Below are 44,806 nucleotides of genomic sequence, written 5' to 3' on the forward strand. Positions count from 1 at the left end.
ACAAGCTCGACGAAGCCGGCGTCCAGTACCTGCTGGAGAGCAAGACGTCCATCTACCTGTCCGACCCGGACGGTGCCCGCGTCGAGCTGATCTCCGACCCGCTCGGCGAGATGTACGGCGAGAAGATCGGCTGAAAGCGTGGTCCGGGCGTCGCGCGCCAATTAGCCTGTGCGCGACGTCTGGAGGTCCGATGTCCGACTGGTCGCTCTCCCGTGCGAAGGCGCGGCTCGATCACCGCGAGCTGCTCGACGAACTCACCGCGCGCACCCGGTTCGAGGTGCGGCTGCACCTGAACGAGCCGGCGACGAACGGCGCGTACGACGAGCTCACGAGCATCTTCGCGATCGGGCACGGCGAGTGCGCCGCCCTTCTCAAGCACCACCGGCTGCTGCCGTGGTGGGAGCGCGCGCTGCTGTTCCGGTACGCGCGGCGCCTGCACGGCAAGGCGATCATGCGCAGTGTCGGCGCCGTGCCGGCGGAGGTGGCGCCGCAGGCGGCCCGCGCGTTCGGCGCCGAGATCGCCGAACTCGCGCCCGGCTCCGGGGACACCGGCGCGAAGTACGACCTGCAGGGCCGCGGCCTGCTGACCGTGTTCCGCATCGCCGTCGGCGCCAAGGGCGCGATCTGGCCCGACCGCCACGAGGTCACGACGACGTCCGCCCGCAACATCCTGACCTGCGCCGCGACCTTCGCCCGGCGGAAGCCGTGGCACGTGCTCTGGCCGGTCTACCGGGTGCGTGGCCTGCGGCTCTGGAAGCTTTGACGCCCGCCGCGCGTTCCACCGGTATGAACCCAGAGGAGATCCTCGCCGGCGCGAACACGATCGCCGTCGTCGGGCTGAGCCGCGATCCGGCCAAGGCCGCGCACGGTGTCCCGGCCGTTCTGCAGGCCCACGGCTTCCACATCATCCCGGTGCACCCGAGCGCGACCGAGCTGCTCGGCGAAAAGGTGTACCGCTCGCTGAAGGACATCCCGGAGCCGGTGGACCTCGTCGACGTCTTCCGGCCGTCGCCCGAAGCGCCGGGCATCGCCCGCGAGGCCGTCGAGATCGGCGCCAAAGCGCTGTGGCTGCAGCAGGGCATCGTCTCCGCCGAAGCACGCCGCATCGCCGAAGAGGGCGGGCTCGCCTACGTCGAGAACCGCTGCACCGCCGTCGTCCGCGCGACCGCCTCGATCTCGAAGCGCTAGCCGGTCGCTCCGAAGTGGACGATCCGGTGGTTGCCCGGCTCGGCCACCCAGACGCCGCCGGCGCCGTCGTCGGCCATGTCCCTCGGTGAGCCGATCGGCTCGGCCGTGTCGGACAGCGCGGCGCCCGTGCGGGTGCAGAACCGGGCCACGCGCCCGGTGTCGTCGACCAGCAGCCGCCCGGCGTGGTCGAGCGCGACCGCGCGCGGCCTGACCAGGCCGCCGAACTCGCGCACGAACCCGCCCCACCACGAGAACTGCACCACGCGGCGGTTTCCGGTGTCGGCGACGTAGACGTGTCCCGCCGTGTCGACTGCCACCCCTTCCGGCGCCTTGAGCCGTCCGGACAGGACGCGCACGAGCGCGCCGTCGTGGGTGAAGGCCTGGACCCGGTCGTTGCCGGTGTCGGCCACCCACACGCGGCCGCGCAGGTCGACGGCGATCCCGGACGGCCCCCGGAACTGCCCCGGCCCGGTGCCGGGCCCACCGAACGCACGCGGGAGCGCGGCGACTTCACTGCTGGTCACCGCACCAGGATCACCGGCCGCGAGCCACGGCGGCCAGGGCCGGGACGAGTGTTCAGCGACTGTTCCGCCCCCGCTCACCAGCTCCAGGGGGAGCACGTCCGCCGGTCGAGGAAGCTGTACGCGGGCAGCGGCCCGAGCCAGTCGGCCTGCACGCCGTCGTCGCGGGCCAGCCCGGCGACGGTGTCCCGGACGACGAGCAGGTCGCCCAGCCCGACCAGGAACGCCCACCGTTCGTCGGCGCTTTCGCCCGCCGGCAGCGCCACGGAGTCGCGGGCCCGTTCGGCGACCCGCGAGAGCAGGACGTCCGAGCGGGCCGCCCGCCACGCCGACCCGGGTTCGGTGAACCGCAGGCAGACGTGCACTTCGGCCAGGCCGTCGAGCCGGTCCAGGTCGGCCCGGTAGGTGTCGGCGGCCGGGGCGAGCACCTCGCCGCGGACGGTGTCCTCGTCCTCGGCCACGGTGCCGAATCGGACCGGCAGCACCGGACCGCCCTCGACCAGCGCGGACACCACCGCCAGGTGGGCGGCCGGGTCGGGCTCGGGGTCGCCGACGACCATCGCGAGGTCCTCCCAGCAGACCGTGCGCGGTGCCCGCGGGTGCCCGGCCCGGACGACGCCGTAGAGCTGCAGCGTCACGGCTGTTCGACGGGGACGGCGGGCTCCACCGGGACGGCGACGGCCGGGGTTGGCGGCGGGGGCGGGATCAGCCCGACGGTCTGATCGAGCCCGATGGAGACCTGCCCGGGGTTGGGCTGCTGCGCCTGCGCGTTCACCCGCTGCATCGCTTCGAGGTAGCGGATGTAGGTGTCGACGCTGGCGATCACGACCCTCGCCTCGATCGGCAGCAGCTCGATCCCGATCAGCGACACCTTCACCGTGGCGTCGATGACCGGCCCCTTGTCCAGCAGGACGTTGAGGGTGTCGGTGAGGGTGCCGCCGGCCTGTCCCGGTCTGGTCACTTCGCTCCTTCGGTCGCGGGGATTCCGTCGAGGGCCGCGCGGATCTCGGCGAACCGGAGCTCCAGCGCGATGAGGGCCTGGCCGAGCGCTTCGACCTGGTCCGGGGTGAGGGTGCCGGCGTCGAGCCGCCGCAGCGCCTGGCGCTCCAGCACTTCCTTGAGGACGTCGAGCACGGTGACGACCAGGTGCCCGAGCCCGCGGCCGGCGTCGGCGGCGATCCGCTGGGTCATCGGTGCGTCCCGTCGAGCCCGAGCAGCAGCAGCCGCAGGTCGAGCCGCACGAGGTCGATGCCGGCGAGGGAGACGATGACGTCGCCGGTGACGACGGCCCCGCGGTGCACGACCCGGTCGAGCAGATCGACGACGGCCTCGGCGGCGTTGGCGCCGGACGGGGTGAAGACCTCGGCGAGCAGGTCACCGCGGTCCGGCGCACCGGGGCCCGCGAGCAGGTCGCCGATCGCTTGCGTGCCCGCGTCAGCCATTCGCCGTCGCTCCGAGCTCGAGGTCGGTGAACGAGTACGGCGGCCACGGCCCCGATGTCTCCACCGTCGCCCCCGCCGCACTCAGCTCGCGCGCGAACCACGCCACCTCCGCGTGGAACTCCGCCTCGCGGCCGGTTTCCACCAGGTACGCCGTGTTCATCAGCACCCCGTGCGGCCGCGCGCGCTCCACGCTGTCCGCCGCCTGGCGCCCCAACGCCTCCTGGAGCCGTCCCGCCGCGCCGGCCACGTCCTCGCGGGCGCGCTGGATCGCCTTCAGCCGTTCGCGCCGCCGGACCAGGTACTGCGTTCCGGTCAGGCCCGTCGCGTCCGGCCGGGTGGTCGCCGCCGGCTCGGTGTGCCGCACCCGGACACCCCATTCGCGGTGGCCCGCCACCTCGTCGAGGCAGCCGCGCGCCTGGTCGTAGCCCGCTTCGAGGAGGCGGCGGGCCGCGTCTTCGCCGTCGAGGACCGTGCCGAACCGCAGCGGCAGCACCGGCTCGCTGCGGAACACCGCGCGCACCACGGCGTCGTGCTCGCGGGCCAGCTCGGCGAGGGTGCCGTCGACCGGGTCGAGCGTGTCGATGCGGTCGAAGCGCGCCGGCGCCACCTCGGACACGACCACGCCGAGGTCGCGGTAGCCGATCAGCCGCGGCACCGAGCCGATGTCCAACGTGGACGGACGGTTGCGGGTGATCGCGTACGCGCACAGCCAGTTTCCGGTGCTCACCGGGGTTCTTCCCTCCCGCCCGGCAGCCGGGCCTCCAGTTCGGCGACGCGCGCCGCCAGATAGGACGTGCCCAGTTCCGCTCGCGCGGCATTGGGGGCGAAGAACGGATCGTTCGTCCACCAGTCCATGCCCATTTCACGAGCGGTCTGCGCGGACGCGATGAACAGCCGGATGCGCAGAGTCAGCAATTCGACGTCGACCACGCTGACGCCGATGTCACCGGCGATGACGACGCCCTTGTCGAGCACGCGTTCCAGAATGTCCGCCAACGAATCGGACGAAGCGGCCAATCTGTCGACCTTCCTTTCAGGAATCAGTGGCGCCGCGAGCTCGACGACGTCGACGAGCACGGACCAGCCGCCGTCGCCGCGGCTCCGGATTCCGGTCACGGCGTGCGGAGTGAGCCCGGTCACCATGCCGAACTGGTCCTTCGCGGCCCGAATCGCGTCGGCGGCGCGGAGCCGGGAAACGGATTTCCCGGCGCCTTCGGGGGCATTCTTGTTTTGGGCAGGGAGCGGCAGTGGCGATTCCGGCATCGCTTTCCTCGTCGCAGGAAGTGTGCCCACCGTAGCAACACCGTGGACCGCGTGCAGCGACGTCGAGGAACGGTATTTTTCACCGGTTCGCGGCAACGATTGGGCGATCCGCGGCAACCGGCGGAGGCAAACGGCGCAACGAGCGGACGCCCAGCGGCACCAATTTCCGGAAAACGCGCGATTGATTACGATCGAGTAACGTCCACCAGGCGGTAGCCGACCCCGCGGACCGTCTCGATGGTGTGGGTGCCGAACGGCGCGTCGATCTTGCGCCGGAGGTAGCCGATGTAGACCTCGACGACGTTCTCGTCGCCGTCGTAGTGCGCGTCCCAGACGTGGCTCAGGATCTCGTTCTTCGACAGCGCCGTGCCCGCCCGGCGCAGGAGGAACTCCAGCAACCCGAACTCCCGTGCGGTGAGCTCGATCCGTTTTTGTCCCCTGTGGACGGTACGGGCGGAGGGGTCGAGCCGCAGGTCACCCGCCTCCAGCACGGCCGGGCGGGCGGGGGCGCCGCGGCGCAGCAACGCGCGCAGCCGGGCGATGAGCACGACGAAGGAGAACGGCTTGGACAGGTAGTCGTCGGCGCCGAGGTCGAACGCGTCGGCTTCGTCGTACTCGCCGTCCTTGGCCGTCAGCATCAGCACCGGCGTCCAGTTCTCCGCCGCCCGCAGGCGTTTGAGCACCTCGTAACCGGACAGCTCGGGCAGCATTATGTCGAGCACCACGACGTCGTAGGAGTGCTCGGTCGCCCGCCAGAGGCCTTCGCGGCCGGTGTGCGCGACGTCGGCGGTGAAGCCCTCGGCCACCAGCCCCCGCCGCAGCGTCTCCGCGAACTCGCGCTCGTCCTCCACGATCAGCAGGCGCACTACTCCTCCTTCGGCAGTTCGATCGCCGGCAGTTCGATCACGAACCGGGCGCCCGGCTCGCTCGACTCGGCGTAGCGCGCCCGGCCGCCGTGGCGCGCCGCGATGCCGGCCACGATCGGCAGACCGAGCCCGGTTCCGCCGTGCCCGCGCTGGCGCGACGCGTCGAGCCGGACGAACCGCTCGAAGATCCGCTCCCGGTCGGCGGCCTCGACGCCGGGGCCGTCGTCGCTCACCTCGACGACGGCCAGGTCGCCGCGCACCGCGCTGCTGACCCGGATGCGCGAGCGCGCGTGCCCGCGCGCGTTGTCGACCAGGTTGCGCACGGCCCGCCGCAGCTGGGTCTCGCTGCCGTGCACCTTCGCCGGCCCGGCCCGGACCTCGACGTCCACCGTGCTCTCGCCGCGCAGCCGCTCGGCCTCGGCGCGGACGATGTCGTCGAGGTCGACCTCGGTGCGCTGCGGCCGGTCGGTCGCGTCGTCGGTGCGGGCCAGCATGAGCAGGTCGTCGACGAGTTCCCGCAGCCGCGCGGTCTCCCGGGCGATCACCGGCACCAGGTCGCCGGTGCTCTCCGGGTGCCGCCCGGAGACGTCGAGAGCAGTGCTTATCGTCGAGAGCGGTGATCTCAGTTCGTGGCTGGCGTCGGCGACGAACCGGCGTTGCGCGGCCTGGGCCGACGCGAGCCGGGACAGCATTTCGTTGAGCGTCACGGCCAGGCGGTGCACCTCGTCACCGCCCGGCGGCAGCGGCACGCGCGCGGCCAGGTCGCGCGTCGAGATCTCCGCGACGGTCCGGCGCATCCGCTCGACCGGCCGCAGCGCCGAGCCGACCGCGCGGTACACCGCGAGCCCGGCGATCGCCAGCAGCGGCACGGCGATCAGACCCAACAAAAGCGTCAGCCGCGTCGACGCCTCCGTCACCGGTTCCAGCGAGCGCGCGGAAATCACGGTGAACGGCCCCCCGGGCCCGGCCACCTCCTGCGACACGACGCGGTAGTCGTCGTTGTCGCCGTTGAGCCCGAGCGGCAGCGTTTCGATGATCTCCTGCCCGACGACCGGGCGGGCCGCGGTCAGCGGCGGATGCCCGACGATCGCCGGGTCGCTCGCGATCGGCGTCCGGCGCGCGTCGAGCACCTGCGTGACGGCCTCGGTGTCGCCGGTGCTGGCGACGTCGCTCGCGCTCAGGTCGCGCGCACCCTCGCGGACGAGCTGGATGGCGACCTGCCGCCCGGTGCTGCGGGCACTCTCGGTGACGCTGCGGTCGAGCGACTCCTCCAGGAGCACCACCACGACCACCCCCGCGACGGCGATGGCCAGCGCGAGCGCGAAGACGGCCACCGCGGTGGTGCGCATCCGGACGCCGGTCGCGGCGATCACCTTGCCCAGTTTCACCAACGCAGCGTAGCCACGAACGAGGCTCGCGCGCGGGCCGACCAGCGACGGGACGCTCGCCGCCACCGGGTCACGCGCCCCGGCGGCGGCGCGGGACGGCGAGCCGCTCCTCGCGCAGGCGCTCGACTTCGGCCAGGTCCAGCGGGCCGAGCGGGTGCCCGACCGTCCAGGCCAGCAGCAGGTCGGCCAGCGCGGGGTTGCGGGCGAGCGCCGGGCCGTGCAGGTAGGTGCCGACGACCCGGTCGGTCACCGCGCCCTCGGTGCCGTCGCCGTTGCCGGTGCCGCGCACGACCCGCCCGAGCGGCTCGCTGCCGGTGCCGAGCTTGCTGACGCCCAGGTGGTTTTCGAACCCGGTCAGCGCTTCCCCGGCCAGCAGCCGGGACGGCGTCGCGACCAGCTCGGCGACCGCGCGCTGTTCGCCGGGTTCGGTGGTGACGTCGAGGAGGCCGAGGCCGTCGTGGTCGACGCCGTCGAGGCCGCGGAAGCGGGTGCCGAGCACCTGCAGGCCGGCGCACACGCCGAACACGACCGCGCCGGCCGCGACCGCGCGCCGCAGGCCCGGGTACTTGCGCAGGTGCGCGGCGGCCAGCACCTGGGCGCCGTCCTCGCCGCCGCCGAGCAGGTAGAGATCCAAAGTGGACGGTACCGGCTCGCCGAGCCCCACCGGGACCACCTCGGCGTCGAACCCGCGCCACTGCAACCGCTTCCCGAGCACCTGGGCGTTGCCGGTGTCGCCGTACGTACCCAGCACCTCGGGCAGCAGTAGTCCGATGTGGATGGTCGAGTCAGCCACCGGGCAACCTGCCCACCAGGTCGCGGAACGCGGTGTAGTTGGCGACCAGCTCGACGGCGCCCGGCGGCAGCGCGTCGATCGCGGCGACCGGGTCCGGCTCGGCCCAGTGCGCGACTTCGGCGTAGCAGAGCCGGACGGAGAGGTCGGCGCCGCGCTCGCCGGTGACGACCACCTGGCGCCCGCGCAACCGTTCGAAGTGGACGTCCCACAGCCAGGACAGGTCCCGGCCGTCGGCCTCCTGGGCGTTGACCGCGACCACGACCGGGGTGTCCTCGTCCAGCACGCGCAGCGTTTCCACCCATCCGGCCGGGTTCTTCGCCAGCATCAGCCGCACGGAGTGCCGCGAACGGCGGATCGTCCGGTAGCGGCCGCCGATGTCGGTGATGGTCCGCAGGCGCGCCGCGGCGGTGTGCGGCGGCACGCCGAGCCGGTGCGCCGCGGCGAGCGCGAGCGCGGCGTTCGCGCGGTTGACCTCGCCGGGCAGCCGCAGGTCGAGGTCGACCTCGCGGCCGCCGGGCGTCCGGACGAGTTCGCCGTCGAGCGTCCAGGACGGTTCCGGCCGGGCCAGCCCGCACCCGCAGCTCCAGTGCCGTTCGTGGGTTTCGACGCGGCCTTCGCAGCGCGGGCACGCCGTCGAGTCGCCGGTCCAGCGGCGGCCCGTGCTCACCCACACGAGCTTCGCGGCCGCGCTCGCCGCGGACGTCACCAGCACGTCGTCGCAGTTCGCGACGACCACCGTGCCGGGCAGCGCCGCGATGGCGGCCCGCAGGTCGCGTTCGGTGGCGCGGACCTCGCCGACCCGGTCGAGCTGGTCGCGGCTGAGGTTGAGCAGGACCAGGACGGCGGGCCGGACCTGGTCGGCCACCCACGGCACGTAGGTCTCGTCGACCTCGAGCACCGCGTAGGGCGCGTCCGGGCGGGCGGTCAGCGCGGCGAGGACGCCGTCCGGCATGTTCGCGCCGTCGCTGTTCGCGGCCACCTCGGCCAGCGTTTCCAGGGCGCGGGTGAGCATCAGCGACGTCGTGGTCTTGCCGTTGGTGCCGGTGACGAGCACGACGGTGCGTTCACGGCCGAGGCGGCGCAGGGCGGCCGGGTCGAGGGCCAGCGTGACCCGGCCGCCGATCATGCCGCCGCGGCCGAGCCCGGAGCTGCGCGACAGCCAGGCGGTCAGCCGCCCGGCGGCCACGGACGCGCGGGTGCGGAGGGGACTTCGGACGGACATCGCCCGGATGGTGCCCGCCGGGCGCTGTGAGTTTCCTGAGTCCGTGGCGTGGGTCTCTACAGCGTGACGACGACCTTGCCGTGGACGTGCCCCGTGGCCTGCAGCTCGACGGCGTCGCGGATCCGTTCGACCGGGAAGACCGCGGCGATGGGCACGGTGAGCCGTCCGGCGGCGACGGCCTCGGCGATGCAGGCCAGCGCACCGGGCTCGGCGTCGGCGCCACCGGTCGCGCGCACCCCGCCCGGTGGGTGGGGGCCGGCGGCGATCGTGGCGATCCGCTCGGGCGGGACGCCGAGGGCCAGCGCGGCCTCGGCGGTCTCGGTGCCGAAGAGGTCGACCGCCGCCGTGACGTTGCCGACCCGGTCGGCCAGGCCGGGTCCGTAGGCGACAGGTTCGGCGCCGAGCTTGCGGAGGAACGGGAAGGTGGCCTCGGCGGCGGTGCCGATCACGGTGGCGCCGGCCAGCTTCGCGAGCTGGACGGCGAAGATGCCCACGCCACCGGCGGCCCCGCCGATCAGGACGGTGTCCCCGGCCCGCAGGCCGACGGCGGCCAGCGCGGCGGACGCGGACGAGCCGGCGACGGGAAGCGTGCTCGCCACCTCGTCGGAGACGCCGTCCGGAGTGGGAAAGAGCTGGTCATCGGCTCCGGCGACGACGAAGTCGGCGACAGCGCGCCCCAGCGCGCCGCCGTGAACACGGTCGCCGACGGCATGCTTCGCGCCCGGCCCGGCTTCGTCGACCACGCCGGCGAAGTCGTACCCGAAGCCGGCGGGGAGCGTGAGACCGAACCGCGCGGCGGCCTCGGCGCTTCCGGCGAGGCGCCAGTCCATGGGGTTCAGCCCGGCGGCGGTGACGCGCACCCGCACTTCCCCGGGGCCGGCGTGCGGTTCGGGGACTTCTCGCAACTCGAGTACTTCGGGGCCACCGAACTTCTCGTAGACGACGGCTCGGCTCATGGGGGACCTCCTGTGATGAGACTTGGTCCCGTCACCATACACGGTTTGACGGGACCAAGTACCGTGTCAGCATGGCCCGCTGGGAACCGAACGCGCCGGAGAGGCTGAGCCGAGCCGCCCTCGAACTGTTCGAGGAGCGGGGGTACGAGAACACGACGGTGATCGACATCGCCGCACGGGCCGGGCTCACGAAGAGCACGTTCTTCCGGCACTTCCAGGACAAGCGGGAGGTGCTCTTCGGGGGGAGCACGCTGGCCGGCCTGCTCGCCGGCGCGATCGCCGACGCGCCCGAGACGGCGTCGCCGCTGGAGGCGGTGGCTTGCGCGATGGATGCTGTCGGCCGTGCAGTGTTCACGCCGGAGAGACGGGAGTTCAGCGCTCGTCGGCGGTCGGTGATCGCTGCGCATCCGGAGCTGCGGGAGCGGGAAGCGCTGAAGGGGGTGGCGCTGATCGAAGCGGTGACGGGTGCGCTTCGGGAGCGCGGTGTGCCGGAGTTGGGTGCGTGCGTTGCCGCGGAACTGGGGGCGCTGGCGATGAAGATCGCGTATGAGCGCTGGATCGAGGCGGGCGGCGACTTCGGGGCGACTGCGCGGCGGACACTGGATGAGGTTCGGGCGGCGGTCGAGCAGTAGGCAGCCCTGGCGCTCTCGGTGAAGCCGGGCAACTCCCCTGTCTTGCGCTCCCGCTGAAGCCCGGCCGCTCGCCCGCCTGCGCTCCCACTGAAGCCCGACCGCTCGCCTACCTGCGCTCTCACTTAAGCCAGGCCGCTCCCACGCCTGCGCTCCCACTGAAGCCAGGCAACTCGCCCGGCCTTCGTTGTCCCAGCCGGCCGGGTGCCGCGGCGGGTTCGGACGTCATGAATGACTCATTCCCGGCCTCCGACGCCAGGAATGAGTCATTCACTGCACCGGCGACGGGCCCATCCCCCTCGGCCGCGCCCGGCCGCCCGGGCCATCCCGGGGCGCGCGACCACAAGCCGCCCCGCGGGGGCGCCCCCCGGTGCCAGCGTATCGGCGCGGACCGACAACAACGGCGAAAGAACACCGCCCGCAGCCGGTTTGTCCACATTGCTTTCCGCCTGTTGACAGCTCGCGCTTTCCGCCTGCTACCGCCCACCCGATGCATTCACGGATATGAACGGCCCCCCGTCGAACCTGTCGAACGCGGCTCGTAGCGGCCGCGCAACCGCCATAGGTAGGAAACTTAACCATCGGATGTTGAACCAATTAGCATCGTCAACTACTCGCATTGTTGCGAGTTATTCCAAGATCTACCGGAGATTCATCGGAGGTGTTACCGTCCAACCCCAGCCAGCGGAAAGGCGTACCGCTGAGCGGGAAATCGTCCAACGGAGGGCAGCGTGGGACCGGAGCGCGGGCTTGAACAAAGCGGAACTCTCGAACGCGGGCTCGCAGTACTGGAGCACGTGGGCCGGCACCAGGAGATTTCCACCAATGCGATCGCGCGGCAACTGGGGCTTTCCCGCAGCGCCGCCTACCGCATCGTCGGCACCCTGAAGAACCTCGAGTACCTCGAGGCCGACCAGGTCACCGGGCGGGTGCGGCTGGGGACCCGGCTCGTCGAGCTCGGGGCGCGGGCGATGGCCGCGACCGATCTGCACCGGTGCGCTCCCCGGTACCTCGCCTCGCTCGCCGAACGGTCCGGGGAGACCACCTACCTCGCCGTTCCCGACAACGACACCATGGTCTACGTCGCCACCGAACGCAGTGCCAGTGCCGTCACCCTGGCCTGCCGGCTCGGCACCCGGCGGCCACAGCACGCGACGTCGCTAGGGAAGGCCTGGCTCGCCGCGCTGCCCGAGGCCGACCGGCTCGAACGCGTGCGGCGGATGAAGCTGGACTCCCTCACCCTCAAGACCATCATCGACCCGCACCGGCTGCTCGACGAACTCGCGAAAACCAGCCGCCGCGGCTGGGCGGTCGACGAGGTCGAGAACGAGCCGGACGTCGGCTGCGTCGCCGCCGCCGTGCGGGACCACTCCGGACGGCCGATCGCCGCCATCAGCATCGCCGGGCCCGCGCCGCGCGTGCTGCGCCGCCTCGACGAGCTCGGTGCCTCCGTCGCCGGGACCGCCGCCGCCCTGTCCCTGCGGCTCGGGTACGTCCGGAGCCGGCCGGCCTGAGCTCGGAAGGAGCCGACGTGACCTGGATCCAGGACTACCAGCCGGCCGGCGGGCTGTGGGTTTCCGCGCTGCTCGCCGCGCTCCCGATCATCGTGCTGCTGGTTTCGCTCGGGGTGATCCGCTTCTCCGCGCACCTTTCCGCGGCGCTCGCCCTGGTGACGGCGCTCGGCGTCGCCCTGCTCCTGTACCGGATGCCGGCCGCGCCGGCGTTCGACTCCGCGGCGATGGGCGTCGTGTTCGGCGTGTGGTCGGTCGCGTGGATCGCCTTCCACGCCGTGTACTTCCACAACGTCACCGTCGCCACCGGGCGGTTCGACGCCATCAAACGCGTGCTCGCCGGGTTCAGCGAGGACCGGCGGCTGCAGGCGCTGCTCATCGCGTTCGGCTTCGGCGCACTCCTCGAAGGCGTCGCGGGCGGTGGGTCGCCGATCGCGATCACCGCGGCGATGATGGCCGCGCTCGGGTTCCCGCCGGTGAAGGCCGTCGTCCTGGCGCTGCTGGCGAACACCGCGCCGGTCGCGTTCGGCGGCCTGGGCAACCCGCTGATCGTGCTCGGCAGGCTGACCGCGCCGATCATGCACCTCAAGCAGGACCAGGCGACCGAGCTGTTCTCGGCGGCGGTCGGCCGTCAGGTTCCCGTGCTGGCCCTGATCATCCCGGCGTTCCTCGTCGTCGTCCTGGCCGGCTGGAAGCGCATGCTCGAGGTGTGGCCGGCGGTGCTGACCGCCGGGCTCGCCTTCGCGGCCATGCAGTTCGTCGCGTCCAACTTCATCAGCGCCAGCCTGGTCGACGTCCTCGCGGCGCTCACCGCGATGGCCGCGCTGTGGATCCTGACCCGGTTCTGGCAGCCCGCGGCGGTGTGGCGCTTCGACGGCGAGGAAGCCGTCCCGGCCAAGAGCCTCGGCGCCGCGCAGGCCGAGCGCGGCGCGCTGTACGCGTGGATGCCCTACGTCATCCTGATCCTGGCGATCTTCCTGTCGCGGATCGGCACGATCTTCAAGAACCTCCCCACCTGGCTCGACCTGACGAAGCTGCTGCACAAGGCCGACTGGATCTTCGCCTGGCCGGGGCTGCACAACCACGTCGTCCAGCACCCGCCGATCACCGCGAAGAACGCGCCGTACGCGGCGACGCTGACCGTCGACTTCCTGTTCTCGCCGGGCACGATCGCGCTGATCGCGGCGGTGATCGCCGGCTTCGCGATGGGCGGGCGGCCGAAACTGCTGTTGACGACGTACGCCAAAACGCTGCACCAGATGCGCTGGGCACTGGCGACGATCTTCATGATCCTGGCGATCGCGTTCGTGATGAACTACTCGGGCGCGACGCAGACGCTGGGCTTGGCCCTGGCGACGACCGGCGCGGTGTTCCCGCTGTTCTCGGCCTACATCGGCTGGCTCGGCGTGTTCCTGACCGGCTCGGACGCGTCGACGAACAGCCTGTTCGGCCCGATGCAGGTGATCTCGGCGCAGCAGCTGAACCTCAACCCGATCCTGGCCGGCGCGACGAACACCTCGGGCGGCGTGATGGGCAAGATGATCTCGCCGCAGAACCTGTCGATCGGCGCGACGGCGATCGGCCAGAGTGGCAAGGAGGGCTCGCTGCTGCGGCAGACGTTCCTGTGGTCGCTGCTGCTGACCGCGGTGGTCGGCGTGATTTCCCTCCTCCAGGCGACGATCCTGACGGCGCTGATCCCGTCGCCCTAGGCTGGGCGGCATGAGTGAGGCACTGGCGTCCTTCGGCTACGAGCTGGGGATCCTGAAGCGCGTCAGGAGATCGGGCTGGTGGCACGCGGGCGTCCGCGACCCGGAGTCGGTCGGCGAGCACAGCCTGCGCGCGGCCCAGCTGGCGGCGTTGCTCGCGGCAGAGGAAGGCGCTTCCCCGGAGCGGGCGGCCTTCCTCGCGCTGTGGCACGACACGCAGGAGACCCGCACGGGCGACCTCCCGCTGACGGCCGGGGAGTACCTGCGCAAGCCGGAACCGCGGCAGATCACCGCCGACCAGACGGCCGCGCTCCCCGAGCGGTCCCGGGATCTGGTGCGGTCGGCGGTGGACGAGTACGAGACCCGGGAGTCGCCGGAAGCGTGGTGCGCCAAGGACGCGGACAAGCTGGAGATGCTGCTGCAGGCCCTGGAGTACCGGGACGTCGGCGTCCGGCCGGTCGACGAGTGGATCGAGTCGGCGCGGAAAGGGCTCAAGACGGAGACGGCGCGGAAGGTCGCCGAGGCGGCGATGACGTTGTCGCCGCTCGCCTGGCGGGGACGCTAACCGGCGACCGCCTTCGCGCGGTTCAGGAGCAGCTCCCGTTCACGCGAGTTTTCCGTCATCTCCGCCGCCCGGCGGAACTCCTGTTCGGCCTCCTCGAGCCGGCCGAGTTTCTCCAGCAGGTCGCCGCGGACGCTGGGCAGCAGGTGGTAGTCCTTCAACGCCGGTTCGGCGGCGACCGCGTCGACCACTTCCAGGCCCGCCGACGGCCCGTACGCCATCGCCACCGCGACCCCGCGGTTCAGCTCGATCACCGGGGACGGCTGGAGTTTGCCGAGGCCTTCGTAGAGCGCCGCGATCCGGGCCCAGTCCGTCTCCCCGGCCGTCCGGGCCCGGGCGTGGCACGCCGCGATCGCCGCCTGGGCGGAGTACGGGCCGTACGCGCCCTCGGCGATCTGCTCGGACAACGCCAGCGCCGCGAGGCCGTGCTGGATGAGGAAGCGGTCCCAGCGGGTGCGGTCCTGGTCCAGCAGCAGCACCGGTTCCCCGTTCGGGCCGGTGCGGGCCTTCGCGCGGGACGCCTGGAGCTCCATCAGCGCGACCAGGCCGTGGACCTCCGACTCGCCGGGCATCAGCCCGGCGAGCACGCGGCCGAGCCGCATCGCCTCTTCGCAGAGCGCCGGCCGCATCCAGTCGTCGCCGCGGGTGGCCGAATACCCCTCGTTGAAGACGAGGTAGATGACTTCGAGCACGGACGACAGCCGCGCGACGCGTTCGTCGCCCTCGGGTACCTCGAAGGGCACCTTCGCCGCGGCGAGCGCCTTCTTCGCCCGGACGATCCGCTGGGCGATCGTCGATTCGCGGACCAGGAACGCGCGGGCGATCTCGTCGGTGGTCAGGCCGCCGAGCATGCGCAGCGTCAACGCGACCCGCGCCTGCGTGTTCAGCACCGGGTGGCAGGCGACGAACAGCAGGCGGAGGACGTCGTCCTCGATGTGGTCGTCGAGCGCCGCGTCGAAGTCGGGCAGCACGCCTTCGCCGAGCCGCTGGTCGCGGCCGACTTCCTCGAGCTTCTCCGAGTACCGCTCGTTGCGGCGGAACTGGTCGACCGCGCGGCGCTTGGCGATGGTCATCAGCCACGCGCCGGGATTGCGGGGGACGCCGGCGTCCGGCCACTGCTCCAGCGCCGCGACCAGCGCGTCCTGGGCCAGTTCCTCGGCGAGACCGACATCGCCGCGAGCCATCCGGGCCAGGCCCGCGATGAGCCGCGGCGACTCGATCCGCCAGACCGTTTCGACCGTTCTCCGGGCGTCCGCAACCGTCACCCGGCCATCAGACAGGGTGATCTTCCGCGGTGCAACCCGCTACTCGCTGATCGGGCGAATCTCCAGCACGCCGGACCGGTCCTCGGTGCCGGGCGCCTGCTTCATCAGCGCCACGACGTCTTCGAGCGACTCCCCGTTCAGCACCCAGAACCCGGCGATCAGCTCCTTCGTCTCCGCGAACGGCCCGTCGACGACCTTCGGCTCGGCCTCGCCGTCGAAGAGGATGCGCGCGCCTTCCGCGCTGGAGGTCAGGCCCTCGGCGTACTCGACCCGGCCTTCCCGGTACAGCCGGTCGTTGAACTGCGCCATCTCCGTCAGTTCCGCTTCGGTGGGCTGGAAGCCGGGTGCGTCGGTCTCGGCCTCCGCCTTGACCATCACCAGGAAACGCATCACGCGTTCCCGGCGCTCTGCGCGCGCAGCCGGCCCTCGAGCGCCTCGACCTCGGGCGTCATGTTCTCGAAGTCGGCCGCCTCGGCGACGCGCCGGATCTCGACCTCGCCGGCCTGGCCGCCGGGGTTGGGCATCCGCTTGATCCACTCGATGCACTCTTCGCGGTCGCGGCACTGCAGGATCCAGAAGCCGCCGACGAGCTCCTTGGTCTCGGCGAACGGACCGTCGACGACCTTGGGCTCCTCGGTGCCGGAGAAGACCACCCGCGCGCCCTCCGAGCTCGGCCTGAGCCCTTCGCCGGCAAGCAGGATGCCGGCCTTGACCATTTCTTCGTTGAACTTCGCCATCTCGGCCAGCAGCTCGGCGCTGGGGCCCTGACCGGCCTCGGAGTCCTCGTTCGACTTGACGATCACCATGAACCGCATCGCGGTCTCCCTTCGTTCGCTTTGCCTACGCGTCGAACGGCCGGGCGCCGGATCGACCGCGCCGGGCAAAAACTTTTCGCGCGGGGAAAGTAGCAGCTCAGGGCGAGCGCCGGAGGGCGCCGAGCGTCCCCCGGCTAATCTGCCCGTCGTGGCGGTACTCCCCGACGACCTCTCCTCCGCGCTCGACGACGAGCTGGCCCGGCACCCCGTGGCCCGGCTGACCCAGTCCGTCGACCGGCTCAGCACGCGCTACCGCCAAGGTGACGCGGCGACTTCGCCGATCCTCAGCTCCGAAGCCGACGTCGCCGCGTACGCGGGCTACCGCATGCCCGCGACCTACGCCGCCGTGCACGCTGTGCTCGCCGAAGCCGCTTCACGCGCTCCCGGCTTCGAGCCGCGTACCCAGATCGACGTCGGCGGGGGCACCGGTGCCGCCGTGTGGGCGGCCGCGGCCGTCTGGCCATCGCTGGCCCAGTGCACCGTGGTCGAGCAGGTGGCCGGGGCCATCGGGCTCGGCAAGCGGCTCGCCGCGGGTGCCGGGCTCCCGGCGGTCCGGGACGCGGAATGGCGGCGCGGGTTCGTCGACCCGGCCGCGCCGGCGCCGGAGGCGGACCTCGTCACGCTGTCCTACGTGCTCGGCGAGCTGCCGGACGCCACGCGCGCCGACGTCGTGCGCTGGCTGGCCGCCAAGTCGGGCGCGGTCGCGCTGATCGAGCCGGGCACGCCCGCGGGCTACGAGCGGATCCGCGCCGCCCGCGCGCAGCTGATCGAACTCGGCCTGCACGTCGTCGCGCCGTGTCCGCACGACGCCGCGTGCCCGATCGTGCCCGGTCAGGACTGGTGTCACTTCGCCGCGCGGCTGCCACGCTCGGGGCTGCACCGGAAGCTCAAGGCCGGCACGCTCGGGTTCGAGGACGAAAAGTTCGCCTACGTCGTCGCGTCGCGGACCGCGCCCGAGCGGCCGGACGCGCGGATCATCCGGCACCCGAAGAAGCACAAGGGCTGGGTGGCGCTCGACCTGTGCACGGCTTCCGAAGGGCTGAAGCCCGCGGTCGCCGTCTCGAAGAAGCAGGGCCCGCGCTACCGCGCCGCCCGGGACGCCGAGTGGGGCGACGGCTGGTCTTCCGCCTGATCGGGTGGCAGGGTGGCGGCCCATGGGGAGCGTCATCGCGGAGATCAGCATGTCGGCGGACGGCATCGTGGCCGGCCCGGGCACCAGCACCGACCACCGCCTCGGCCAGGACGGCGACCTGCTGCACCACTGGATGTTCGAGGGCACGGACGCCGACGCCGCGGTCGCGGCCCGGCTGTTCGACGGCACCGGCGCGTTCGTCGTCGGCCGGTCGATGTTCGACGTCGGCGTCGACCCCTGGGGCGACGACGGCACGTTCAAGAAGCCGGTCTTCGTCGTGACGAACCGGCCGCACGAGCCGGTCGTAAAGGGCCCGACCACGTTCACGTTCGTCACCGACGGCCTGGAAAGCACGCTGCGCCAGGCGAAAGCCGCGGCGGGCGAGGACAACGTGATGCTCATGGGTGGCGGCACGACCCTGCGGCAGTTCCTGCTGGCCGGTCTGGTCGACGAGCTGCGCCTGCACGTCGTCCCGCTGCTGTTCGGCGCCGGGGTCCGGCTGTTCGACGCCGAGGCCGGACGGCACGTGAAGCTCGAGCGCATTGCCGTGCACGAGACGCCGAATGCAACCCACCTGACGTTCCGCGTGCGGAACTAGGGCATCCGGACCGTCCGCAGAAACGCCGGCAGCAGCCACGGCCGCGGGCCGCCGATCCGGACGCCGCCGGTCAGGAGCGCGCGGATCCGGGAAATGCGGCCGAACATCATCGGGACCAGGACCGCCGGGTCGAACCGCAGCCGGACGTCCGCTGTTCCGTCCGGTTCCTCGTAGCGCAGCCGGCCGTGCTGGAGCGCCAGGACCGCCGGGGTCGTGTGCGCCGACCGGAACTCCACCGCGATGCGGCGGGGTGACGGCGTCGCGTCGTCGAGGAGCCGGCCCAGGTCGTTGCGGACCATGCCGAACAGGAACAGCTCGAGGAACAGCGCCTCCAGCCGCGCGGGGACGGGCCACGGCCGCCCGATGGCGCGCGCGATGTCGAGGCCGTGGATCAGCATCTCGTTGACCAGGTGCGCGAGCACGCCCGCGACCGGCACGCGGGAGCCGCCCAGCCACCACACCGGCTTCTCCGGGTCGAGGTCCGCGCTGACCAGCAGCAGCTCGGCGATGTCCGCGCGCAGCCGCGCGGCCAGCCGGACCGGGTCGCGCTCCGGGTGCAGCTGCAGCCCGAGCGCGTTCATCCCGGCGATCGTGTCGACGCTCACCGCGTCGATCGGCTCCTTCAGGCCCGGCAGCGGCAGCGGGCCGCCGTCGCCGCGGATCATCGACGGGTACATCAGCGCGATCATCCCGACGTGCGACGCCGCTTCGGCGATCGACCAGTCGCCGAGCGCTCGCGCGTGCGGGTCGCCCACCCCGGTCAGCAGGTCCGCGAACCGGCCGCCGACCTCGGGCAAGGCCGCGCGCACCCGGTGCCACTGTTCGACCGTCACGGCTTCCGACGTTAACCCGCGGCCGCACCGGCCCGGGTCTTCGAAGGTGCGGTTATCTTCTGGGCATGGCCCGGATCCTGCCCCGGTCGACCCGGTGGCGGGTCGCCCTGTTCGCCGCCCTCGCGTCGGCGCTCGTGCTCGGCCTCGGGTCGTATTGGTTCGTGCGGTCGCTGCGCAGCGGGCTGGACCTCGCCGCGGTCCGGGTCGCGAACGAGAAGGTCGCCGCCGTCGCGGGGCTGCTGGAGGCCGGGGTCACGCCGGTCGACGTGGCCCGGCAGCTCGACTACGGCGGCTACCAGATCAGTCTCGGCAAGGGGAAGGACAGCGGCTGCCCGGAGCGGTTCGACCAGACCGGGACGCTCGTCGGGAAGGCGATGGTCTACGGGCCCGGCTGCGTGGTGGGGACGCCGTTCCCGATCGACGGCGGCGTCGAGTCGGTCACCGGGACCAAAGGCGGGAAGTACTTCGTCCAGGCCCAGACCGCGCTCGACCCGATCGGCCTCGAGACGGTGACCAGCGCCGAGGAGATCCTCTGGGGTGCGGTACCGGCGGCTTCGCTGCTCATCGGGGCCGTGGCCTGGTTCGCCGTGCGGCGGTCGCTGCGCGCGGTCGGGGCGATCCGGGCCGAGGTCGACGGCATCCGCGCGCGGGACCTCGGCCGCCGGGTGCCGGTGCCCGACTCCGGTGACGAGATCACCGAGCTCGCCGTCACGATGAACGCGATGCTGGCGCGGCTCGACCAGTCCGTGCAGCGGCAGAGCCAGTTCACCGCGGACGCCTCGCACGAGCTGCGCACGCCGCTGGCGTCGATGCGCACCCAGCTCGAGGTCCAGCTCGCCCACCCCGACCGGCTCGACTGGCGCCGCAGCTTCGAAAACGCCGTGCTGGACGTCTCGCGGATGGAAGACCTCACCGGGGACCTGCTGCTGCTCAGCAAGCTGGACGCCGACCAGCCGGCCGGGACGGCCCGCGTCGCACTCGCCGACCTCGTCACCGGCCACGTCGCCGCGCGGCTCCCCCGCGATGGCGTCGAGGTGCGCACCGAAATCCACGCCGGACCGGTGGTCCACGGGCACGCGGGACGCCTGGACCGCGTGCTGCGCAACCTCGTCGACAACGCCGAGCGGCACGCCAAAACCCGCGTGACGATCACGCTCACCGCGAACGACGGCCACGGCGTGCTGACCGTCCGGGACGACGGCCCCGGCATCCCGGCCGAACACCGCGAGCGCGTCTTCGACCGGTTCGTCCGTCTCGACGACGACCGCGCGCGCGAAGCCGACGGCGGCTCGGGGCTGGGGCTGGCGATCGCCGCCGAGATCGCGCGGACGCACGGCGGCGCGCTGCGGGTCGCCGAGAGCACGTCCGGCGCGTGCCTGGAGCTGCGCTTACCGCTTGCCTGAAGAGTTCTTCAGGCTGCTTAAGCTCCGGTTCAGCGTGGCGGCACGAGCATCCCGCCATGCTGATCGACTTCGCGCCCGCTCCGGCGCGCACGCGCGAAAGCCGCGCGGTCCCCTATGTCGTCGCCGCGGTCGCCTTCGCCGGGTACGCCGCCTGGTCGCTGCAGCGGCTGCGGACGTTCGACGCGAGCGGGTTCGACCTGGGGATCTTCGAACAGGCGGTGCGGTCCTACGCGCACGGCCAGTGGCCGGTGTCGGACCTGCTCGGCGCGGGCTTCCCGACGCTCGGCGACCACTTCCACCCCATTCTGGCGCTGCTCGCGCCGTTCTACCTGCTGTGGCCGTCGCCGGGGTGCCTGCTGGTCGCGCAGGCGTGCCTGTTCGCGCTGTCCGCGGTGCCGGTGACGCGGTGTGCGATCGGGCTCCTCGGCCCCCGCCGGGGTGCGCTCGTGGGCGCCGGTTACGTGCTGTCGTGGGGGCTGCTGTCGGCGGTGAACTTCGACTTCCACGAGGTCTGCTTCGCCGTCCCGATGCTGGCGTTCGCCGCCGAGCACCTGCTGCACGGCCGGTGGCGGGCGGCGGTCTGGTGCGCGCTGCCGCTGGTGCTGGTCAAGGAGGACCTGCCGCTGACGCTCGCCGCCGTCGGCGTGGTGCTGGTGCTCAACCGGCAGCGGCGGCTCGGCTGGACGGTGATCGTCTTCGGCGTCGTCACGTCCGCGTTGCTGTTCCTGGTCGTCTTGCCGGCGCTGAACCCGGGAGGCGCCTACGCGCACGGCAGCGGCTTCGACCCGTTCGGCGGCGCGATCGTCAAGGTTTCGATGCTGCTGGCCCTGCTGGCGCCGACGGCGTTCGCGGCCCTGCGCTCGCCGATCCTGCTGCTGGCGGTGCCGACGCTGCTGTGGCGGCTGGTCTCGGCGAACGACCGCTACTGGGGCATGGGCTACCACTACAGCGCGGTGCTGATGCCGATCGTGTTCATCGCCGGCGTGCACGGCGCCCGCCGGTTCGCCGGCTTCCGGCGGTCCCTGCCGATGTGCGCGGTCGTCGCCGCGCTGGGTTCGTTCGGCCTGCAGGCGGCGCACCTGACCGACGGCGTCTGGACGCCGGCGCAGCGGGCCGGGATCGACGCGGTCTTGGCGCGGATTCCCGACGGCGCGACGGTGCTGGCGTCCAACCGGCTGGCCCCGCACCTGACGTCCCGCTGCACGGTGCTGTTCTTCGACGGCGTGACCGGGCAGCGGCCGGAGTGGGTGGTCGTCGCGCAGCCGGAACAGTCCTGGCCGACGACGCTCGCGACGAAGGCCGCGGCGCTGGCGGACCTGGAGAAGACGGGGTACCTGCGCGTCGACGGGACGGACTCCGTCGTGCTGCTCCACCGTGAGTAGGGAACTCGCAGCGGTAACCGGCCAGTCGGGGGGCGTGCCGGCCGGTTACCGCCGCACCGAGGAAGAGGGAACCCTCCGCCAGGAATGACGCTCGGGTCTCGGCTTCACTCGATCGAGTGACACCGGGGGTCCGGCTCAGCACCCCAAGGCGGCCTTGGTGGCACCTCACATACCGATAGCCGCGACCCTAGGGCTAACTGTCACATCGATGAGGCAGTGAAAACGCCACATCGATGTGACAAAAAACCATAGGGGGGCCGCAGTGACCCACCGTGGTCGCTTGGAGCCGGTCAGCTGCGGCCGAAGCAGACGAACGGCATCAGCGGTTCCGCCTGCGCCGCGTCCGCGAGCGCCCGCGCCGGCGGCGTCCCCACCGACAGCGCCTTGTGGAACGCCAGCATCACGCCGCCCGCCGTGCGGTCGTCCACCCTCGCCACGCTCGAGACCACCGTGCGGCTGCCGCCGTAGAGCAGCGCCGCCGTGAACCCGAGGACCTCGTCGCCCGCGCGGACCACCGCCTGTCCGACGTCGCACGAGGACAGCACCACCTGCTCCGGTGCCGTCGCCAGCTGCTGGACGTCGTAGGCCATCAGCGGTCCGTCGGCCAGGTTGAGCCGGGAGAACAGCACGTTCTCCTGCTCGTGGTGGCCGTGCGCGGCGAAGTGGGCCAGGCGGCAGCCGTCGAACGCCTTGAGCGTGGCCGCGACCGTCGCGTCCGGGCCGGTCAGGATCTCGGCGTCCGGGTACAGCGGGGCCAGCCGGGCGACTTCGGTTTCGGCGTGGGTCAGGTCGGAGCCCGCGACGAGCAGCGGCGCGCCGGTCGCCCGGCCGGAGCGGCGGCCCGCGTCGAACCAGGCCGAGGACGACGGCGTGACCGTCACCGGACGGCCGTGCAACGTCGGCAGCAGCCCCCACGGGATCGCCGAAAGCGCGCCGGTCGGCACGACGACGACGTCGAGGTCGCCGAGCCGGGAAGCCAGCGGCGCCAGCAGGATCGCGTCGAGCGCGGTGACCTGCGTCCGCACCGACCGGCGGATGACCCGGTCCAGCTGCGGTGGCAGCTGCCGTCCGCACAACGCGTCGAGGTCGCTGTGCAGCCGCGCGACCGGCTCCGCGACGGCCGCCGCCGGGCCGAGTTCGACCAGCGCCACCCGGTGGTGCGCGATCACCTGCGCGCACAACGCGCCGCGATCGGCGAGGAAGCAGACCATCGCGCTGCCGGTCCCGGCGAGCTCGTCGCCGATCTCGCGCAGCTTGGCCTCGGCGTGGTCCGCGTCCACGCCCTCGGCTTGCCAGCCCTTGGCGCGGATCTCGCGTTCCAGCGCGGCACACCGCTTCACGGCCTGGGTGTCCGGCTTCCCGGCCAGCTCGCCCGCGCGGATCTGCATCGAGAGGAACCGCAGCTCGGCGACGGCGTCGGCGGTCTCCGGGTGGGACGGCGGGCGCACCGGCCGGAACCGGAACGCCTGGGCGCGCGAGCGCTCGAGCCAGCGGAACACGACGCCCGGCGAGCGCTGCGCGAGCGCGGCGGAAAGGCCCGCGTCGGCGAGGGCCTTGCCCAGCGACGTCGTGCCGGTCTGCAGGTCGACGCTGCCGAACCGGCTGCGGTGCCGCTGCAGCTGCGTCAGCCCGGCCCGCGCGTTCGCGAAGGTGATCCGCCGGTGGCCCGTCGCGGCCCCGAGCTCGGCCAGCGCGAGCCGCCGCACCAGGCGGTTCTCCAGCGGCGCGGTCCGGCGGTCGCGCGGGGCGATCCCGGCGCGGGCGCCGTCGAGGTCGCCGAGCGCGATCCGGGCCCGGGCCGCCAGGAGGCCCGCGATCTCGGCGTCGTTGCGCAGGCCCAGCCCGGTGAGCCGGCCGGCCAGCGCGGTCGCTTCCGCGGCGACGCGGGCGATCCGCCGCCCGGCCGCGAAGTCCGCGCGCAGCACGGTCAGCCGCGCCACCGCGGCCCAGGTTTCGTTGCCACGACGACGAAACCGGCGTTCGGCCCGTCCGGCCCAGCTCCGCGCGGCCACCGGATCACCGCCGGCCAGCGCGGCCAGTGCCCTGGTCAGCTCGGCCTCGGCGTGTTCCTGGTTCATCCGCAGCCGCGGGAACTGCTCGAGCGCCGCGTCGAGTTCGGCGGCGGCTTCGTGGGGCAGCCCGGCGGCCAGCAGCGCCCGCGCCTTGTCGACGGCCAGCACCGGCAGCATCCCGACGCTCTGCTCGGCGTAGAACCCGCTCGCCGCGTCGAAGTCGCGCAGGGCGCCCGGGATGTCGCCGGTGAGCACCCGCGCCTGGCCGCGGCCGTGCGCGGCCTTGGCGAAGATCCGGGCCAGGCCGTCTTCCCCGGGATGGGCGGCGCCGACCTGCTCGCACTGGTCGAGGTCGGCGAGCGCGAGCCGGACGCGGCCGGCGTACTGGTGCAGCATCGCGCGGTTGAGCAGCGTCCTGGCGAGCACGACGTGTTCGCCGGCCTGCCGCAGCAGCGGGATGGCCTCGTCGAAGCACGTCAGCGCCTCGTCCATCCGGCCGATCAGGATGAGCACGAGACCACGTTGCTGGCGCAGGATCCCGCGCCCGGCGTCCGACACGAGGGCGTCGGCCTCGTCGAGCAGGGCGAGGCCGCGGGTGCTGTTGCCGAGCGCGGTTTCGACGGCCGCGTAGGTGCCGAGCACGCGCGTGGCGAGGTCGGGCCAGGCGGGCCACCCGCCCGGTGGTCGCGCGGCGGGCAGGCCGAGCAGCCGCGCGGCGCTGCGGATCAGGCGTCCCCCGACCACCGGCTGGCCGTTGTTGGTCGCCGCGACCGCGCGCCGGTGCAGGTCGCGGACCCGGTCTTCGACCCTCGGCGACGCGACCACGGGCTGCCCTTTCGGCCGGGGAAGGACGCCCCGGATCGTACCTCCGGGTCAGCGGTATCAGGCAGTTCTTGCAGACTGCAGCACCATGGCGAACGAATTCCCCGCGCCGACGGTCGTCGACGCCCTGCCCCGCCGGTTCCGCGGGCTCATCGTGGAACTGCTCGCCGACCGCGCCCCGGACCTGCTGGCCGCGTTGGAAAAGCAGGAGAAGCCGACGCTCGCCCAGCAGGAAGCCGTGCTCGAAGTGCTGGTCGACGCCTTCGTCGACCACCTCGGCCCGTGGGACGAACCCACTCCGCGGGGCGCGCTCATCGACGACGCCCTCGGCGCCTTCCTCGAGCAGTGGCCCGCGGAGGACCTCACCGACGAGTGAACCCGCGTCAGAGTTCGATCGCCGGGGTGCTCACCGTCCTCGACCGGCCCACCGTGCGCACCAGCACCTGGACCATCCCGTGCGGCACGCCGCTCACCGCGAACCGGCCGTCCGCGTCCGACGTCGTCGTCAACGTGCCGGAGCTCGCGCGGACCTCGATCGGGTGCTCGGCCGGCGGGGTGAGCCAGCCGTCCAGGCGGATCGTGCCCCCGGGCTCGGCGCTCACGTTCACCATGATCGTCAGGCTCTCGCTGTCGAACGTGATGAGCCTGCCCTGCTCGGCGGCACTGCGCGCACCCGCCAACGCCTCCTGCTCCCGGATGCGCATTACCTCCAGGTCGACGTCCTCCAGCCGGATCGCGAACCGGATCTGGTCCACCAGCGTGGCGGGCATCGGGTCGGCGTCTTCCCACAGCTCGCGCACGCCGGCCAGCAGCCGGAAGTCGAGCTCGTCCAAGGGCTCGTCGGCGCCTGGTGGTTCGACGGTGGTCACAGCCAATCTCCTTCGCCGTTGGCGAGTAGCTGCTCGCGCAGGCGCGCGAGGCAGCGTCCCCTGGTCGGGCCGATACTCCCCCTCGGCATGCCCAGCCGGGCGCCGACTTCGGCGTAGTCCGGCCGGTGCACGAACGCCACGATCCGCAGCAGGCTGCGGCAGCGTTCGGGCAGGTTGTCCACCGCGCGCCACAAGCGCACGCGCTGGTCTTCGCGCAGCACCCCCTCCTCGGGTGCCGGGGAGGCCTCGGCCGGCCGCTCCGGGAGTTCCGGCAGCGGCCGCTCGAGCTGGCGCTTTTCCCCCGTGCGCCAGGCCTCCCGTTTCGTGACGGTGATCAGCCAGCCGGTCAGCGCAACCGGCGAGCGGATCTCGCGGAACGAGCCGAGCAGCCGCAGCCACGTCGTCTGCACGACGTCGGCCGCGTGCTCGGTGTCGAGTCCCTGGTCGCGCGCGACCTGCCAGAGCAGGGGCGTGAGCAGGGAAACCAGCTCGTCCAGCGCCGCGCGGTCGCCCTCCCGCGCGGCGTCGAACAGGGTCGCCACGCGGGCGTGGTCGGTCTTGGCCACGTTCACAGCGAGCCCAGTGCGGTCCACGCGCGTTTGACGACGGTTTCGCGGTCGACCGTGGCGAGGTCGCCGGACTGCAGCAGGGCCTTCGCGAGCTCGGCGGCGGCCAGCGGCGCGGCGAACGACGTCCCGTCCCAGACCGCGAAGCCGGCGCTGTAGTCGTCGGGGTCGAAGGAATTGCGGCCGAAGCCCGGGACCTCGTGGTCGGCGGCCGCGGTGCCGCGGACGTCGGTCGGGTAGGTGCTGACGACGCCGGCACCGGTCGCCCAGGCCCGCACCCACGGGCCTTCGTTGGAGAACAGCGCCTTGCTCGCGGTGACGTCGGGGTTGAGTGCCCCGACGCTGATCACCTGCGGACCGCTGCCGCCGCCGAGCGGCTGGTCGGCGAAGGCCGCCGGGTAGAACCGGCGGGTGGTGGCGTCGTTGCCCGCGGCCGCGACGACGAGCACACCGAGGCCCAGCAGCTCCGCGATGGCCGCGCCGAACTGGCCGGTGTAGGCGACGTCCGCCGGGTTTTCCTCGTAGTAGCCCAGCGACAGCGAGACGATGTCGACCATGTCCTCGGGCCGGTTGTCCGCCTGCGCGGCCCGGACGCGGTCGGCGAGCAGGTGCAGCGCGAGCAGGACGTCGGCTTCGTACGCGACGCCGTCGCTGTGCACCACGCGGATGGCGAGGGTGTCGGCTTCGGGGCAGGCCTGCCGGACGATGCCGGCGATGAACAGGCCGTGCCCGGTGTCGGTGTCGACGTCGCCGATCAGCGGCTGGCCGGTCGTCGGCGCGTCCCAGTGGTCGTCGAGCAGCTGGGTGGGCAGCGTCGTCCCGGAGGTGAGCTCGGCCTGCAGGATCGCCGCCTGGATGTCCGGCGCGATGGCCAGCCCGGAGCCGGCGGGCGGCGGTCCGGAGCGGTCGGGCAAGCCGAACCACGGGTGCGGGCCGATGCCGGTGTCCAGCACGGCGATCACCGGACGCCGCTGCTCCGGCCGCTCGCTGCGGTGGGGCGGAGCCGCGGCCAGCGTCACCGGGATCCGGTTGGCGCCGCGGGTGCGCCCGTAGGAGCTGCCCGCGCCGAACCCGCTGGTCTCCCACGGCGTGCCGCCGAGGCCGCTGGTCTCCCACGGCACCCCGCCGAACACCGGCGTCGTGAACAGCAGGTGCTCCGGCGAAATCCGCGCGACCAGGTCCGGGTCGAGCTCGGGCCGCTCGCCCGACGCCGCCGACCGCAGCAGCTGCAGCGCTTTCCAGCAGTCGACGACGACCGGGTCGGCGTCTTCACGGACGCGCAGCAGGGCGCGGACGGGCAGTTCCTCGAGCTGCCGGGCGCGCGCGGTCTCCTCGGTGTCGCGGTCGCCCGCCGGTTCGGCGTACAGGCCGATCCGGGCCAGGACGCCGTTGATCGCGCCCAGGGTCTGCTGGTCGCGCAGGTACCGCTGCGGGGCGAGGAACACACCCGGCCGGTACACGGTGGTGCGCGGGGCCGGCTGCCCGGCCGCTACGACGGCCGTCGCCCGGTCGAGCACGCGGGCTCCGTGCCGGTCCAGCAACTGCCTCGGCGGGGCCGGGAGTTCGTTGAGCGTGCTCGCGTCCTCCGCCGCTGCTTCCGCGGTCTCGTCCCGCACGAACCTGACGACCATCGGGTCCACCCTCCTGCTGCCTCTGCCCCCGCCACTGATCACCAACGGCACCCGGGAAAGACCCGCGGGCCGCCCTTGGGATACGACACCGACGTCACGAATGCATAACGGCGACGGCAAACGGGTGACGACGTATCTGGCGCCCCGGCCTCACCCACTTGGCCGTCCGGAAGTCACGGATCCATCGGGGAGATCACCATGGTTGTGCTCCGGTCGAGCACGCACGAAGCGGCCTTCACCCCGGAACCGGCGACCGGCGGCGGCTCCATCACGGTGCCACTCGACCTGCCGCCCGGTCCCGGCGGCAGCGCGCCCGCGCTCGCGCTGCGCTACGCGACCGGCGCGCCGAACGGCCCGTTCGGCGGCGGGTTCACCCTCCCGCTGCCGCACGTCGGGACGGCGGGCGATCACGCGCCCTCCGGTGCGGCGGGCCGGCTCGTCCGCCGTGGTGACGGCTTCCTGCTCACCACGCCCGCCGGCCTGCGGCACTTCCTCGGCCCCGGCGACGGCGCCACCTGGTACCTCGACCGGACCGAGGACGCCTTCGGCGTCACCACGACGTTCGGCTGGGCGCACCACAGCGGCCAGGCCTACCTCACGCGCGTCTCCTACGGCCCGTACGAAGTGGAGTTCGGCTACGAGCCGCGGCCGGACGTGCTGCGCCGGGGCCGCGACGGCACCCTCGTCACGACCGCCCTGCGGTGCGCGCGGATCGACCTGCGGGTGCCCACCTCGGCGCGGCCGCTCGTGCGGCGGTGGACCCTCGGCTACGACGCCGACGACGTCACCGGCGCCTCCCTGCTGACGTCGGTGGCGCTCACCGGTTTCGACGCCCACGGTGCCGAAACCGCCGCTCCGGTGGTGCGGCTGGCCTACGCCGCCGTGGACGCCCCGCCACCGCGGCGGGGCCGGCTGACCGCGCGGGCGCGCTCCGGCGGCGGGGTGTCCGTGCTCGACGCCGTGCCGTACCACTCCTTCGAAGACCCGCCCCGCACCGGACGGCTGTGCGAAATCGACAACGGGCTGGGCCTGCGGACCGCGATCGAGTACGCGACCGTCGCCTCGGTGCCGGTGGTCCGGCGGGTCTCGCTGCGCGAATCGGCCACCGGCCACATGGGCGTCACGGAGTTCGAGTACCACGACAGCCGGGCGCCCGGCTTCGGCCGCGTGGTCCAGGACGACCTCGGCGACGAGTACGCGCCCACCCTGCGGACCGTGCGCTGGTTCGGCGATCAGGGGCACCTGGCCAAGGAGGAGACCTACGGCCTCGACGGCTCACCGGCGGCGGACCGGCCGTACCGCCGCGTCGAGCACCGCCGACGTCCACAGTGGACGCAGTCGGTGACGACGGTGTTCGAACGCCGGGAGACGCCGGTCTCGGTCACCACGATGGAGACGGCGTTCGATTCGGCCGGGAACCCGACCCGGGAGGTGGAGACGACCGAACGGCCCGGGCGCGAGCCGGTCGTGCGCGAGACCCGGACCAGCTACGCCGCCGATCCCGAACACCGGTTCACCGCGCTCCCGGCGCGGGTCCGCGAGCTGGACGGCACCGGGAAAGTGCTGTCCGACAAGATTTTCCGGTACGACGAAGAGCCCGATGGCCGCGCCGGTTCGCACGGCTTCCGCACCGCGCAGGAGGAGCTGGTGCTCACCGACGCCCTCGTCGCCGACGTCTACGGCTCGTCACCGCCGGACCTGCGGTACCACGGCTACCACCGCCGTCCCGGCGAAGAAGGCTGGTGGGTCACGACGTTCCACGGGCGGCTCGGCACCGTCGCCGGGCTGCGCACCACGACCACCGACGCGCTCGGCCACGCCCGCGAAGTCCGGTACTCCGCCGACCACTGCTTCCCCGAGGTGGCCACGGACCCGCTGGGCAACGTGACGATCACCCGCCACGACGTCCGCACGGCGCGGGTGTGCGAGGTGACCGACCCGGCGGGCGCGGTGACCACGCTGACCCACGACCCGCTGGGCCGGCCGGAAACGGTCGTGCGGCCGGGCGATTCGGCCGATCTGCCGACCGTCCGGTACCGCTACGACGGCACCCGCGTCACCACCGAGCAGCGGGCGGTGTCCGGCGAGGCGGAGGTGCTGGTGAGCGCCGAGCTGCGCGACGGCGCCGGGCGGCTGCTGGAGCGGCGGCACGCGGAACTGCTCGGCGACGTCGTCGACGAGCACCACGAGTACTGCGCGCGGGGCCTGGTGTGCCGCACCAGCCGGGCGTTCCGGGACGGCGACCCGCTGCCGCCGCCCGAGGAATTCCGGTACGACGCACTGGGCCGCCCGCTTCCGGTCCGCGAAGACCACGGCCCCGGACGCGGGGTGCGCGACCTGCTCGGACGGGAACTGCGCGGGGAAGACGGTGTCGTGCACGTCCGGGACGCGGCGGGAGACGTCGTCGAGTCGCGGACCCCGGGCGGGCACACGGTGTTCCGGGTCCGCGACGCCGTCGGCCGGGTGGTCGCGGTGCTGGTCGACGACCCGCGCGGCACGCCGGTCACCACGTTCACCCACCACGACGGCGGGCTGCCGGTCCCGCTCGGCGCGGGGCCGCACAGCTGCGGGCGCCTGGTGCGCGTCGCCGACGAATGCGGGGTGACCCAGTTCGGCTACGACGCACTGGGGCGGCCGGCGGAGAAGCGCTGGCGCCCGGCGCACGTCGCCGTCGAGTACCGGCTCGACGTGACCCGCCGCGCCGACGGGCGGATCTCGGCGGTGACCTACCCCGACGCCGGCGACGGGCGGCTGACCGTGCACCACCAGTACGACGAGGTCGCCAGGCTGGTGAGCGTGCCCGGGTTCGTCGACGCCGTCGACTTCGACGTGCGCGGCCACCGCACCGCGGTGCACTACGCGAACGGCGTCAGCGAGCACTTCACCGACGGGCGGCACGTGCTCACCGGACCGGGCGGGCTGCTGCGTGAACTCGAGCCGGGTCCGTCCCCGGAACCGCCGTCCGGCAGCGAAATCCGGGACGCGTTCGGCCGGCTGCGCGGGGTGCACGGCAACGACGGTGTCAACGCGCTCTACAGCTACGACCACACCGGCCGCCGCGTCCGCACCCTGATCACCAACGGCGCGCACATCCACGAAGTCCTGACCCCGGACGACCACTACGCCATAGAGGACGGCGAGCTGGTGGTCGTGGTGGCGGGCGCGGTGCGGCAGTACGCGGACGGCAGGCGCCGGTACCTGCACTTCGACGACACCGGCCAGATCGCCCTGATCACCGACGAGCACGGCGCGCTCGTGAGTGTTCAGGCGGGTTAGAACCCGCTTTACCACTCACGACGGGTCAGTCGAGGACGGCGAGGTCCAGCCGGCTCAAGCGGTCCGGGTCGGCGAGGATGTCGATCTCGACGATCCGGCCGCCCGCGACCGTGAAGCCCAGCACCGAGGACGGCCGGCCGTCGCGGGTGGCCACCACGCCTGCCGCGCCGTTGACCAGTGCGCGGTGCACGACGCCGCCGCCGGCGTTGAGGCGGGAGAACGTCAGTGCCTGGTTCGCCACCGCCGCCGCGCCGCGGACTTCGGTCGAGCCGCCCCGGGCCGCGCCGTGGTCGGCCCGCAGCACGACGTCGGAGTCCAGGACCGAGACGAGCGCGTCGAAGTCACCACCGCGGGCGGCCGCCAGGAAGGCGTCGACGACTTCGCGCTGGCGGCCCAGATCCGGGTCCGGGGCGACCGGGGCACCCTGCACCCGCCGCCGGGCGCGGCTCGCGAGCTGCCGGGTCGCCGCCTCGGACCGGCCGACGATCGAGGCGATCTCTTCGAACGGCAGCCCGAACATGTCCCGCAGCACGAACGCGAGCCGTTCGGCCGGGGTGAGCGTGTCGAGCACGACCAGCAGCGCGAGGCCGACCGAGTCCGCCATCAGCGCCTCGTGCTCGGGGCCGTCGTCCTCGCGGCTGACGATCGGGTCCGGCACCAGCGACTCCCACGGCTCCTCGCGCCGGGCCTTCCGGGAGCGCAGCATGTCGAGGCAGACCCGCCCGACGACGGTGGTGAGCCACCCGGCCAGGTTCTCGACGGCCGCCGTGTCCCTGCGGCTGAGCTTCAGCCACGTTTCCTGGACGGCGTCCTCGGCCTCGGTCAGCGAACCCAGCATCCGGTAGGCGACCGAGCGCAGGTGGTCGCGGTGGGTTTCGAAGCTGCGGGCCAGGAGCTCCTCGTTCACGGGTTCGTCCTTTCGCGGTGCGATCACCACCCTGACGAACGCGGGCCCGGATTTGTGACAGATCAGACGACTGTGTGCCGATGAGCGGCATCTTCGCTTGACGTACGATATATCAGGAACTAATCATCGGATCTCTCCGGACGAGGAGGTCCCTTGAGAATCCGACTGCTTGCCTGCCTCGCCGCCGCCGTCGCGCTGGTGGCGAGCCTGGTCAGTCCCGCGAACGCCGAGCTGTACCACCCACGCCAGGACTGGCTGCGGGCCTCGACGGCCGGGCTGTTCCTGCACTGGGGCATGTTCACCGCGCCGCAGCACACCGACTGCGCCGCCTGGGAGCGCGACGTCACCGACGGCGGCTGGACACCGGACTACTGGATCGACGAAGCCACGAAGCTGGGCGCGTCCTACGTCGTCCTCACCACCTTCCACAGCCGGCTGGGCTACGCACGGCCGTGGCCGTCCAAGATCCCCGGCAGCTGCTCGACGCAGCGCGACTTCCTCGGCGAGCTGATCGCCGCGGGCCGGGCCAAGGGCGTTCGGGTCATGCTCTACCTGACCGACGATCCCCAGTGGCACAACGAGACCGGCCACGAATCGCTCGACTCGGCCGCCTACTCCGCCTACAAGGGCCACCAAGTCGACTTGACGACCCGGCCCGGCTTCGGCGAGTTCTCCTACGACCTGTTCGACGAGGTCATGGACCGGTACGCGGACCTCGCCGGCTTCTGGATCGACAACGACAACGAGTACTGGGAGCAGCACGGGCTCTACGAACACATCCGCGAGAAGCGGCCGTCCTGGTTGCTGAGCAACAACAACGAGGACACGCCGATCATGGACACGGTCAGCAACGAGCAGAAGACCGGCATGACCCCCTCCTACGACTACCCGCAGGCGATCTACACGCCGCTGCCGCGGCTCACCGAGGCGGACTACAAACTGCCGACCAACGGCGACTGGTGGTACAGCGGTGGCGACCAGGCCGTCGACTTCCGGCTCTCCACCGGCCGGTACATCACGAACGCGGGCTCGTCGATCAAGTCGCTGATGGCCGAAACCGCCATGCTCAACGGCAGGTTCCCGCCGCAGCAGGAGGCGTTCAACAACTTCATGGCGTCCTGGACGCAGCCGATCAAGGAGTCGCTGACCGGCACCGAGGGCGGCGGCTACCTGTACGGCGGGATGCAGCCCGGGTTCTGGAACGACGGCGCCCACGGCGTCATCACCGTCAAGGGCAAGACACAGTACGTGCACGTCGTCACGCGGCCGTCGACGAACCTGGTCCGCCTGCGCGACAACGGCTACCACGTCACCGGCGTGTCGGACCTGCGCACCGGGAAGCCGATGCGGTTCGCCCAGTCCGGCGGCTATCTGTCCATTCTGGACATGCAGGACTGGGACGCCTACGACACCGTGTTCAAAGTGGACACCGCCGGGCAGCAGTACTTCTACGACAAGAGCACGATCAAGGCGACCGCGTCGGCCAACGCGGCAACAGCCGCGAACCTCGTCGACGGCAGCTACCTGAACTACTGGGACGCGGGCGGCCGGCTCCCGGTGTCCGTGACGCTGGACCTCGGCCGGAAGCGGTCGACGGCCTACCTCGCGGTGCACGAGCGCGAGTCTTCGCCGACGTACGCGCGGGAATCCTTCGGCCGCGCCGAGGACTCCGCCCGGATCAAGGACTACCGCGTCCACGCCAGCGACGACGGCAAGACCTGGCGCACGGTCCGCACCGGCGCCCTGCCCAGCAGCCGCGGCGTCCAGTTCATCGACGTCGGCGAGGTGCACGCGCGGTACCTGCAGCTCGAGGTGCTGAACACGTGGTCGGGGCCGCAGGCCAAGCCGTTCTACCGGCAGCTCGCGCTCGACGAGATCGACGTCGCCTACGGCTACCCCGACCCGCGCGGCGAGGTGCCGCTGGAAGCGGAGTCGTGGCGCAACGGCTTCGAGGGCAAGGCGACGCCGGTGTGGTGCGAGGCCTGCTCGGGCACGAACGCGGTGACCGGCCTCGACCGCGGCGCGGTCGTCTTCCGGAACGTCCAGGCCACCGGCCCGTCCCGGCTGCAGCTGGACACCACCGGGCCGGGCACCCTCCAAGTGAGCGTCAACGGCGCGGCGCCGATCCCGGTCACCGCACCGGCGGCGATCCCGGTGCCGCTCAACGCCGGCGCGAACACGATCAAGGTGTCCGGAACGGCGGACCTCGACCGGATCGCGGTGGCGCCGATGCCGCCCGAGTCGTCCACGCCGAAGACGACGTTGACCGTGCAACCCGCCGGCATCCAATGGGTTTCGCCCGGTCAGCAGTCGATCCGGATCGACGCGTCGCTGCGGCTGGACGTCGACGACCCGATCGACCAGGTGTCGCTGGCCCCGGTGGTCCCGCCGGGCTGGACGGTCACGGGCAGTCCCGCGACGACGTCCACGCTGGGGCTCGGCCAGGTCCTGAGCGGCTCGTGGACGGTGACCGCGCCGGCGGCCCAGGACGTGAGCATCCCGGTGACGGCGTCGTTCCGGACGCTCGGGCGCGCGAAGTCCGTCAGCAAGCCGGTGCAGGTGAAGCAGCGGCCCGCGGACCGGGTGTTCATGCGGGAGGCGGAGGACTCGGCGAACGACATCGGCGACGCCGGCGTCACCGGCTGCTCGCCGTGCTCGGGCGGGCAGAAGGTGCGCAACATCGGGCCGGGCGCGGCGGTGACGTTCCCCGGCGTGACGGTGCCCGCGGCCGGCCAGTACACGCTGTACCTGGACTTCACCGTCAACGGCGACCGGTCGTACTTCGTGTCGGTGAACGGCGGCGCGCCGGCGGAGGTCAAGGTCAGCGGCGTCGGGAACAACACCCCGTACACCACTTCGGTCCCGGTGCCGCTGACCGCGGGCGCCAATACGATCCGGATCGGCAACGACCGCGGCGGGGCCCCGGATCTGGACCGGATTTCACTGGGTTAGCTCCCGCATGACCCGGCCCGCGTCGAGGTCGACGGCGCGGCCCGGGTCCCCGCCCGCCGCACTCCACGCGACGGTCACCCACAGCTCGGCGTAGTCGCCGCGGTCGACCCGGGGCAGCCGCCAGGTGAGCCGGCCGCCGGTCCGCTCGACGGCGTCCCCGCCGACCAGCCGCGACCAGTACGGGGGCACGTGCTGCCCGGCCCGCGAGCACCGCCGCAGCCGGTCGGCGCTGGGGCCGCCGACGCTCACCACGGCGTCGGCGGTCTCGGCGGTGAAGGCGCTTTCCCAGGTGCGGTCTTCGCGCGGCGCGCCGGTCAGCTCGGCTTCGACGACGAACTCGCCGACGTCCTCGCGCGCCAGCACCCGGAAGATGGTGACTTCGCGGGCGATCCCGGGCGGTCCGGACGCGGTGCGCCCGCTCAGCACGTCGAGCCGCGCGGAGTCGGACCGCCACCGGCACAGCCGCGCACCGGAGTCGAGGTCCCAGGTGAGCTCCGGTCTCGCGGGCACGTCCCAGCCCCCGACGCGGGCCGCGAACCGCACGGCGCCGAGCGGGGTGACGACGTCGAGCGCGCGCGGGGCCGTCCGCGCCAGGACTTCGGTGTCCAGCATGCCGACATCCTTACCCCCCGCGCTGACCGGCGAAAATGCGCTGCGCGAACGTCACCCGACCGGGGAGGATCGGCGTCGTGGAAGAGGGACTGAACCAACTGCGCGGCTGGGTCCCGGCGGTGCCGCCGATCGGCGCGGTGATCGAGCGGGACGGCCCGGTCGTCCGGACCCACTACGGCACGCACGGCGAGGTGGCCCACCGGCATTTTGGCGCCACCCGGACGTGCGGTTCTTGCTCGTCGAGGCCACCGGCGACCTGCAAGCCGCCTTCGAGGCGGCCGGGCTGCGCCCGATCACCACGGTCGCCCGCCACCACCTGACCTCGCCCGGCGAACCGGCGCGCACCCGCCCCGTGCAGGCCCTCTTCGCCACACCCGAACACGACGAGATCTGGTCGCGCTTCGAGCAGCGGTTCGCCTTCCGGCCGGACATCCGGGAGTTCCCCGGCATCACCGAACCGCCCGGCTCGGCGACCTGGCACGTCGGTGACCTCGACGACCCGCAGCTGGACGCGCTGTCCGACATCGTCCACAAGGGACTCCGCGAGTCCGTCGAACCGGGCGAGGCGCTGTACTGGCTCGACTGGCAGCACGTCGGCTACCGCTTCGACCCCGCGCGGGCCGACGGCGCCGGACCGCGCTGGCCCGGTGCCGTCTTCCCGGACGGCGACTACCACCTCCACCTGACCCGGGATCTCCGCCTGGGCACGTTCGGCCACCCGTGGGAGGAGACGTCTGCGTCTTCGGCGACCTCCTCACCCGGATCGGCGCGGAGCTGACCGCGGCGCTCGGGGAGCCGGTCCGGCGGACGCCCGGGTAGCCGCATTGGTCCAGACAAGTGTTACCAAAAAGTTATCGAGGGCCCGCTGAACGGGAGCTACTTTGTTGTGACTCGCAACAAATGGCGCGTGGATCCCCAACGGCGGAGGTGTCACGGCGTGAACCGGACCTTGGACAAGTTACGACGACGCGGCCCGGGCCTCGCGCTCGTCGCCTCGGCAGTGCTCATGGCGGCCGGGCTCAGCGCCCCGGCCGCGCTGGCGGCGGACGACTACACCCAGAGCGTCACGCAGCCCAGCGCCAGTCAGGTGCAGATCAACTTCACCCCGACGACCCCCGCGTTGTACGTGGACGTCCACTACACCGGCGTTCCCGGCGTCGGCCAGCAGAACGTCCGGATGACCAACGGCTCCGGCACCTGGCGGACCACCGTCAACGGTCTGAGCAGCGGAAACGTCCTCGACTACTGGTTCACCTACGAAAAGAACGGCCCGCAGTACGACACCCCGCACTTCAGCTACACCGTCGGCGGCGGCAGCACGACGACGGTCGCCGCGCCGACGTTCAGCCCGCCCGGAGGCACCTACTCGAGCGCGCAAACGGTGACGATCAGCAGCGCCACCGCGGGCGCGACCATCCGGTACACGGTGGACGGCTCGACACCCACCGCGTCCTCGACGCTCTACAGTGGACCGATCAGCGTCCCGAACTCCCGCACGGTCAACGCGATCGCGCTCAAGTCCGGGTCGACGACGTCCCCGGTGTCGAGCGCGACCTACACGATCGGCACCCAGGCCGGCTGCCCGACGCAGTCCGACACCCCGAACTTCGGGCCGAACGTGCGGATCTTCGACCCGGGCATGTCCGCGGCGACGATCCAGGCGCAGCTGGACACCGACTTCAACAACCAGAAGGACACGCTGACCGCGCAGATGGCGGACCGGCGCGTCGCGCACCTGTTCAAGCCGGGCACCTACAACAACGTGCACGACAACGTCGGCTTCTACACCTCGGTGGCCGGCCTCGGCCAGAACCCGGGCGACGTCCTGATCAACGGTGACGTCACCGTCGACGCCTTCAACGCCTCCGACAACGGCGTCGCGCTGCAGAACTTCTGGCGCTCGGCGGAGAACATGGCGGTCAACCCCTCCGGCGGCAACGAGCGCTGGGCGGTCGCGCAGGCCGCGCCGTTCCGCCGGATGGACGTCCGCGGCGGGCTGCAGCTGTACCCGGCGAGCTACGGCTTCGCCAGCGGCGGCTACATCGCCGACACCAAGGTGGCCGGCCAGGCCGCGTCGGTCTCGCAGCAGCAGTGGTACACGCGCGACTCGCAGCTCGGCAGCTGGAACGGCGGCGTCTGGAACATGGTCTTCTCCGGCACCAGCGGTGCGCCGGCGACCACGTTCCCGAACCCGCCCGAGACGACCCTGGCCACGACCCCGGTCTCCCGCGACGTGCCCTACCTCTACGTCGACGGCACCGGCAAGTACCGCGTGTTCCTGCCGTCCCTGCGCACCAACGCGTCCGGCCCCAGCTGGGCGAACGGCAGCACCCCGGGCACGTCGGCGCCGATGAGCCAGTTCTACGTCGTCAAGTCCGGCGACACGGCCGCGTCGATCAACAACGCGCTTTCCGCGGGCTGCAACCTGTTCTTCACGCCGGGCGTCTACCACCTCAACCAGACGCTCAACGTGACCCGCGCGAACACGACGATCCTCGGTATCGGCTACCCGACCCTGGTGCCCGACAACGGCGTCAACGCGATGCAGGTGTCCGATGTGGACGGCGTCCGGCTCAAGGGCCTGCTCTTCGACGCGGGCACGACGAACTCGCAGGCGCTGCTCACGGTCGGCCAGTCCGGCTCGTCGGCGTCGCACGCGGGGAACCCGACGACGATCCAGGACGTGTTCTTCCGGATCGGCGGCGCGATCGCCGGCAAGGCGACCAACAGCCTGATCGTCAACAGCGCCAACACGATCATCGACCACATCTGGGCGTGGCGCGCCGACCACGGCAACGCGGGCACCTACGGCTGGACCACGAACACGGCCGACACCGGGCTCGTGGTGAACGGCGCGAACGTGCTGGCCACCGGCCTGTTCGTCGAGCACTACCAGAAGTACCAGGTGATCTGGAACGGCCAGGGCGGCCGGACGATCTTCTTCCAGAACGAGATGCCCTACGACGTGCCCGACCAGGCGTCGTGGAACGCGCCCTCGGGTGTCGCCGGGTATGCCGCGTACAAGGTCGGGGCGAACGTGACGTCCCATGAGGCGTGGGGTCTCGGCAGCTACTGCTTCTTCGACACGAACCCGGCGGTGTCCAGCTACCACGCGTTCGAGGTGCCGAACACCAGCGGCGTCCGGTTCCACAGCCTGCTGACGGTGTCGCTCAACTACCGCGGCACGATCACGCACGTCATCAACGACACCGGCGGCACCACGCCTTCGGGCACGGTGCCGGTCAACGTGGTCAGCTACCCGTAACCCGAGGACCCGGCAGCCCCCGCACCCGCCCCGGTGCGGGGGCTGCCGCACCTCAGGCGAGGTGCCACACCGCTGTGGCACCTTCGAGCAGGTCGGCGTCGAGGCCGAAGTAGCCGCGTTCGGGCTTGGTGTCGGTGCGCTTGCGGCCGTCCGGGACGTCGGCCAGCCGCCAGGTCTTCGTGCCACGCTGCAGACGGCCCTCGTAGGTGTCCGGAGCCGGCTCGCGGACGCCGATCGCCTCGCTGTGGCCGAGGCTGCCGGCGATGAAGGCGTACCGGTCGCCGAGCAGGGCGCCGACGATCGCGCCCGCGCCCGACCCCGTGCGCTGCAGGTGGACGTTGTGCGAGAACACCAACGTCGGACCGCGGCGGGCCTCGATGGCGCGGATGTCCAGGAGGTTCTCGGCCATGAGGACCGCGCGCACGCCCGACAGGCGCGCGATCCTCGTTTCCCGGTCGCCCGGCACGGCCGATGCCGCGTGGTAGCGCAGCAGGCCGCGTCCGGCGGTGGCGTGGGTCTTGGCCCGCCACCAGTCAGCGTCCAGCCGCGGCGCTCGGGCGTGGAGGGCGACGAGCAGGTCGTCGGCGAGCACCCGCAGCTCGCGGGCCTCGGGTGACGCGCCGGGTGTCTGCGCCGGGTCGAGGATCGCCTCGGACCGGCTCCACCGCTCGTCGTCGCCGGTCAGGGCCGCGATGTCGACGTCGAGGCCCAGGTAGTCGCGAACGTGTTCGAGGTAGGTACGCGGGCTGGGGGCGCTGAAGGTCTCCGTCGGGGCGTCGAAGCCGTGGAAGGCGAGCGGTTCTTCGGCGGTCTCGTTGTACTCGCGCAGCCACTTCAGCAGCTGCCGGTTGGCGTCCACTTCGCCCAGGTCGTGCGAGAAGCCGCCGTCGAGCGCGGCCACCCGGTCGGTCTCCAGCGCGATCGACCGGAAGCCGTGCTCGGCGAGCCGGGCGAAGAGGTCGTTGCGGAGCCGCGCACAGGCCGGCTCGAAGTGGGTGGGCTCGCCCAGCCCGAGCAGTTCGGCGGTGAAGTCCGTGATGTCCATGTGATTGAATCGTATCCTTGAAGACTCGGTTGAGACCTGCGGACCTCGCCCGCGAGCACGGCATCTCCACGCAGGCGGTCCGCAACTACGAACAGGACGGCTTCCTCCTGCCGGCCGCGCGCACCCCGAGCGGCTACCGGATTTACACGGAAAGGCACGCCGCAGCACTGCGGGCGTTCCTCGCCCTGGTCCCGGCCTACGGGCACGCGACGGCGGGCGGGATCATGCACGCGGTCAACGAAGACGACCTCGGCCGCGCGCTGACGCTCGTCGACCGCGGCCACGAGCAGCTGCTCCGGGACCGCGAAACCCTCAACACGGTCCGGAAGGCGATCGGGCCGCTGACGACCGGGCCGGTCGGCGAACCGGCCGCGACCGGCTGGTCGATCGGCGAGCTCGCGCACCACCTCGGCGTCACCGCGGCGACCGTGCGGGCGTGGGAACGCGCGGGCATCCTGGTGCCGGCGCGGAACCGGGCGACCGGCCACCGGGTCTTCCAGCCGTCCGACATCCGCGACGCCGAACTGGCCCACCTGCTCCGCCGCGGCGGCTACCCGCTCGCCCACATCGCCACGGTGGTCGCGCAGGTCCGCACCGCGGGCGGCACGGACTCCCTGGCCGAGGCGCTCGAAACCTGGCAGGACCGGCTGACCGCCCGCGGCCTGGCGATGCTCGACGCGGCCGCCCGCCTGAGCGAGTACCTACGGGCGTGAACCCGGATGCAGCCGGTCGTACTCGTGCGCGGCCGTGCGCTGGGTGCGCACCGGCAGGACCTTTTCCCCGGCTTCGTCGTCGACTTCGTTGAGCCCGAGCTGCACGGCCAGCCGGATCTGCTCGCGGTTCTCGCGGACGACGGCGGAGAAGAAGTCGTCGATCCGCGGATCGAGGAGGACCTCCAGGAGCACGCGGAACGAGGTGTCGACACAGGCGCGCACGATTTCGTCGTGGAACGGCAGCCGCTTGAGCTTCCCGAGCTGCGGGTCCGCGGCGATCTTTTCGGCGATGATCGAGCGCAGCTCGTCCTTGTGCGCCCCGAGCGACTTGGCCAGGTTCTCCGGGTAGTTGCCGGTTTCCAGCACCTTGACGACCTCGTCGAGCACCGCGATGGTCACCGGTTTCTTGATCGCCTTCACGATCGGCTCGGAGAGCTTGTCGACGAGCCGGTAGGTGAACTGCTCGCCGACGGCCCGGTCTGCGGCCCGCCCGATCCGCACGAGCAGCAGCACGACACTGACGAACTTGTGCGCGGTCATCGCCGGGTGCGCGACCGGGATCATGGCGAACAGCTCGTACCAGTTGCGCACGAGGAACTTCCGGGCCCACCGCCGTTTCCGCCACCGCCACAGGAACTCGAGCAGGAAGATCCCGCAGATCCCGCAGTCGACGGCGAAGAGGACGAGCCCGACGTCCCGCGCCGGCGGGCTGAGCACCATGAACCCCAGCAACCCGACCGACCCGGCGGCGAGCACGAGCATGATCCAGTCGTCGGCGCGCACGTTCCCGGGCAGCACCCCGCTGTTGAGCTCGGGTTCACTGGTGACCATGCCCGATGATGGCACGGACACCGCTGATCAGCCGGTCCGGACGTGCCGCCGAGTGGGTTTCGGAGGCTTCGGGCCGGACGCGAAGTGTCGTGTTTTTGTCGTGTCGCACCCCCGCCGGATACGGCATCGTGGACGGTGGCGGTCACGGCGAGGGGAGCACGGAGCGGACAGCCGGCTGCTCGCTGTTCGCTGCTCGCTCCGGCTCGGAGGGAGGCGGTGGCCGGTGGCTCAAGAAGCGGGCTGCCGGCCCACGCCGTAGCACCGCGCAGGCCGCGGATCCGGCCCGGCCGGGTTTCCCCGGGGAAAGCCGTTCCCGGCAACGGGAAACGGCTGTTGCCGCCCGGTTCCGGCGCGCACCATCGAAGCAGACCGAATCTCGCGGAAGTCCGCGAGGCCAAGCGAATCCCGTTCAACGGGGAATTCCGAGGAGCCTGCCATGATGGTCGTCTGTTCCCTTGCCGCCCTTGTCCGGGTGGCGCTGTTCGTCGTCGTGCTCGCTCTGGTTGCCGGGTTGGCGCTTGGCGCGCCGTCCGGTGCGCCCGGGTCCGGGCCGGCCGGGTCTGGCGCCACCGCCACCTCGGAGGCCGTCACGCACTGAGGACGGTCACGGTCCCAGGTGCTCGATCAGCCTGGCCAGCTGGTCGGCGTACCGCCGGACGAAGTCGGGCGAGTCGCCCTCTGCGCCGGTCAGGCCGGCCACCACGTGCGGCAGCGTCACCGGGGCCATGGCCGCCGCCATCAGGAGCACCGTCAGGCACTCCGGGTCGGCCCAGTCCGGGAGGCGGCCCTCGGCCTTCAGCGCTTTGATCTGCTCCACCGTCCCCGCCAGGCGCTGCGCACGGGGGGCGTGGTCCGGGTCGGTTTCCGGGCTCTCGTACTCCAGCCCCGACCAGGCCAGCAGCCGGACGCCGTCGCGGTTGGCGAGGGCTTCCAGGGCCATCCGCCGGACCTGTTCGGACAGCGGGAGGTCCGGGGCCATCAGCTCGCTCTGCCGCTGCCCCCACTCGTCCGACATCGCGCGGTATAGGCCTTCTTTGCCGTCGAAGTAGTACGAGATCAGCTGCTGGTTCACCCCGGCCCGCGCCGCGATCGCCGCGATGCGCGCGCCGGCGTAGCCCTTCGCCGCGAACTCCGCGCCCGCCGCCTCCAGGATCAGCCGGCGGGTGCGCTCCGGATCGCGTTGGCGCTCCTGGGGCTTCGGCGAACGGCGGGGCTTCGACGCGGTCACGCGGCGACTATACGTCAACCAACCACTTGACTCTGCCGAACAGAAGGGTGAACCGCCGTCAGGGCGAGCGCGACCACGAGCACACCGGCGCCGACCGCGAGCGCGCCCGCCGTCGCGGCGGCGGATCCGCTGTCCAGCCGGGCGAAGAAAACCGTGCCGCACAAGGCGATCCCGGTCGCCGTCCCGAGCTGCACGGTGGTGTTCACGACGCCGGAGGCCGCGCCGGCCTGCTCCGGCCGGATCCCGGCCATCGAGGCGGCGAACAGCGCGTTCAGCACCGCGCCCATGCCGAGCCCGACGGCGACCACGGGCAGCAGCAGGGCCCACCCGCTCAACGCGGAGTCCAAGGAGGACACCAGCACCGCGATCAGCACCAGCCCGGCCAGCAGCACCGCGACGGCGCCGGCGGTGAACACCCGCCCGAGCTTCGGGGCCAGGCGCATGGCCAGGACGTTGCCTGCGACGATGCCGAGCGTCGACGGCGCGAACGTCAACGCCGCTTCCCACGGCGAGAAGCCGAGCCCGAGCTGCAGGTGCAGGGTCAGGACGAAGAACACGCCGACCCCGGTGTTGACGCAGAGCAGGACGGCCTGGCTGCCGGCGATCTGCCGCAGCAGGTCCGGCGGCAGCAACGGTTCCCCGCCGCGGCGGAACAGGCGCCGCTGGTGCCACGCGAACACACCGGACAACGGGAGAGCGGCGGCCAGCAGCACCATCGACCACACCGGCCAGCCCAGCTCGCGCCCCTGCACCAGCGGGTAGAACACCGCGAACAGCGCGGCGGTCAGCAACGCCAGCCCGGCCGGGTCCATCCGGTGCCGGGCGAACCCCGGCCGGCCCGGCATGGTGACCAGGGCACCGGCCAGCGCGAGCACGCCGAGGGGCAGGTTCACCAGGAAGATCGCCCGCCAGCCGGTGCCGAACAGGTCGGCCTCGGTCAGCGCGCCGCCCAGCAGCGGCCCGGCGAGCCCGCCCACCGGGAACGCGGCCGCGTACCAGGTCATCGCCTTCGGCCGCTCCCGCTCGTCGAACTCCGCGTGGACGAAGGACAGCACCTGCGGCACCATCAGCCCGGACCCGACGCCCTGCACCACCCGCGCGGCGATCAGCACGCCGACGTGCCCGGCGAGCCCGGCGGCGAGCGAGGCGGCCGTGAACACGAGCATGCCCGCCACGAACAGCTTCTTCGTGCCGTGGCGGTCGCCCAGCCGTCCGCCGGTGATCAGCGTGAGCGCGAAGCCCAGCGCGTACCCCGCCGAGATCCACTGCAGCGCGGACTCGCCGGTGCCGAGCTCCCGCCGGATGGTCGGCAAGGCCACCGCGACGATCTGGTTGTCGATCATGTCCACCAGCACCGCGAGCACCGCGACCGCCAGTGCCCACCACCTGAGCGCGTGCTTTTCCACGACGGACCTCTCCTCCCCGCGGCGACCGTGACGCAGCCATCGTCAACCAACCGGACGACTCTGTCAACTAGACGTTTGATTGAGTCCGGCGGATGGTGGAGAGGTGCGGGCTCAGACTTCGAGGACCTCCCGGAGTTTCTCGGCGAAGGCCTCCGGCTGGCCGGCGTAACCGAACTCGCCGCCCAGGAACCCGCCGTGGTGACTCGGGAACACGGTCGCTTCCTGTCCGAGCAGCTCGGCCGTGCCGATCGCGGCACGCCCGGTGAACACCTGCCGGCTTTCCTCACCGACGGCGACGACGATGCGAGTCGGCGCCGCGGCGAGCGCTTCGACGTCGAGCCGGTAGCCGGTCACCCCGACGGAACGTTCGCTCAGCACCGGGTCGTCACGACGACCGTCGTCCTCGGCAGGCAGTCCGAACTGGGCCGGGTCCGCCGGCGGGAGCGCGAAATAGGCGTCGGTGAACTCGCCCTCCCACGCCCCCAGCGCCATGAACGCCGCCATGCCGGCACCGAAGCCCTTGGTCTGGTAGGCCTCCCGCATCAGCCGGCCGGCCCGCTCCGCCGCGGCGGCGTCCGGAAGCGAACCGTTGAGCGGCGGCTCGTGGGCGACGAAGGTGCGGACGGCCTCCGGGTGCGCCGTGACCAGCGCGAACCCGGCGACCGCACCCCCGCTGCTCCCGAACACGTCGACGGGACCGGCCCCGAGCGCCCGGATGACGGCGTGGACGTCCTCGGCCTGCACGGCGGGCACGTGGTCGACCCGGCCGTCCTTGCGGACGCTGCGCCCGAGCCCGCGCGGGTCGTAGGTGACGACGGTGCGGTCGGCGAAGTGCGACGCCAGTGTGCCGAACCCCTCGGCGGTCATCGGCTGCCCGAGCATCACCAGCGGTGGCCGCGGGCTCTCGGCGGGCGCCGGGCCGTGCACGTCGTAGACGATGTCGGCTTCGGGTGTTTCCAGTGTGTGCGTGGTCGTCATGGTTTCCTCCATAAGATTGTCGGTGTTCAGGACGGGGTGTCCTGGATGCCCAGGGCGATGGGGTGTGGCTGATGGTTTCTTGCCTTCGAGGTGGCTTCCGAGGAGTGGCCGCTCCGTCATTCTGGACGCCCTGGCCGCTGATTGAGATCTGCGCTCGGTCGCTGTTTATGGAGATGCTGGCGGGTCGTCCACGGGGTTGAGCTGCGAAGGACGGGAGG

General features: G+C 72.3%; 45 protein-coding genes (1 of these 45 cut by a window edge). 18 read left to right on the forward strand and 27 right to left on the reverse strand.

What is annotated here, in order from left to right; genetic code table 11:
* The 3 genes in view from IE317_RS19080 to IE317_RS19090 are tightly spaced (at most 56 nt apart) and all read left to right on the forward strand, a layout consistent with a single transcriptional unit that may run on beyond the window.
* On the forward strand, window positions 1-134 hold the 3' portion of the coding sequence (locus IE317_RS19080) for a VOC family protein (RefSeq protein WP_191311903.1). The gene continues 370 nt to the left of window position 1, outside the view; 134 of the gene's 504 nt are visible here — the last part of the coding sequence; its start codon lies off the left edge, out of view; its stop codon occupies window positions 132-134.
* Window positions 135-190: 56 nt separating this feature from the next.
* Window positions 191-763 (forward strand): hypothetical protein, encoded by a 573-nt coding sequence (locus IE317_RS19085; protein WP_191311905.1) that lies wholly within the window; start codon window positions 191-193, stop codon window positions 761-763.
* Between the two features lie 23 nt (window positions 764-786).
* On the forward strand, window positions 787-1,188 hold the full coding sequence (locus IE317_RS19090) for a CoA-binding protein (RefSeq protein ID WP_191311907.1): 402 nt from the start codon (window positions 787-789) through the stop codon (window positions 1,186-1,188).
* On the opposite strand, the gene IE317_RS19095 is transcribed toward IE317_RS19090, so the two are convergent.
* The 12 genes from IE317_RS19095 to IE317_RS19155 form a co-directional block, all read right to left on the reverse strand.
* Window positions 1,185-1,712 (reverse strand): NHL repeat-containing protein, encoded by a 528-nt coding sequence (locus IE317_RS19095; protein ID WP_191311909.1) that lies wholly within the window; start codon window positions 1,710-1,712, stop codon window positions 1,185-1,187. The two genes, IE317_RS19090 and IE317_RS19095, sit on opposite strands and share 4 nt — an antisense overlap.
* A gap of 74 nt (window positions 1,713-1,786) precedes the next feature.
* Window positions 1,787-2,347 carry a GvpL/GvpF family gas vesicle protein gene (locus tag IE317_RS19100; RefSeq protein WP_191311911.1) on the reverse strand — a complete coding sequence of 187 codons (561 nt, stop codon included), beginning with the start codon at window positions 2,345-2,347 and terminating at the stop codon, window positions 1,787-1,789.
* Window positions 2,344-2,670, reverse strand: a complete 327-nt coding sequence (gvpJ, locus tag IE317_RS19105) for a gas vesicle protein GvpJ (protein ID WP_191311913.1) — start codon at window positions 2,668-2,670, stop codon at window positions 2,344-2,346. The genes IE317_RS19100 and gvpJ (IE317_RS19105) overlap by 4 nt, the downstream gene beginning before the upstream one ends.
* Complete coding sequence (locus tag IE317_RS19110; protein WP_191311915.1) at window positions 2,667-2,900, reverse strand: gas vesicle protein K; 234 nt, start codon at window positions 2,898-2,900, stop codon at window positions 2,667-2,669. The genes gvpJ (IE317_RS19105) and IE317_RS19110 overlap by 4 nt, the downstream gene beginning before the upstream one ends.
* Entirely contained in the window at window positions 2,897-3,151 is a 255-nt protein-coding gene (gvpJ, locus tag IE317_RS19115; RefSeq protein WP_191311917.1) for a gas vesicle protein GvpJ, read from the reverse strand. The genes IE317_RS19110 and gvpJ (IE317_RS19115) overlap by 4 nt, the downstream gene beginning before the upstream one ends.
* Window positions 3,144-3,878, reverse strand: coding sequence for a GvpL/GvpF family gas vesicle protein (locus IE317_RS19120; RefSeq protein WP_191311919.1), 735 nt, complete (start codon window positions 3,876-3,878; stop codon window positions 3,144-3,146). Before IE317_RS19120 ends, gvpJ (IE317_RS19115) begins: the two co-directional genes overlap by 8 nt.
* Window positions 3,875-4,531 (reverse strand): gas vesicle protein GvpJ, encoded by a 657-nt coding sequence (gene gvpJ / locus IE317_RS45480; RefSeq protein ID WP_268246886.1) that lies wholly within the window; start codon window positions 4,529-4,531, stop codon window positions 3,875-3,877. The genes IE317_RS19120 and gvpJ (IE317_RS45480) overlap by 4 nt, the downstream gene beginning before the upstream one ends.
* A gap of 68 nt (window positions 4,532-4,599) precedes the next feature.
* Window positions 4,600-5,280, reverse strand: coding sequence for a response regulator transcription factor (locus tag IE317_RS19135; RefSeq protein WP_191311921.1), 681 nt, complete (start codon window positions 5,278-5,280; stop codon window positions 4,600-4,602).
* Window positions 5,280-6,668 (reverse strand): sensor histidine kinase, encoded by a 1,389-nt coding sequence (locus IE317_RS19140; RefSeq protein WP_229902790.1) that lies wholly within the window; start codon window positions 6,666-6,668, stop codon window positions 5,280-5,282. The genes IE317_RS19135 and IE317_RS19140 overlap by 1 nt, the downstream gene beginning before the upstream one ends.
* A gap of 70 nt (window positions 6,669-6,738) precedes the next feature.
* Window positions 6,739-7,461 (reverse strand): type 1 glutamine amidotransferase, encoded by a 723-nt coding sequence (locus IE317_RS19145; protein ID WP_191311923.1) that lies wholly within the window; start codon window positions 7,459-7,461, stop codon window positions 6,739-6,741.
* Window positions 7,454-8,683, reverse strand: coding sequence for a MurT ligase domain-containing protein (locus tag IE317_RS19150; protein WP_191311925.1), 1,230 nt, complete (start codon window positions 8,681-8,683; stop codon window positions 7,454-7,456). Before IE317_RS19150 ends, IE317_RS19145 begins: the two co-directional genes overlap by 8 nt.
* A gap of 56 nt (window positions 8,684-8,739) precedes the next feature.
* Window positions 8,740-9,639 (reverse strand): NADP-dependent oxidoreductase, encoded by a 900-nt coding sequence (locus tag IE317_RS19155; protein ID WP_191311927.1) that lies wholly within the window; start codon window positions 9,637-9,639, stop codon window positions 8,740-8,742.
* Window positions 9,640-9,710: 71 nt separating this feature from the next.
* On the opposite strand from IE317_RS19155, the gene IE317_RS19160 reads away from it, so the two are divergent.
* From IE317_RS19160 to IE317_RS19175, 4 genes are all read left to right on the forward strand, one after another.
* Window positions 9,711-10,271 carry a TetR/AcrR family transcriptional regulator gene (locus tag IE317_RS19160; RefSeq protein ID WP_191311929.1) on the forward strand — a complete coding sequence of 187 codons (561 nt, stop codon included), beginning with the start codon at window positions 9,711-9,713 and terminating at the stop codon, window positions 10,269-10,271.
* 728 nt (window positions 10,272-10,999) lie between these two features.
* Window positions 11,000-11,782 carry an IclR family transcriptional regulator gene (locus IE317_RS19165; RefSeq protein ID WP_191311931.1) on the forward strand — a complete coding sequence of 261 codons (783 nt, stop codon included), beginning with the start codon at window positions 11,000-11,002 and terminating at the stop codon, window positions 11,780-11,782.
* A gap of 17 nt (window positions 11,783-11,799) precedes the next feature.
* Window positions 11,800-13,488 carry an L-lactate permease gene (locus IE317_RS19170; protein WP_191311933.1) on the forward strand — a complete coding sequence of 563 codons (1,689 nt, stop codon included), beginning with the start codon at window positions 11,800-11,802 and terminating at the stop codon, window positions 13,486-13,488.
* A 10-nt stretch (window positions 13,489-13,498) separates the two neighbouring features.
* Window positions 13,499-14,050, forward strand: a complete 552-nt coding sequence (locus IE317_RS19175) for an HD domain-containing protein (RefSeq protein ID WP_191311935.1) — start codon at window positions 13,499-13,501, stop codon at window positions 14,048-14,050.
* On the opposite strand, the gene IE317_RS19180 is transcribed toward IE317_RS19175, so the two are convergent.
* From IE317_RS19180 to IE317_RS19190, 3 genes are read right to left on the reverse strand one after another with little or no spacing between them, the layout of a single operon-like run.
* A complete protein-coding gene (locus IE317_RS19180; RefSeq protein ID WP_191311937.1) occupies window positions 14,047-15,312 on the reverse strand; it encodes an RNA polymerase sigma factor in 1,266 nt (421 codons plus the stop codon). The two genes, IE317_RS19175 and IE317_RS19180, sit on opposite strands and share 4 nt — an antisense overlap.
* Before the next feature lie 39 nt (window positions 15,313-15,351).
* The gene (locus IE317_RS19185; RefSeq protein ID WP_191311939.1) at window positions 15,352-15,702 is read right to left on the reverse strand and encodes a YciI family protein; all 351 of its coding nucleotides are present in this window, start codon (window positions 15,700-15,702) and stop codon (window positions 15,352-15,354) included.
* Window positions 15,702-16,127, reverse strand: a complete 426-nt coding sequence (locus IE317_RS19190; protein WP_191311941.1) for a YciI family protein — start codon at window positions 16,125-16,127, stop codon at window positions 15,702-15,704. The genes IE317_RS19185 and IE317_RS19190 overlap by 1 nt, the downstream gene beginning before the upstream one ends.
* Before the next feature lie 148 nt (window positions 16,128-16,275).
* Between IE317_RS19190 and IE317_RS19195 the strand changes: the two genes are divergently transcribed.
* Both IE317_RS19195 and IE317_RS19200 read left to right on the forward strand, forming a co-directional pair.
* On the forward strand, window positions 16,276-17,259 hold the full coding sequence (locus IE317_RS19195) for a small ribosomal subunit Rsm22 family protein (protein ID WP_191311943.1): 984 nt from the start codon (window positions 16,276-16,278) through the stop codon (window positions 17,257-17,259).
* Between the two features lie 22 nt (window positions 17,260-17,281).
* Window positions 17,282-17,857 (forward strand): dihydrofolate reductase family protein, encoded by a 576-nt coding sequence (locus IE317_RS19200; protein ID WP_191311945.1) that lies wholly within the window; start codon window positions 17,282-17,284, stop codon window positions 17,855-17,857.
* Here the strand turns inward: IE317_RS19200 and IE317_RS19205 are convergent.
* Entirely contained in the window at window positions 17,854-18,690 is an 837-nt protein-coding gene (locus IE317_RS19205; protein ID WP_191311947.1) for a maleylpyruvate isomerase N-terminal domain-containing protein, read from the reverse strand. The two genes, IE317_RS19200 and IE317_RS19205, sit on opposite strands and share 4 nt — an antisense overlap.
* Window positions 18,691-18,755: 65 nt before the next feature.
* Between IE317_RS19205 and IE317_RS19210 the strand changes: the two genes are divergently transcribed.
* Together IE317_RS19210 and IE317_RS19215 are read left to right on the forward strand one after the other, a co-directional pair.
* A complete protein-coding gene (locus IE317_RS19210; RefSeq protein ID WP_191311950.1) occupies window positions 18,756-20,093 on the forward strand; it encodes a sensor histidine kinase in 1,338 nt (445 codons plus the stop codon).
* Window positions 20,094-20,149: 56 nt separating this feature from the next.
* Window positions 20,150-21,475 carry a DUF2079 domain-containing protein gene (locus IE317_RS19215; RefSeq protein WP_191311952.1) on the forward strand — a complete coding sequence of 442 codons (1,326 nt, stop codon included), beginning with the start codon at window positions 20,150-20,152 and terminating at the stop codon, window positions 21,473-21,475.
* 290 nt (window positions 21,476-21,765) lie between these two features.
* Here IE317_RS19215 and IE317_RS19220 read toward each other — a convergent pair whose 3' ends face one another.
* Window positions 21,766-24,312 (reverse strand): CHAT domain-containing protein, encoded by a 2,547-nt coding sequence (locus IE317_RS19220; protein ID WP_191311954.1) that lies wholly within the window; start codon window positions 24,310-24,312, stop codon window positions 21,766-21,768.
* Window positions 24,313-24,397: 85 nt separating this feature from the next.
* On the opposite strand from IE317_RS19220, the gene IE317_RS19225 reads away from it, so the two are divergent.
* Window positions 24,398-24,685: a hypothetical protein gene (locus IE317_RS19225; RefSeq protein WP_191311956.1), complete on the forward strand. Its 288-nt coding sequence runs from the start codon at window positions 24,398-24,400 to the stop codon at window positions 24,683-24,685.
* Between the two features lie 7 nt (window positions 24,686-24,692).
* Here IE317_RS19225 and IE317_RS19230 read toward each other — a convergent pair whose 3' ends face one another.
* Genes IE317_RS19230 through IE317_RS19240 form a run of 3 tightly spaced genes read right to left on the reverse strand, consistent with a single transcriptional unit; the run spans window position 24,693 to window position 27,375 of the window.
* A complete protein-coding gene (locus IE317_RS19230) occupies window positions 24,693-25,178 on the reverse strand; it encodes a hypothetical protein (RefSeq protein ID WP_191311958.1) in 486 nt (161 codons plus the stop codon).
* Window positions 25,175-25,750: an RNA polymerase sigma factor gene (locus tag IE317_RS19235; RefSeq protein ID WP_191311960.1), complete on the reverse strand. Its 576-nt coding sequence runs from the start codon at window positions 25,748-25,750 to the stop codon at window positions 25,175-25,177. Before IE317_RS19235 ends, IE317_RS19230 begins: the two co-directional genes overlap by 4 nt.
* On the reverse strand, window positions 25,747-27,375 hold the full coding sequence (locus tag IE317_RS19240; RefSeq protein ID WP_191311962.1) for a S8 family serine peptidase: 1,629 nt from the start codon (window positions 27,373-27,375) through the stop codon (window positions 25,747-25,749). Before IE317_RS19240 ends, IE317_RS19235 begins: the two co-directional genes overlap by 4 nt.
* A 198-nt stretch (window positions 27,376-27,573) precedes the next feature.
* Between IE317_RS19240 and IE317_RS19245 the strand changes: the two genes are divergently transcribed.
* A complete protein-coding gene (locus IE317_RS19245; protein ID WP_191311964.1) occupies window positions 27,574-30,651 on the forward strand; it encodes a SpvB/TcaC N-terminal domain-containing protein in 3,078 nt (1,025 codons plus the stop codon).
* Between the two features lie 25 nt (window positions 30,652-30,676).
* On the opposite strand, the gene sigJ is transcribed toward IE317_RS19245, so the two are convergent.
* Window positions 30,677-31,558, reverse strand: coding sequence for an RNA polymerase sigma factor SigJ (gene sigJ, locus IE317_RS19250; protein WP_191311966.1), 882 nt, complete (start codon window positions 31,556-31,558; stop codon window positions 30,677-30,679).
* A gap of 153 nt (window positions 31,559-31,711) precedes the next feature.
* Here sigJ and IE317_RS19255 point away from each other — a divergent pair, with 153 nt between their 5' ends.
* Entirely contained in the window at window positions 31,712-34,510 is a 2,799-nt protein-coding gene (locus tag IE317_RS19255; protein ID WP_191311968.1) for an alpha-L-fucosidase, read from the forward strand.
* Here the strand turns inward: IE317_RS19255 and IE317_RS19260 are convergent.
* A complete protein-coding gene (locus tag IE317_RS19260; protein ID WP_191311970.1) occupies window positions 34,499-35,122 on the reverse strand; it encodes a hypothetical protein in 624 nt (207 codons plus the stop codon). The two genes, IE317_RS19255 and IE317_RS19260, sit on opposite strands and share 12 nt — an antisense overlap.
* 223 nt (window positions 35,123-35,345) lie before the next feature.
* Here IE317_RS19260 and IE317_RS19265 point away from each other — a divergent pair, with 223 nt between their 5' ends.
* A complete protein-coding gene (locus tag IE317_RS19265; RefSeq protein WP_229902793.1) occupies window positions 35,346-35,900 on the forward strand; it encodes a DUF2716 domain-containing protein in 555 nt (184 codons plus the stop codon).
* A 159-nt stretch (window positions 35,901-36,059) separates the two neighbouring features.
* A complete protein-coding gene (locus IE317_RS19270) occupies window positions 36,060-38,387 on the forward strand; it encodes a chitobiase/beta-hexosaminidase C-terminal domain-containing protein (RefSeq protein WP_191311972.1) in 2,328 nt (775 codons plus the stop codon).
* A 52-nt stretch (window positions 38,388-38,439) separates the two neighbouring features.
* Here the strand turns inward: IE317_RS19270 and IE317_RS19275 are convergent, their stop codons facing one another.
* Window positions 38,440-39,432 carry an erythromycin esterase family protein gene (locus tag IE317_RS19275; RefSeq protein ID WP_191311974.1) on the reverse strand — a complete coding sequence of 331 codons (993 nt, stop codon included), beginning with the start codon at window positions 39,430-39,432 and terminating at the stop codon, window positions 38,440-38,442.
* Between the two features lie 17 nt (window positions 39,433-39,449).
* On the opposite strand from IE317_RS19275, the gene IE317_RS19280 reads away from it, so the two are divergent.
* Complete coding sequence (locus IE317_RS19280; RefSeq protein WP_229902794.1) at window positions 39,450-40,145, forward strand: TioE family transcriptional regulator; 696 nt, start codon at window positions 39,450-39,452, stop codon at window positions 40,143-40,145.
* Here IE317_RS19280 and IE317_RS19285 read toward each other — a convergent pair.
* The gene (locus tag IE317_RS19285) at window positions 40,134-40,976 is read right to left on the reverse strand and encodes an ion transporter (RefSeq protein WP_191311976.1); all 843 of its coding nucleotides are present in this window, start codon (window positions 40,974-40,976) and stop codon (window positions 40,134-40,136) included. The genes IE317_RS19280 and IE317_RS19285 overlap by 12 nt on opposite strands.
* Before the next feature lie 436 nt (window positions 40,977-41,412).
* Here IE317_RS19285 and IE317_RS19290 point away from each other — a divergent pair, with 436 nt between their 5' ends.
* Entirely contained in the window at window positions 41,413-41,574 is a 162-nt protein-coding gene (locus IE317_RS19290; protein WP_191311978.1) for a hypothetical protein, read from the forward strand.
* 6 nt (window positions 41,575-41,580) lie between these two features.
* Here IE317_RS19290 and IE317_RS19295 read toward each other — a convergent pair whose 3' ends face one another.
* The 3 genes from IE317_RS19295 to IE317_RS19305 all read right to left on the reverse strand — a co-directional run bounded on the left by IE317_RS19295 (window position 41,581) and on the right by IE317_RS19305 (window position 44,588).
* Window positions 41,581-42,204 (reverse strand): TetR/AcrR family transcriptional regulator, encoded by a 624-nt coding sequence (locus IE317_RS19295; protein ID WP_191311980.1) that lies wholly within the window; start codon window positions 42,202-42,204, stop codon window positions 41,581-41,583.
* A 14-nt stretch (window positions 42,205-42,218) separates the two neighbouring features.
* Window positions 42,219-43,610, reverse strand: coding sequence for an MFS transporter (locus tag IE317_RS19300; protein WP_191311982.1), 1,392 nt, complete (start codon window positions 43,608-43,610; stop codon window positions 42,219-42,221).
* Between the two features lie 111 nt (window positions 43,611-43,721).
* Complete coding sequence (locus IE317_RS19305; protein ID WP_191311985.1) at window positions 43,722-44,588, reverse strand: alpha/beta fold hydrolase; 867 nt, start codon at window positions 44,586-44,588, stop codon at window positions 43,722-43,724.
* Between the last annotated feature and the right edge of the window lie 218 nt (window positions 44,589-44,806).

Origin of the sequence: Amycolatopsis bullii (assembly GCF_014654205.1) — a bacterium.
GTDB lineage: Bacteria > Actinomycetota > Actinomycetes > Mycobacteriales > Pseudonocardiaceae > Amycolatopsis > Amycolatopsis plumensis.

What these genes read in the sequence shown, in the direction of transcription:
- IE317_RS19085 (WP_191311905.1), top strand. Translation starts at nt 191, where the DNA reads ATGTCCGACTGGTCGCTCTCCCGTGCGAAGGCGCGGCTCGATCACCGC.
- IE317_RS19090 (WP_191311907.1), top strand. Translation starts at nt 787, where the DNA reads ATGAACCCAGAGGAGATCCTCGCCGGCGCGAACACGATCGCCGTCGTC.
- IE317_RS19110 (WP_191311915.1), bottom strand. Translation starts at nt 2,900, where the DNA reads ATGACCCAGCGGATCGCCGCCGACGCCGGCCGCGGGCTCGGGCACCTG.
- gvpJ (WP_191311917.1), bottom strand. Translation starts at nt 3,151, where the DNA reads ATGGCTGACGCGGGCACGCAAGCGATCGGCGACCTGCTCGCGGGCCCC.
- IE317_RS19150 (WP_191311925.1), bottom strand. Translation starts at nt 8,683, where the DNA reads ATGTCCGTCCGAAGTCCCCTCCGCACCCGCGCGTCCGTGGCCGCCGGG.
- IE317_RS19155 (WP_191311927.1), bottom strand. Translation starts at nt 9,639, where the DNA reads ATGAGCCGAGCCGTCGTCTACGAGAAGTTCGGTGGCCCCGAAGTACTC.
- IE317_RS19160 (WP_191311929.1), top strand. Translation starts at nt 9,711, where the DNA reads ATGGCCCGCTGGGAACCGAACGCGCCGGAGAGGCTGAGCCGAGCCGCC.
- IE317_RS19175 (WP_191311935.1), top strand. Translation starts at nt 13,499, where the DNA reads ATGAGTGAGGCACTGGCGTCCTTCGGCTACGAGCTGGGGATCCTGAAG.
- IE317_RS19185 (WP_191311939.1), bottom strand. Translation starts at nt 15,702, where the DNA reads ATGCGTTTCCTGGTGATGGTCAAGGCGGAGGCCGAGACCGACGCACCC.
- IE317_RS19190 (WP_191311941.1), bottom strand. Translation starts at nt 16,127, where the DNA reads ATGCGGTTCATGGTGATCGTCAAGTCGAACGAGGACTCCGAGGCCGGT.
- IE317_RS19200 (WP_191311945.1), top strand. Translation starts at nt 17,282, where the DNA reads ATGGGGAGCGTCATCGCGGAGATCAGCATGTCGGCGGACGGCATCGTG.
- IE317_RS19210 (WP_191311950.1), top strand. Translation starts at nt 18,756, where the DNA reads ATGGCCCGGATCCTGCCCCGGTCGACCCGGTGGCGGGTCGCCCTGTTC.
- IE317_RS19215 (WP_191311952.1), top strand. Translation starts at nt 20,150, where the DNA reads ATGCTGATCGACTTCGCGCCCGCTCCGGCGCGCACGCGCGAAAGCCGC.
- IE317_RS19225 (WP_191311956.1), top strand. Translation starts at nt 24,398, where the DNA reads ATGGCGAACGAATTCCCCGCGCCGACGGTCGTCGACGCCCTGCCCCGC.
- IE317_RS19240 (WP_191311962.1), bottom strand. Translation starts at nt 27,375, where the DNA reads ATGGTCGTCAGGTTCGTGCGGGACGAGACCGCGGAAGCAGCGGCGGAG.
- IE317_RS19245 (WP_191311964.1), top strand. Translation starts at nt 27,574, where the DNA reads ATGGTTGTGCTCCGGTCGAGCACGCACGAAGCGGCCTTCACCCCGGAA.
- IE317_RS19260 (WP_191311970.1), bottom strand. Translation starts at nt 35,122, where the DNA reads ATGCTGGACACCGAAGTCCTGGCGCGGACGGCCCCGCGCGCGCTCGAC.
- IE317_RS19275 (WP_191311974.1), bottom strand. Translation starts at nt 39,432, where the DNA reads ATGGACATCACGGACTTCACCGCCGAACTGCTCGGGCTGGGCGAGCCC.
- IE317_RS19285 (WP_191311976.1), bottom strand. Translation starts at nt 40,976, where the DNA reads ATGGTCACCAGTGAACCCGAGCTCAACAGCGGGGTGCTGCCCGGGAAC.
- IE317_RS19290 (WP_191311978.1), top strand. Translation starts at nt 41,413, where the DNA reads ATGATGGTCGTCTGTTCCCTTGCCGCCCTTGTCCGGGTGGCGCTGTTC.
- IE317_RS19305 (WP_191311985.1), bottom strand. Translation starts at nt 44,588, where the DNA reads ATGACGACCACGCACACACTGGAAACACCCGAAGCCGACATCGTCTAC.